Origin of the sequence: Thalassoglobus sp. (genome assembly GCF_048270125.1) — a bacterium.
Lineage (GTDB): Bacteria > Planctomycetota > Planctomycetia > Planctomycetales > Planctomycetaceae > Thalassoglobus.
Genome location: NZ_JBLWTN010000004.1, coordinates 346029 through 403699 on the forward strand (window position 1 = coordinate 346029; position 57671 = coordinate 403699).

Genomic DNA, 57671 nt, shown 5'->3' on the forward strand with positions numbered 1-57671 from the left:
TACTACAACATTGGTTGTGCGGTCGATACGCCGAACGGTCTTGTCGTTCCAGTCATTCGGGATTGTGACAAGAAAAGTATCCTTGATATTGCTGCCGACGTGACTGATTTGGCAGTGAAGGCTCGCGATCGAAAACTCTCCGTCAACGAGATGCAGGGAGCAACCTGCACCGTGACCAACATCGGAGGAATCGGTGGAGTCGGATTTACACCGATTGTGAACTATCCCGAGGTTTGCATCATGGGGATGTGTCGGGGACAGAAAGAGCTGAAGTTGATTGATGGGAACGTGCAGGAACGGTTGATTCTGCCAGTGAGTCTGTCTTACGACCATCGTGTGATCAATGGAGCAGAGGCCGCCAGGTTTGTGGTGACATTCTGTAACTTGCTCAACGATCCGTTTCAGTTATTAACAACCGTTTGAAGTTCCCCATGAAGTGTGGGCGACTGAATAATTCGTCAAATCTTGTAATGTGTAGATTTTCAACCTATGATTTCGCCAGACAGTTTGCTCTCTCGATCTGCTTTTGTAGGTCACTCGAGTGGATACCGTTGATCTCGCTACAAGTGATGCTGCTGAATTTTTCCAGCAACGCTTCAAAAGATCCGTCTGATTTCAGGTATTCACGAGTTTAAGAGATATGAACCGGCCAACTAAAGACCTCTTTGACGACTCATCGATGACATTCGGTGAGCATCTGGAAATTCTCCGTGTGCATTTGATCAAAGCCATTATTGGCTTGGTCATCGCCGTGGTGATCTGTCTCCTGAATGGGGCCAAGCTGGTTAACATTATTCGTGGGCCAATCGATCAGGCACTGTCGAAATATTCAGAAATCAACGTTGAAGACGATGTCCAGGACGGGTTCGCTGAGCAGTTGGGATTTGACACACTCTTCGAATTGTTCTTAGGAGAACCAGAAAAGACTGCGATTGATGAAGAGACCGGCGAAGAGTACGTCATTGAGGAAGAAATTAAACCGCATCCCGACTTGGTGAAAGTGAAAGTTCCGATTGAGGAACTCACTCGAGCACTTCACAAGGCCGACCCGGAACGATTTCCGAAACCGGAAAAACCTAAAACTCCCGGTGCCGAAAGCCCGAATGCAGGCACCACAAACAGAGCCACCACAAATGAGACTGATCAGACTGTTGAATCTGAACAAGCAGTTCCATCTCGGAATATCACGTTGACTTTGCAAGCTCCGGAGTTTGCTCAGTTTCAGGCAACAGTTGAACAATCTCGCCGGGCGGTCACGCTGAATGTTCAAGAAGCGTTTCTGACTTACATTAAGGTCTCGCTGATTTCGGGACTGGTACTTTCCAGCCCTTGGATTTTCTTTCAAATGTGGCAATTCGTGGCTGCAGGATTATATCCGCACGAGCGAAAATATGTGTACGTTTTTGGGGGGATCAGTCTTGTGTTATTCCTCGTCGGTGCGGCATTTTGCTTTTATGCGGTCTTTCCGTTTGTGCTCAACTTCTTGTTGAAATTCAACGCAACACTTGAGATCAGCCCGCAGATCCGAATTTCTGAATGGATCAGCTTTGCTGTCATGTTACCGCTGATGTTTGGAATCAGTTTTCAACTTCCACTGGTGATGCTCTTCCTTGAACGAATTTCAATTTTTCAAGTGGAGCAGTTCAAAGAGCAACGACGAATGGCCATCCTGGTCATCGCAATTGTCTCGATGCTGCTGACTCCTGCCGATCCGATGAGCATGCTGCTGATGATGATTCCATTAGTGTTCCTGTACGAACTCGGAATCAAACTTTGCAAGTGGGCTCCGACCGCAAGTCCGTTTGAACCAGAAGCGATCTAAAACCGTTTGCTCTTCCGTGTGCCCGGAATGAGCATGTTTCGCCAGTGCAATCGCTGTTCGCTACGAGACAGAACCTGAACACCTATTCGAAAGATACTCTAAAGCGGTAGGTGACTCTGTTCGCGAGAATTTACCCTTTCAAACCACAACCGGATGAGTACGGAAAGAATCACCCATGTCTGCAGAGAATCAAGAACTCCCTATTGAAGTTGATGTTCACCATGTGAAGGCGCTTCAGGATGCTGGCGAGCAATTCCTGTTTATCGATTGCCGTGAAAAAGATGAATACGAGACCGCCCGCATTGCCGGGGCGACTCTCATCCCGATGAGTGAAATGCAGGATCGCTCAGAAGAGCTTGCGCAACACAGGGATGAACACATCATTGTTCACTGCCATCATGGTGGACGCAGTATGCGGGTCACTCAATGGCTAAAAGGCCAAGACTTTGCCAAGGTCCAGAACATGGCAGGCGGTATCGATGCCTGGTCACAGGAAATCGATGATTCTGTCCCGCGATATTAGAACTGGTCCTGAAACGTGAAGTTGCTCTCTCAAACGTTGAGGAAAGCACCTATTTCAGAATTTTTCGGACTGGTTCTAGAGCAGTTTGCTCTACCATGTGCCCGTGAAGAACGCGTTTCATCAGTAAAAGTGCTATTCGCCACGAGGCAGAACCTGCAAACCAATTCGAAAGATGCTCTAGTAAAAATGCTGTTCGCCACGAGGTAGAACCTGCAAACCAGTTCGAAAGATGCTCTAAAACACATCGCGATCGCATTTTTCGAATTGGTGTTCGCGACGATGCAGAGCGCGTACTCCAATTCGAGAAACGCTATTGAGCAATCTGATTTATCTCGACGTCAGTTGCTACTCGCTCTCTTTTTTAAGGTCGATGCAGACCAGCGCATCATCACATCGTAAGTACAACAGACCACGTGAAAGAACTGGAGCGGTCCAGCAGGGGTAGTGCATCCGTGGTGCGGAGTATCGAGAGATTTCCTGCCAGTTTTCGGTTGTCGCATTCACAAGTGCAAGAGTCCCACGTTCTGCCAGGACTATGAATTTTCCGTCTGCGAGGATTTTGGATCCACGTCCGTAAAATGGCCACGGGACAACCTTTCCCGTCTCCTTGTTGACAATTGCTCCAGAGGCCGATCTTCCAAGAGTTTCTGGATTGTCGTAGCCGCTTGTTTCCCACTTCACCTTACCGGTTTTGGCATCGATGCAGCGGAGTTCTCCTTCGTTCTCGTGGCGTCCACTAAAGCCGAGGAAGCAATCGTCAAGCGGGATGGCTGTCGACCAGTGTGTGAGTAAGTTGCGGGCATCACTCCACACGACATCGTAGCTCTTCCCGTCCGGATTGACTTTCAGAAGTGTTGCCCCCACTCGATATGCAGCTGACAGCAGAATCGTATCATTGACGACGACCGGTCGTGCGGCATTCACGGAATCATGAGTTCGCGATCGAAACCAGTGCTTGAAATGAGTCTTCCCGGTCTCTGGATCAAGTGAGACCAAACCTTGCCGCATCAGACAGAGGAGATGACGTTTTCCATGAATCGTAGCTGCGACAGGAGATGAGTAGCTGACCACCATTTCATCACCTTTCCACTGATAGGTCGGATCGTTTGACCAACCCGTTTCAGTATTGTCCCAAGTCTCTTCTCCGACCGCTTCCCAGAGTTTTTTCCCAGAAAACGAATCGAATGCGACGACTCCAGAGTTGGGTTGGCCACCTACGAGAACAATCAACTTCTGGCCTTCGAGGATTGGTGAAGCACCGACACCGAAGAATCCATCAGGGATGTTGTAGTCAGCTTTGAGATCGTGTTTCCACACTAGGGACCCGTCAGAGAGCTTCAAACAAACCAGCTTCCCTTCTGCACCGAGAGTAAAGCAATGTTTCTTGGTCAGGACGGGTGAACAGCGAGGTCCGTTGTTGTACCCGTATGGGTCACGGAATTTGCTTGGATACGCATACTTCCAAATCTCTTTCCCGTTCAGAGCGTCCCAGCATTCCACGATCTCTTCGTCGTCAACACGATGGTGTAAAACTAATTGACGCCCGAGCACCGATGGGGCTCCGTAGCCTGTGCCAACTTCTTTTTCCCAAATCAGCGGCGGACCTGCTTCCGGCCATTTTTCAAGTAAGCCTGTTTCTTGGGAAATTCCATAATGGGTCAGTCCTAGAAAATGAGGCCAGTCCTCCCCTTCTCTTTCCGGGCTAATCGTCTTCGCGGATGAGGGAGGCGACGAAGGAGACAAAGTTGCTCGCCCAGGTTCTTGAGCATCGCTGCAGGATTGAAATGTGAGAGCGAGGAAAGCTCCAAAGAGGAAGAGGCCGTTTTTATTCGCGAACAAGGAAGAGGTCATCGGGCTAATTTCTTTCGTAATCACAGAGGAGTGCTCAAGGAATGAATTGAACAGTCATTCGGAAACAATTGCAAGACGACATCCTGATTCTTGTACGCTGCTTCAGTCTGTAGTAGTCTGACTCCTCTCTCACTTCTCGTGACCTCGACTTCAAGGAACTGACCGGAATGGCTTGCACTGTCGGATTGAACTCGAATGGACGACTCAACTCTCTTTTGAGTGCTTGCGTTGTTTTGCTTTGTCTCTCGAACTTCACGTTTTCCGAAGAGACCAGCGAGGAGCGTTGGAAGTACGACGCCGCACTGCTGCGTCCGTTCTGGCGTGGAGAACAAGTGGAAGGCGAATCCGTTTTGTTTCTCAAAGAAGATCCAGAAGGAACCACCGCTGCAGCGTCCGTTTTGTTTCCAATTCAGAAAATTCTCTCCGTTAAAAGTTCTTCAGGTGAGATCGTTTATGAGGAAGGGCGTGACTACGTTTGGAAGATTGGCAGTCGAGAAATTACGATCCCAGCTGGCTCGAGGATTCCGATCCATCATCCCGATGAACTTCGTCGACCTGCCGGGTCTCAGCAATACCGCCTGACGCACCGTGACGGGAATGGGGAAATTTTATTCGGGGCGAGATTGGAATATGCAGAGATGCAAACGTGCATCACTTATCAACATGCCCCCGACCTTTGGAAGTCTGCCGTGCCGGTTTACGATTCCAAAGCACTTCCGAAAACAGTCTCGAAACTAACGAGTCAACAGCCCGTTTCAATTGTGGTTTTGGGAGATAGTATTTCCGCTGGTGCGAACTCATCAGAGTTAGGAAAGGCTCCACCGTATCAGCCGGCCTATCCTGAGTTGCTGCAAATTCACCTGGAAAATCGTTTCGGTACGGAAGTGAAACTCAAGAATTTGTCTGTCGGTGGGAAAGCGACCGATTGGGGAATCACACAAGTTGAGAATGTCTTGAAAGAGAAGCCGGACCTTGTGATTCTGGCATTTGGTATGAATGATTCTGCGGGCCGATCAACCGAAGATTATCAGGCGAAAACAAAACAAACGATCGACTTGATTCGAGAGCAGCAACCGGAAACGGAGTTTATTCTGGTCGCATCGATGTTGGGGAACCGGGGATGGATCACGCTGAAACATGAGCGGTTTCCCGAATATCGAGACGCACTTCAGGAGCTTTGTGAGCCGGGCATCGCCCTTGCCGACGTGACCGCCATCTGGACAGAGTTCTTGAATCTGAAGCAGGATTGGGACCAGACCGGGAACGGTGTGAACCATCCGAATGACTTCGGACATCGGGTTTATGCACAGGTGATTGCAACACTCTTGGACCCCGGAAAATGAACCGGTGGAGTCCCGGAGCTGTTATTCGCCTGAGCGTTCACCGCCCGGTTTCCAAAGAATGTCAGCTTCACCATGATCGTTAACAATCCTGGCGAGAACGAACAGCAGGTCTGACAGTCGATTCAAGTACATGACGACGAGCGGGTTGATTTTTTCCACCTCAGCGAGTGCGATGACACCGATTTCTGCACGGCGGCAGACTGTTCGTGCCAGATGCAAATGCGCCGCCCCCGGAGTTCCACCCGGAAGAATAAAACTGTTGAGTGGAGTCAGCTTTTCGGTGTTCGCGTCGATCCGCTTTTCAAGCTGATCAATCTTTGGCTGCGTCATTCGAAGCGGTTCGTATTCGAGCGGTTCGTCTGATTCAGGGACGCACAGATCGGCTCCGACGTCAAAGAGATCATTCTGTATGATCGTGAGAACTTCCGCTGTTTTGTTGGGAAGTGAACCGCAAGCAATCGCAACGCCGATCGCAGCGTTGAGTTCATCAACGCCTCCGTATGCACCGATTCTCAGATGCGTTTTGGGAACTCGTGTTCCGTCACCCAAAGATGTTTCACCGGAATCACCGGTCTTGGTGTAGATTTTATTGAGGTAGACCATCGTGTACTTCTTTCAGAGCGAATTCAATATTGGCCTTCACGTTCTGTCGCCTGACGAGCAGCCTGTGAACCTGTGAAGTTGAGACGTGGTCAACGAAACATGTCGATGTCAGTATCGTTCCGGGAGCGGCTGCGATATCGCAGTTGTGTCTGTCTTTGATATCGGTCTTTGTTAAAAGTGATGCGGCTCGAACATAGTTCTTTGTTTTTTGGCAATTCGGTTCGATGCATTCTTGCTTGCTTGATAAAGAACTTCTTGAGCTCGAAACGGTTCAGCTTCTCCCATCGACTTTTTGGTATAAGAACCATCCGGCTGAAGCACTGACGCCTTGACATTGTCTTGGTCGAATACATTGAAAATGTGAATCAATTGACGACGACATTTCGGGTCTTCAACCGGAACGAGGAGTTCTTTTCGCTGATCAAGGTTTCGAGCCATCCAGTCGGCGCTGGAGATATACAGCTGTGGGTCGCCCCCTTGATGTAAGTATAAAATTCGAGCATGTTCGAGGAACCGATCGACGATACTGACGACGCGGATGTTTTCGCTCAGACCAGGGACTCCGGGCTTCAAACAACAGATTCCACGGATGTTCAAGAAGATCTTCACGCCCGATTGCGAGGCGCTGTATAGAGCGTCGATCAATGCTGTGTCGGTCAAGGCGTTAAGCTTGACCATGATTTTCGCTTCTTGTCCGCTCTCCGCCCGTTTTGCCTCGGCTGCAATATGTTCAATTAATGTGGTCCGTAATTTCAGTGGAGCGGATTCTATTTTGCGATAATTCTGCGGAGGCTGCGAATCGCCAGCGATCGTGTTGAAAAAGGCAACGGCATCCGCCCCCAGGTCTTCGTTGCACGTTAATATCGAGACGTCGCTGTAAAGTTTGGCAGTTGATTCGTTGTAATTTCCAGTTCCGAAATGGACATACCGTTGAATTCCGCCAGGTTCGCGGCGGACGATAATGCAAACTTTGGCATGCGTTTTGAGTCCTTTCACGCCATGAATGACTTGAGCTCCGATTGATTCAAGCTCTCGGGCCTGCTTCAGGTTTCGTTCTTCGTCAAATCGAGCTTTGAGTTCCAGCAAGACGGTGACATGTTTCCCGTTGTCGACCGCCCTTTTCAGAGCGCGAATAATCGAACTTCGGCTACTAATCCGATAAAGAGTCTGTTTGATGGCAATGACGTCCGGGTCATCGGCTGCTTCTTCGATAAGCCTGACAACTGGTTCGAAACTTTCGTATGGATGAAAAAGAAGCACATCTTTTTCTGCGATCGTGTCGAACATTAATTCTTCGGCGGAAACATCTGGTGAGCGGACTGCTGGCCACGCATCATATTTCAAGTGCTCAAATCCGCGTCGCCCAGCGAGTTCCATGAACGCTCCCAAATCGACGGGGCCAGGGAGGCGGTAAATTTGTTCTGGACTGACGTGAATTTCCTGCTGCAAAAAATGAATCAGCTCATCTGAAGCTGCGTCATCAATTTCGAGACGCAGGCAATCTGCTTCTGTCCGCGCAACAATCACCTCTGCCATGTTGACCGCGAGTCCCTGTGGAGTCAGCTCTTCAACTTCCACTTCAGCATTTCTGGTCAGACGGAATGCGTGGCACTCTTCGACTTCTTCACCGGGAAAGAATTCGTGAATGAACAATGAAAGAATGTCTTCCAGATGCATATAAGCAAAACCGCTCTCCGACGGGAGAGAATAAAATCGGGACAGCGTCCGACCAAATGGGATCACCGCATACCGAGGCAACAGGACGGCGTTCTCAGAGGCGTCTTTTCGTGGGGAAAGACGAACACAGACATTGACAATCTGATTCGCCAGAAGTGGAAACGGATTTCCATTTCCGACAGCCATTGGAGTCAGGACTGAGAGAATCTCTGACTGAAAGAGCTGCTTGAGCATCATTTTTTGTGCGGAATTCAACTCCTCTGCGTGAAGCTGACGAATCCCTTGCGCGCTCAATTGAGGAGCCAATTCGTTCAAGTAGCACTTGTATTGGTCGTCAACCATTTTGTTGACACGCGCACAAACAGCTTTCATCTGCTCGGACGGAGTCATCCCCGACGGCGAAATCGTCGCAGCGTCCGATTCAATCAGGTGAGTGAGCGCACCAATTCGAACACGGAAGAATTCATCCAGATTAGAGCTCGTAATCGCCAGAAATTTCAGACGTTCGAGAAGCGGGACGTCTTCATCAAGAGCCTCATTCAGAACTCGCTGATTAAATTCCAACCAGCTCAATTCACGGTCAAAATACGTAGTCTCACTCATTTCGAAAACTCATTTGCTTCATTCGCCCGTTGCGAACGTCTGGTGACGTTTCTGCTGATCGATGTCTCGATTTCCTTGAGAATATCAGAGTCAGAAAATCTCGCGAGTCTGAATCATCCACTTTCTCATGATTCTTAACGGAGTTGACTGATGCTCCTGCAAAGAAGACTGCACGCAGGCTGCGCAACAAGCTATCATATCAACGGATTGTGATTTGCGAATGCTGCTGACCTCAGGAGTTGAGTGGTGGCTTAGAACTGGTCGGAATTTAGAACTTGATCTCTCTGACACTGAGAAATTGAGACAATTGCAAGGTTTTCGATTGCCTCATGCGTTGAGCACTTTGCACAAACTGAACAACTCATCTTGAACGACTCATCGACGAACGATTATGAATTCTATGACATCCCATACATTTCTGTTTTGTCTGATCGTTTTATGCCCATTGGCAGCAGCTGATGATGGCCTGATCCTGATTCCCAATGACATTGTTTTGAGTGGTCCGGAATCTTCGGCTCGAGTGATTCTTCAAAATCGCTCCGGGGAAATGATTCAAAGTCAGATTCATGACGAGATGGATTGGACAATTCAGGATGAGAAAATTGCAGCGGTCGATAATGAGGGAGTGATTCGCCCGAAATCAAATGGCAAGACAGTCGTTACTGTCCGTCATGGAAATCGATCCGCCTCAGCGACGATCACTATTGGCGACATGGATGTGCCGTACCTGTGGAGTTTTCGAAATCATGTTGAGCCGGCGCTGACGAAGGCTGGGTGTAACACCGGGGCGTGCCATGGGGCTCTCGCAGGGAAAGGAGGGTTCCGTCTCTCTTTGGGGATGTATGATCCGCAGTCAGACCACTTCGCGATCACGAAGCAAGATCTCGGTCGCCGTGTCGAATTCTCAGATCCCGGGCGAAGTTTGGTCCTCGCGAAACCTTCGGGAGCGATCCCCCACAAGGGAGGTTTGCGACTGGATAACGAATCGAGAGACTATCGCATCATCGCAGAATGGATTGCAAACGGTGCACCTGCTCCCAGCGAAAATGACCCCTTGGTTGAAACGATCACGGTGTTGCCCAAGCGAGTTCAGCTTAAGAAAGGGCAAACCCAACAACTTCTCGGATACGCAAAATATACTGACCATTCAAATCGTGATGTGACGAACTGGGTGAAGTGGACTTCCACGAACGAAGCGGTCTGCACGGTTGATGAATCAGGCAAGGTCTCCATCATCGGGGCTGGTGAAGGGGCGATTGTCGGTTGGTTCTCATCGAAAATTTCTGTCGCAAGAATTACCGTCCCTTATGAAAACGATGTCCCGGCTGAAGTCTATACCTCGCTGCAGCCCCGTGGCTTCATCGACACATTGATCAACGAACAGCTTCAACGTCTCAAGCTCCCACCTTCACCAAGGTGTGATGATGCAACGTTCGTTCGACGGGTCTTCCTCGATACGATTGGACTTCCACCGACCCCTGAAGAAGTGAAGTCATTTCTCGCTGCGACTGAAGAAGACAAACGAGACAAGCTGATTGAGTCGCTGCTGGAACGTCCGGAGTTTGTCGACTACTGGACCTACAAGTGGTCAGACATTTTGATGCTCAATGGTCAATTGTTGAGACCAGAGGCGCTCAAGGCTTATTACAAATGGGTTTATGCCCGGGTCGAGAAAAATACGCCGTGGGATCAGTTCGTTCGAGAGATTTTGACAGCGACCGGCAGCACCTATGAAAATGGAGCGGCCAATTTCTATTCGCTCTATGAAACTCCAGAAGACATGACGGAGAATGCCTGTCAGGCATTTCTGGGACTGAGTATTGGTTGTGCGAAATGTCACAATCACCCACTCGAAAAATGGACCAACGACCAGTACTACTCGATGGCAAATCTCTTCTCCCGGGTGCGTGCAAAAGGTTGGGGCGGAGATCGACGGAATGGTGACGGATTGCGAACAGTCTTCGTTGTCGAGAGTGGGGAGCTTTATCAACCTCGAACAGGCAAGCCGCAACCGCCGACTCCGCTCGATGGAGAACCGATTCCTTTTGACAGCACCGAAGATCGCAGAATTGAGCTGGCAAAGTGGATGACATCGCCGGAAAATCCCTACTTCGCGAAGTCGATTACCAACCGTGTCTGGGCGAATTTCTTCGGCGTGGGGCTGGTCGAATCGATCGATGACATGCGTGTCTCCAACCCCGCCAGCAATGAAGAACTTCTCGAAGCCGCTGCAAAATATGTTGTTGATAACAAATTTGATTTAAAAACCTTGATGCGGCAGATCCTGCAATCGAATGCCTATCAGCGTTCAAGCTTACCGATTGAGGGGAACGAAGCCGACACACGCTTCTATTCGAGGTACTTCCCTCGCCGATTGATTGCAGAAGTCATTCACGATTCGATTGCTCAGGCGACCGATGTTCCTTCAAACTTTGAACGCGTCGCTTTTCCTGGTGCAGACTTCCAAAAGACGGACTTTTATCCTGTTGGAACCCGAGCGATTCAGCTTTATGACTCTTCAGTAGAATCTTACTTTCTGAAAACTTTCGGGAGAAACACAAGAAACATTGTTTGCGAGTGTGAGCGATCCAACGTCCCGAGCATGGTGCAGGTCCTGCATCTGTCGAACGGAACAACGATCAACGAAAAGGTTGAAAGCAAAGAGGGCCGTATCGCATCGCTGCTCGCCCAGAGGGAAAATGGAATGTCTACTGAGTCGCTCGTTGACCAATCATTCCTTTGGTGCTTGAGCCGCTATCCAACTGTTGGCGAACGAAGTGCTTTGACGACAATCATGAACGAGACCTCACCAGAAGAACAACGTCTCGTCATCGAAGATCTTTTCTGGTCGCTGATGACCAGCCGCGAGTTTATTTTTAATCACTAATTGTTTCTGATCAGACGTTTTTCAGCAGGACGTAATCTCTACATTCAGTCGTGGAAATTCCAGTTCGAGAAGCACTTCGATCGGTACTTCTGCAAGTTTAGTTGATCCACGATCCCTCATCGAAATCTCTTCAAAATCATCATGCAAATCAATCGCCGAAATTTTCTCTCAACGTCCGCTGCAACGACAGCAGCTCTTTCATTCGGTGCGCCATATGTTCATGCACAGTCGAAAGCAAAAAAATACCGGACAGCGTTGATCGGCTCGGGGTGGTGGGGGACGAACATCCTCATCGAGGCAATCAAGGCAGGGAAGTCGAAAGTCGTGGCATTGTGCGATGTCGACATGTCGCAAGCAGAAGTCTGTGCCGACGAAATTTCGGCACTCACCGATGACGAGCCAAAGCTTTACAGCGACTATCGAGAAATGCTTGAGAAGGAAGATGTTGAAATCGTCATCATCGCGACTCCGGATCACTGGCATGCATTGAATACAATTGATTCCCTCAAAGCTGGAGCACATGTCTTTCTGGAAAAACCGACCGGGCATACTGTTAACGAAAGCCGGGCGATTGTGAAGGCGACCGAGCAGGCAGACGGCATTGTACAGGTTGGACTTCATCGTCGAATCGGTCCGCATCATGTGTCAGGAATGGAGTTTTTGAAGTCGGGCCAGGTGGGGGATATTGGACTCGTCCGGATGTTTGTGCATGGCGGGGGCGGGAAAGAATCGTCCACTCCGAATAGCCAGCCGCCGAAAGATCTGGACTGGGAGATGTACTGCGGCCCTGCCCCACTCAGACCGTTCAATCGAAAGATTCATCCCGGCGGATTTCGTCATTTCCTTGATTATGCCAACGGAACCCTTGGAGACTGGGGAGTTCATTGGTTGGATCAGGTGCTCTGGTGGACTGATGAGAAAGCACCGAAGCGAATTTACTCAACCGGAGGACGACCGGTCCGTGGGGAAGCTGTGAACAATGAAAGTGGCCAAACATCCGACGCCCCTGACCACCAGTCTGCCGTTTACGAATTTGAGACATTCACCGCGACTTGGGAGCATCATCGATTTGGTGGCAAGGGAGCTGAACCGCATCCGTATGGTTGCTACTTCTATGGAACGAATGGCGTCTTTCATATGGGCTGGCGTGATGGTTGGACGTTTTACCCCAGCAAGGGGGGGCAAAAGCCGGTTCATCAGGACCCAAAATTTGACAACGAAAAAGATGGTCACAATGTTCCGCCACTTTGGCAAGACTTTTTGGATTGCATCGAATCCGGACGAACCCCCGTCGCGAGTGCAGAGATTGGCCATTTGGCAACGAACCTTTCTTTACTCGGGATGCTCTCTTATAAGCTGGGACGCAGTATCGACTGGGATGGTGAGAAAGAAATCATTCCCGGTGATGACGAAGCCAACGCCCTGCTCCGCCGCGAGTACCGTGGCGAATGGAAATACCCCGAAGTGTAGGGCAATTCCCACAACCTGAAAAACGTCGCTGATATCGATGTATGAGCGAGCAATTTCAGGTATCAGGATCTCTTCAAGGATTGTTCCGGAAATGTCAAAGCGTGTCATGCCCGTGAAGGTCAGTTTTATGTGTTCATGGGCTGCTCGCATCGAAGTCGTACGTAAAGTTCCAGTTGTTGTGCATTCTCAAAGTCCTTCACGCCATCGACTGATCTGATCAGTTCTGGTGAATCACCGGGGCGATGATCTTTGATGGATATTTTTTGCTGTGGTGGATTGAGTTGGTTGCCTTCTGCGCATCCTCGGGGAATTCGATTGTCAGTGGTTTTCCCGTTTGAGGATTCGGCTCGTACAATGGGGCGCCAGTGCTGGCAATAGTGACACGGATGCGATGTCCCTTGTTAAAGATCTGGCTCATCCATCCAACCGGAAAGCCGACTTTGTAAACGTTTCCAGCTTCCATCAAAACTTCGTGGTCAAAACCATCGCGATAGCGGGCACGCCAAGGATAGTCGACGATTAAGATTGAGCGTCCATCAGGATAGACATCGCTGATTCTTACGATGAAATCTGTATCTGGTGCAGTCGAGGAAACAAAGAGTTCCGCGTGGACACGTCCCGTCCATTCGATTGGATGTTCGAGGACTTCGCTGGTGAATGTCAGTACTTCCGACTGCTCTTCGAATGCGCGTGCATCGCGTGCTCCGGGAAATGATCGACCGGGAATTTCCATTGGGTTGAGTGGATCGCTGATGTAACTTGTGAAACTTTCATTCTTCGCTGGAAGTTTTTCTGATAGTGATTTGTCTTGCTGAAGATAAATTGGTGTCGCAGTTGACTGTGGCGGAAAGTCGTCGGCACTTCTCCAGACGTTTCCTGGCGCATCCGGCTCTCCGGTTGCCCCCATCACGTAGTACCGAACGGTCGGAGCCTCTTCGACTTTGTTGTCTTTGCCTTTCAAGTAGTGGTCGAACCATTCGACCATGTGGTCAAGAGATGGCCAAGCTGCATTTTCGGGGTACGTCAATTCACCAACGCGGTTTCCTTTGTTCGTCCGTCCGTGCAGCCATGGTCCGATCAGTAACTGCTGCTGACCTCTCGAGTTCGGTCCTCCATGGGCCTGTCGACCCTGGAAACTGGCGATCGACCCCTGATTCATAAAGTCGTACCAGCTTCCGATTGTGAAGCAGGGGACGTTCATCTTGTCAAAATGGCGCGAAGCGTCTTCGGCTTTCCAATAATCATCGAAATGAGGATGTTGAAACCATTCGGCGAGTAAGTCCCGGTTGTCCTGAGGATTCCTGGCAACTCCATCCATCCCTTTAAAACGTTCTGGTCGTGTGGTCCCACCGATTCGATACCCTTCCTGAAATAAGCTGAGTCCGGTGTCAACCATGTACTGGCAGACCAGATGTGGCGGCTGAGTGACTGCGAGATAATTCTGTGCGTATCCACCCTGTGAACTTCCGAATGTTCCCACTTTCCCCGTCGACCATTTCTGTTCCGCCAGCCATTCGCAGACGTCATATCCGTCTTGCAGTTCTCCCCATTGAATCGTTCGGTAGCCGACCCATTTTCCTTCGGAAAGATGTGTTCCTCGATAATTCACCAGGGCCACCACGTATCCCCTTTTGGCAAGCTCGGCAGCAAAAAGGCGAGTCGAGTTTCCGCGTAAACTGGCGTAACGTTGCTCGAAAAGAACAGGCCACGGGCCATCGCCTTCAGGGAGATAAAGGTAAACTGAAAGATGCTTTCCGTCCCGCATCGGAACCATGACATGCTGTTCAGTCACACCGCCAAGATCGAGAGATTTGGCAGTGTCCGGCTGAGTTTGGGCGACGATTGTACGCTGAGCCGTTAAGAATATGGCAACCAGTAACAAAAAGCCCATCAATCTGTGATGACTTCGAGAAAGGTTCGATGACGTGGTCATTTATAAATGTTCCCGCTGACATGTTGTGATTGATCTGCTTCTAATTGATCTGCAGTTGATCTTTAAATGTTATAGGTTCTTGACACCTCTCCGAAAACCTCTGAGATGAGAGTTTTCCTAAGTCTTTGAGAGGCCATTCTCCAGTTGTTGAATCGGTTGTGGGTTTTCCTCGCGGCCAGCAACTTTTCCGTTGTAGCGTTGTCCCACTATTCTCTGATGTCAATCACAGCTACGATTTGCTTAGCGCGAAGATGCCTTCTCTGGAGAAGACGTTTCCCGTGTTTTGATGTATCGACAATATCGAAAAAGCCAGAGGAAAGATCATGTCTTTGAGAGAATCGCTGACCTCCGCCGTGCTCTGCTTTGTCAGTTTCTGTCAAGCACCGCTTCTCGCAAATGATCACCCGAATGTCATTCTGATCATGGCGGACGATATGGGGGTGGGTGATACGAGCGCGTATCAGGATTTGACGGGCAACAGTGATCAGGATCAGGTTCATACGCCAAGTATGGAGAGGTTGGCGCGGATGGGAGTCCGCTTTGTGGATGCGCATACTCCCTCGAGTCGCTGCACGCCGACACGATATGCATTGATGACCGGGCGGTATCCGTGGCGGAATCGGTTGAAGCACTGGGTCCTCTTTGGTGCCCAGGGAGATCCAATGATTGAACGGGACCGGCCGACGATTGCGACGCTGTTTAATAATGCTGGCTATCAGACCGCGATGGTCGGAAAGTGGCACATTGGATTGCGATATCGACGGTCCGACGGTTCCCCGGCTGCGGGTTTTGAAGATGCGGATCTAAGAAAACCGTTGTTTGATACACCACTCGATCATGGCTTTGATCACTGTTGGATCACATCACGTTCGCATGGGACTTCAGGTCCGCAGCCACATCAAAAGAAGAATGGGCCAAACCAGAAGGTCGGGCCGGGACATATCGACGGTCGTACTGTCATCGGAGCGACGAACAATGGTCGGCAAATCGCAAAGGAAATCCCGCAGGCGTACATTTTGAAAGATCTCGGCGAGCGCCATTCCGACAAGGCAATGAGTTTTCTATCTCAGCACCTCGAACATGCTGAGACGAAAATGTCTCCATTCTTTTTGTATTACGCAAGTAATTCGAATCACACACCGCATACTCCGTCCGATCAGATTGGCGATGTTCCGGTCGCGGGGGCCTCTCGAAATGTGGCAGGCGAACCGATGGACCGTCGAAGCGATTTCATCTACGAAAATGATGTTGCGCTCGGAAGGCTGCTCGATTATCTCGAAACGCATGATGATCCACGTAAGCCTGGGATGAAATTGCTCCAGACCACAATGGTCATATTTACCAGCGACAACGGAGCAGAGAAGGACGACAACACCGCGACGGGGCCGCTACGAAGCAATAAAGGCTCTTGTTATGAAGGGGGGCATCGTGTTCCGTTTCTGGTGTCGTATCCGCAAGCAGGTATCGGCGATGGGAATCAAGAAACGATGGGGCAAACGAATTTTTCTTTGATTGGTTTGCAGGATTTGTTTGCAACGTTTGCTGACTTGATCGATCAGCCGCTTCCTAACCTTCGCGATGGAGAAAAAGGGGCGGAAGATAGCTTCAGCGTGTTGGATGCGATGGCAGGCGAGCCAATTCCGTACCGCCCCATGTTTTTCAATGATCACAAACAGGCAGAGGACCATGCTGCTTGTGCGATGCGATTTGATGAGCTCGGACTGGGAGGCGAAGCCCCTGCTCTTTGGAAAATCTTTTTCGATGCAGAATTACTGCGAAGCGGGACAGCTCAGTCGACAGAATTGTTTAATCTCTTTACCGATTTACAGGAGACCACGGATCTTGGCGGCTTTGAACCATTCAATTTGCAAAGAGGGCGTCTCGGGATGATTGCTGAATTGCATCGCAACGTGGGAGGCCATCGTCTGGTTGAATTTGCATCTGATGAGCGTGTTCGATTCGAATTCGGTCTTCCGAAAAAAGAATTCAACGAGCATCACGGCCCCTTGGTCGTTGATCAAATTGGTGACCACTTTGACGGTCAATCGATCAGCGGAGTGAACATCCAGTCGAAATCGTTTCGCGGTCGATCATTGAAGATGACAGTCAGTGCATCTGTTGAAGGAAAGGCTGTTGCTGATGATCGTCAGTTCCGTCCCAATGCGAGAGGACTCGGTGTCTCGGGTGGCGAGTTCGATCAAGTGGAAAGTGGTGAAAGTTTGCAAATCCGCTTTGATCAGGATGTGATTGTTGAGTCCGCTGCGATTGTCGCTGGGAACGGCGTTTGTGGAGGGTACTACACGGTTGGCGACGACTCTCCGCTCGCGATTTATTGCACTGATGCAGATAATGACGCTCAAGATCAGTCCGGAATTTTAAGCGATATCGGAGTTCTGAAAGCGGGGGAAATCTTCACGCTCGACAGCCGTCCACACTACGGAGTGGAATCGCCAGGACGCTGGCGACTCCAGTCACTCACGGTTCGGCTGCTTAAAAACGTCGAATAACCAACCACGATGCCTCACGGCACATCGGTTTGATCGAGGAACCCCAGCGATTCAAATCGGCATTCAGTTCGCATGTTTCCAGAAACGCAGCAGCCTATTGCTTACGGGAAAAATGGAGGTGTCGCGACGACTGACTTTCCATTGATCATTTCTTCGAGATGAGCTGAGACACGGTCGACGACCCGATTGATGAGCTCTTGTCCTGCTTCCGGTTTTGCTAATGCGGGTGCGGGGTCCGGTTGATTGGAGAGCTCATGCTCTCGGACGTTTTCTGGAAAGACCGCCATGGCGAATGCGGTTTCAAATTCCTGTGCATGTCCCGGAATTGATTTGGTTTCGAGAAGTTCTGCGTCCTCCCGGTTGAGGACATTCCAGTATGGCAGGAACTGCAAGTTCACTTGAAAACGCCGCAACAGCTGATCCCAGACGGCTTCGCATGGAATGATGTTTCCTCCATGACCGTTCAGGACCAAAACGTTTTTGAAACCAGCTCGAACGACGGAGTCAATCAAATCGGTGAGGACTGCCAGGAACGTTGCCGGACTGAGAGTGAGTGTACCCGGGTGGCTCATATGGTGTTCACTAATGCCCGCCATAACGCCTTCAGCGACGAGCACGTTCGGGCTGAGTCGCTGGGCAACTTGACTGGCAATGTGAGTGGCACTACGCCAATCATGCTCCATCTCCAAATGTTCGAGGTGTTGTTCAATGGCTGCGATCGGAATGATGCAGGCCTTGAGTTCACCAGTTGCAAACCGCGTGCGGAACTCTTTACGAGTATGCTTGTGAAGCAGAATAGGTTTTGAGTCAGACATGTTTGGCTAAAAGTTAGGAGTTGGGATTCAGGTGTTGATGTGGAGAGTTTTTTCGACGTTGTTGGACAATTATGGTGGGAAAGAGGCTCAGGAAAATTGAGTCTGAGTCGCTTTTATGAATGACATTTCAATTGTTTGTCTTCAACTCCCAGTTTTCGTTGAAGAATCCGGCGTCGATGACCTTTCCGGGCCAGCGAAAGTTTGGCGGAGTGGTGATGTCGATGATCGACCAGTCAGGGAGTTTCGGAGTTTGCCGGGCGTTGTTGAGATAGTCGTATTCCCGGTAAGTGAAACTGCTGTTGAGGACGACGTACTTTTTTGGGTTCAGTGGGTTCGGGTAAATAAGAATTGGGATGTGCTCTTCGTTGCTGTATTTTTTCTCGTCGACGTTGATGGTGTTATCGCCCCAATGAATCGGAAGATCTTTCGCGACTTTCCAGATCAGCGAATTTGTCTTCGGAGTCCCCCACAAAATCAGGTTGTAGTTGGCAATGTCTTCTTCGGTAACCTCGGTGTCTTTCTTGATTCGCACATCGCCCCGCATGTGACGCCGCCATTCTTTGACGGCTCGCGACATCTCGGCATCAACCCATTCTTTCAAGTTTGGGAGTTCGTTATCACCGGTCGGTAAGACGAAAAGAAATGCTGACATCAACGCATCATCGACGGGGCCTTGCAGGTTGTGAGCTTTCTTCAGAGGAATCTTGGATTCGCTGGGACCTGAGAACCATTGGTCACCTCGGCGATGAAAATGTTCGTTGAGCGAGAGGTCCGATTTGGTTTTCACCATGGAGACTTCTTGTCCATCGATGACGACTTTGACGACTTCCAGAAGTGCGAATGGAGAGTGTCCCGCAGGGAAGTTAATCGAAAACTCGGTAATTCCATCGGTGGCGACTTCGAGTCTGTTCTTGGATGTGATGTTCGCGCGGATCGTGCTTCGTTCCCAATGTTCTTTTAAGCGATGAATGGTGATCCAGTTGGATCGATTGTATTTCAGTGTGAAAGTTGTCAGGTGGACAGAGTTTGGGAATCGCTCGCGCCCCCGCTCTGCCAGAGAGTCGAACTTCGCTCGAATGATTTGATTCGATTCGGGATGAATTTTGTGAGCCGTATCCGGACCGATGACGTGCATCAAGTCGATCCCATGGCGTTTCAGTACCTCTTCCATCACATCCGCAGCTTGTTTCTGCGAGTCCATATCTCCGCTGTAAGCAACAGTTGGAAGTTGCAATAGGTTGTCTGCCCATTTGTCGCAGTCGTACATTCGCCACAGCTTTTCTTCATACCATGGTGGGTTCAGTGTCTCGCCTTGAAATGATTTGAGAAAGAGTGGAGTTTCAGAGAATCCGGCTCCTGGATTGGCTGCGAACCAGCGATCTGGATAATGGACAGCGAATTGCCAACACGCGGCTCCTCCCATCGAAAAACCTCGCACTGAGATTCTATCTTGATCAATCTGGTAGTTATTCTCGACGTGTTCCAGTGCTTCGAGCGTGTCGACCTCGCCAGCGAATTTGAACGCGTTGGAAAACCTTCCGTATGGATGAAGCACGATGCCGCTGGTCGGTGGGTATGGTCCTTTGAGGCGGTTCCGTTGCGCAAGGAAATGGATCTCCATTGTCCGCTCGCCACGTCCGTGAAACCAAATATCGCAGCGAACCGGTCTTGGATTGTCGAAATCGTAATCGTCTGCAATTTCGAGACCGTACGGTTGCACCGATCCATCTAAATCGGAGATGAAACCTCGAACAACAAGCCCGTGTTGTCGAGTCCACGGAGCTTTGCCGAGTTTAAGTGCTTCGGCACGCTCGGTGCCTGTTTCAAGTAACGCCGTGCAAGTTTTGATGTCCCGTTCGTGGAACATTTCACGATGCTGCAACGTCTGAGTCACCGCACGATGGAAGACTTCCACATCGGGAATGAGATGGTGAATCTGTTTGTGTTCCGGAGTTTTTAGCTCTTGAATCTTCGCTTTCAGTTGGTCAAGTTGTGCTTGCAGTTCCACCTTGATTTCTTCTGGAATTTCGATGCCAACTTGCGGAACGGGACGAACATTATCAACGGAGTTGTCTTGAGGTCCATCGGCCAGCGCGGACTGCGCTGAGAGTAAGCAAAGTAAAATAAAGAGGTGTACGAACTTCGACATATTCGGTCTCGACCTTCAATCTTGTGATGAGTCAAATTGAATTCATGTCATTGTAAGATGGCTCGTCGGTTCGAATTGGTCAAGCGGTGGAGTGTACGGATTCTCTAGGCTGTCGTGATGGATTCTACGCAGAGGATTGCAAAACCGCGCCTGTTCTAGACAAACGTTTCCGTTCCGAGTAGCGTGTAAAGACAATAGTATTGTCCGATCCCAAAAGCGGTGCTGTTGAATTCAAGTCGCTATTCGCTCCGTCTTTGTGGTGAGGTTGTCTCATCCTTTCCTTGAGTGACCGGTGTGAGAGCGACAGTCTCAACTACAGCCTTGATTGAAATCTCAAATCGCCACTGAGTTCGAAGTCATTCCTGTTTCCTGCGTTTGTGAAGAGTGCTTTTCATTTACTGGTGACCTCCTTATCTTCGAAACAGAAAACGACACAGATTGCGTACATCTCTTTCAAATATGCTTCAGGTAAAAGATATGATCCGATTCGTCTTGATAATTCTGTTTTGTGGATGTTTTCAGCTAATGAATGAGACAGATCTTTACGGGGATGACGTCATCAAACTTTGGGCGAACGATCCTCCCGGAGAGCAACTGGACGTCGGCCCTGAAGTGGACATTACCAAACCGACTGACCGGCTCATTGCGGGTCGCCGAATCATCAAACTGAAGAATGTCGCTCATCCAGAAGTGCATGTTTTTTTACCACCCAAGGAAACTCGCAACGGTTCCGCAGTCATTATCTGCCCTGGAGGAGGATTCAATATTCTTGCCTGGGATCTGGAAGGGACAGAAGTCGCTGAGTGGCTGAATACGATGGGTGTGAGTGCCATCGTTTTGAAATATCGTGTACCGACAAGTCAGCAGAAGATGAAATGGAAGGCTCCTGTTCAGGATACTCAACGTGCGCTCAGTCTGACGCGACACCATGCGAAAGGATGGGGAATTGACCCCGAGCGAATCGCGGTGCTTGGGTTCTCTGCAGGTGGTCACACCGCTGCCCGAACAGCATATACGTCACAAAGACAGTATGAAGCGAAAGATGAGATCGACAAACAGTCGTGTCTTCCCAACGCGACAATTCTGGTCTACCCCGCCTGGTTGGTAAATGACGATGACAGCCTCATTGAAGATTTGAAAGTTACGGGAAAAGCCTCACCGACATTTCTGGTGCATGCTTTTGATGATGGAGTTTCAGCAATGAGTAGCCTCTCTCTGATGACCGAACTCAAACGCAAAAGCGTTCCCTCAGAACTTCACTTGTTTGAGTCGGGTGGCCATGGATATGGGTTGCGGACTGTGAAAGATCAACCTGTGACACGTTGGACAGAGTTGTGTGAAGATTGGTTGGATCGATTGGGCTGGCTGAAGAAATCGTGAGCCTTACCTGCGATTCGCGTCCCTTCCCACAGAACTCCAATGGTTCTTGACTATGCCCTCATTACCGCTTCGATTGATTGTTACCGCCCTCCTGCCAGTGTTTCTGTTTGAAGCGGTGTTGTGTCTCGACGCATACTCAGAAGAAGTTGAGCTACACGCGAATACAGAAGCAGCGCGTCGCGTTGCGATCGAGCAACATGCTCAAAGAAAATCTTACGCTGCTAAGATCGCGACGAGTCGTTCAGAAATTCAACAGGTCAAGCTCTCACTGGTCCCGATTGAGGCGATGCAGAAGGAGTTGCGGTCACAACTTGCTGAACTCAAGAAGGAGATTGTCGAAGCACAAAAGCAGTCAGAGGCTGCGAAAAAAGAACTTGACGCCAAGGTGAAACTTCAAGAAGAGGCGAAGGAAGAGGTCGAGGCTGCCAAGCTTGCTGCCGAGGTCGCGAAGAAGGAATTTGAGACTCGGGAAGCGGCAGTCAAAAAGATTCAAAATTCGATAGCTGAAGCAAATAAGAAAGTGGATGAACTAGCAGCCGCATCGATGAAGCAAATGGTTGCGCTCATGAGTCTGGAGGAAGAGGTCAAAAAGGCGTCTGCAAAGTTGCAGGAGTTCAAGAAACTGGAGGCTTCACAATGGCAGCAAGTCCGAAAGCTAGCGATTCAGCATAAAAACTGGGTTTCTTTCAGCGACGAGATTGCACCAATCCTTCAAAAGCGATGCCTCGCCTGCCACAACGAATCCAAACCACGTGGTCAGCTGAAGTTTGATTCGTATGCTCAGATGCTGCACGGCGGTGAGTCCGGGGAGCTCTTCGATTTTGAATCACCGGGGCTTTCGACGTTGGTCACTATGATTGAAGATGGATCGATGCCGAAAGAGGATGACCCTCTCAGCCCGGAACAAATCTCGCTTATTACTCGCTGGGTCGCATTAGGAGCACAGTATGATTCGCAACTTGACCCCGGGACTTCTCTCATCGAAGTGATGTCTCGTCCAACCTATCCACTACCTCCCGAGGCTTACCCTTATCCGGTTCCAGTTGAAGCTGTTGCAATTCATGCAGATGGAAAACGAGTTGTTTCATCGGGGTACCATGAGATTCTGGTTTGGTCGATGGAAAGCGGCGAAATTCTTGACCGGATTTCAGGTTTCCCGGAACGTATCTATTCACTGAAATTTCAGGGTGACTCAAACATACTTGCTGTCGGAGCTGGAACTCCGGGGGAAGTGGGAGAAGTCATCATCGTCGATTTGGCAAGCTCAAAGAAAGTGAATCACCTTCACGTCTCACCGTCAATTATCACTTGTCTGATTTTTTCTTCAGATCAGAAGCAGCTAGCTGTTGGTGGGGCGGATGGGCAAATTCACATTTTCGATGGACAAACATGGGCCAAAACGCAATCGATTCATGCCCATTCCGACTGGGTTACCGATGTCTGTTTTTCTCCTGATGGAAGCAAATTGGTCTCTGCAAGTCGCGATAAAACCGCAAAGGTTTTTAATCTTTCCACCGGAGAGAATATCATCGCATTCAACGGTCATGGGAATGTCGTTAATGCCGTTCGGTTTATGGCATCTGGAAACGAAGTTGTCTCAGGGGGCGATGATCGACGAATTCGCGTCTGGTCCATTGCGGATGCAAAAGAGATTCGAAACGTCGCTGGCTTTGCAGGGATAGTCTCAGCCATGGAATTGTTAAGCGATGGGAAACTGGCGACGACATCAACGGACAAAAAACTTCGTCTCCACGCGGCCGCCGATAGCAAAGTTGAGAAGACCAGAGTCGGTCCAGTCGGCGAGCTTCTCAGTTTGGGAGTCTCGGATACCTTTGTCGTGACAGGCTCTCTTAATGGAGAATTGCATCTCTGGCTGGTTACGGAAGAGAAGCCGGTTCGAACCTGGTTTGCAAAGCCAGAGGCAGTTTCAAAGCCGCCAGTTTCAAATCCGTAAATTACCCGCAGAGTAATTCACTATGGAGCTTTCGTGTTTTCGATGCTCGTGACGAGTTGTTCGTGATGAGAGACTCATGGTGAAACGCTTCCACCTCAGGTAAAACACGAAAGTCATCACGCGCCTCTAGTTCGGGAATTGCTTTAGAGCATCTTTCGAATTGGTTTGCAGGTTCTGCCTCGTGGCGAACAGCATTTTTACTAGAGGAATGCGTTCTTCCCGGCAAACGGTAGAGCAAACTGCTCTAATGAATCCTGAATAGCGATTTTTATTCTGATCAATCACTACGATTGAAGAATTTCTTTTCGTGTCTCTCTAGTTTTTTCTCATAACAGTGCACTCAATTTCTGGTAAGCCTTGCAATGGGATTTGCAGGTTTTACGAATTTGCTCTTTTCTTCAGTACCCACCTTGGTGAGTGGGGCGGCGGTTCCTGCCGGTTGAAAGTGGCTGTTGTAGCAATCAGTGAAGATGGGGTGTTCCCTGAGACTCTAGGGAGCCCGAAAAGCTTCGTTAACCCGCATTACGAAATGAAATTCAGGAATAGGCACGCGGTCTGCATTATCAAGACTGAAGTCTGATCAATTGATGAGTAAATTTGATCAGCAGTCCTATCCACTCGTTTCAACCAGTTTGAGCCATGCCTAAAATATCGTTGAAACCTCGCCTGATCTTAATGTCGTTCTCATTGCTTCTGATGTTCACGCCATCTCTCTTTGCAGAAGGTGAAGAAAACAAAAGCGAAGTTCGAGAGGACGCGTTACGTACTGCCGTTGCGTTGAATTACTGCCGTGCAGCTTTTCATCGCATTCGCAAAAACCCGAATGCCGAGGTTCTTCGGGAAGAAGAAGAGAAGATTCTCAACAACTTGAACCTGACTCAGGTTCATGACAAGGAAGTGATCTCACTCTATACATCAGTCCTTGATGAGATCTCTCAAGTCAACATTACCGATAGTGAAAAGCAACTGCGACATCGGCATCACAAAAGTTCGGTTCGCCGACAAATCACCTGGGATGCACTTGCCTTTGGGACTGAGCTTGCCACAGCCCAGTTTGGAAGCGCTGTCAAAACTGGAGCAAACAGCTGGTGGGACTATCGGAACAAAACCTATCAGCGCGATCTCGATATCTTAAAGATTGAAAAGGTCGAGATTTCAGGTCTGCTGAAACGGTCCAACCAGCTCTTGGATACGTTCTGGGAGATGGCGCGCAAGAAAGAGATTCCAGATCGTTGGCTGGTTCGTGGCGATGATCTTGATTCTCTGGAAGAAGCAGTCGTTGAGCAGGATCTCGAAACTCGCTTGCGCATCCTGAACAGAATGAAACCCTATATGGAAGCGTATCCACCCTTCTGGTACTACCTGAGTCGAACTCAGCAGGAATTAGGGAAATTGTCAGAAGCGATCGAGACCTATTCGTATCTGGATAAAATTGGCAGCGGTCACTTCCGTAAAGATGACATGCTTGCAACTGCAATGGCGAACAAAGCTGCAATTCAGGATTACCTTGGAAGCGATCTTGCTGTCGCCTCGGCTGAACGAGCACTTGAATACTCACCCGATGTTTGGGAAGCGAATCTGATCGCTGCGAGAATTCTGCAACGTCATGGCCGAATTGCGATGGCAGAAGATGCGATTCTCAGGAATCTCGATGTCGATATCGAAGCCTCGCAAAGTACGATCTTCCTGGCGTCTCTCTATTTTTATGCACGTGACGAAGAGAAGATTGTGAAGATGCTCAACAATCAGCAGCGTGTGGCACATATGCCCGCACCAGTTCTGCTTCGTTGTGCCGCGCTCGTTGGAGCAAAGCGTACTCCTCCACATGTGATGCGAAATATTTTGGCTTCGCTGACAGCGACACCTCAAAATCGGTTCGGAAAAGATGAATTTACATTACGAGTCAGCCACGCCTGGCAATTGCATCTTGCAAGTTTCGAAGTGAAGCAAGGAGGGCGTGTTTTGGATGATCCTCAAGTTGTGATGCAACGCGGTTTTTATGATTTGCGATACGCGAATCACGTCGACTGGGGCTCGCCGATCGGAAGTTCGACTCCTGAGCCGGAGATCGAAATTGCTCTCACCTACCCCGATGAAACAGTGATACGTCTACAACTCCAAGGCAAAAATAACACCCTCGGACGAGGACCGATTGCCATCTCATCACCGTCACATATGCAGATTTCGAATATTTCCGTAGCTGGTCAGCAAGTGGCTCTTAACATTCGTGAGGCGACAAATACTGAAGGTCCAGTGACAGTTCAGGCTGCTCGTCTCGTGACTGATCCAGAGCCTTCGTTCTTGCCGCCACCCGGAAGTGAACCAGCACCGGAGATTAAACCTGCAGCAGGAAGTGCACCTGTCATTGAGAGTGAGCCTGTCACCGAGAGTCAACCTGTGACTGAGAGTGAGCCGGAGATTCAGTTTGAACCGTTTGCAGAATACCTTTCAGAAGAATATCTTCCAGGAAAAAAGACCGAGTCTCCTGAAGCAGACAAGTAAGAAAGGTCTATCGGACTACGGGTGTTGTTGTCCGAATGCCTTGGAAATTGTCCGGTGAGTAAACCAGGGTTTGTTGAATCAGAATCAGCCGGGGGGCAATAGTCCCGGTTCTGAGCGCGAAGCGGATTTGATTCGAGACAAACGCTCAGACGGCTGTTCTTGGGATACTGTTCTTGGGAAGCTGTTTTGAGGTTGCTCCTGGGAGCAGTCTGTTCTACCGGGATCCTGGAGCGTCCCGGTTTGGCAGGGCCTCTTTGGGAATGATTCAACGCATTCTGCCTCGTGGATGTGTGCGAGTTCCTACATGAATCGCACCCCTCCACCTGCGCGAGAAGCACGAAAATTTTCAAGGACCGCATTGGGATTGTGGATTTGGTCAGCAATCACCGAGAGTCTTGAATTCATTTGAAATCGGTTCCGATCAGCACTTGGCATCCCGCTGCGGGACGCAATAATGATGGCATGTTGATTCGACTCCTATTTCTGTTCACGGTGGTCCCTTTCGTTGAACTGGTGATCCTACTTCAAGTCCACCATGCCATTTCCTCCGTGTGGGGAAACGGAATTGGGCTCTTGGTCACTTTGGGAGGTATTGTCGTCACAGGAATTCTGGGTGCGACGCTCGCGAGACAGCAAGGACTGGGCGTGATTCGTCAAGTGCGAGGGCAAATGGGGCGAGGAGAAGTCCCAGGTCAAGCACTCGCTGACGGAATTCTAGTTCTATTCGGAGCGGCACTTTTACTGACGCCAGGTTTTCTCTCAGACATCTTCGGATTCAGCCTGCTGATCCCAGCCAGCCGGTCCTTCTATAGAACACGCATGATGAGGTGGTTCAAGGGGAATGTTCAGATCCACCGTGCCGGTTTCAGCTCCGGTTCTGGCGCTGGGGCTCAGCCTGAAGTCTTTGTTGTAGACCCGGTTGAGAGCAAGCTAACCGATGATCGCCCCAGTTAGAGCATCTTTCGAATTGGTTTGCAGGTTCTGCCTCGTGGCGAACAGTATTTTTACGAGAGAAATGCGTTCTTCACGGGCCCATGGTAGAGCAAACTGCTCGAGCCTGCGAATATGACATTCACGACCTCTGCACTTACTCTCTCTGATCATGCTGCGATTCAGTCACTACTAATGATCGAATCTTCGTGGCAATTGACTCCGTCGTAAGCTGAGTGGCTCTTAGCCAGCTTCAGTAATCTCAGAATTCTCATCAAGGATGTAGTTTCCATCCTGGATTTTCGATGATCGCTTCTTCAGGGTGACGACATTCCCGGTTTTGTTGTATTGCACCTCGTCAGTAAACGCTCGCATCAACAGGACACCACGACCGCTGGCACGTTCAAGGTATCCCGGAGCTGTCGGATCGGGGAGCCCTTCGGGATTGAATCCGGGACCTTCATCACGGATGGTAATCTTGACTTCTTCCCGACTGAGTTCAAGATTGACGTGAATCAAACGAGAACTGTACGGCAGTATTTTCCGGCGAGAGTTTGCCAAATCGTGGTAGGCATTCGGGTCGTCTTCGCGCAAGTCGGAACTGACTTCAAGGTTCCCGTGGAAATAAGCATTAGTGAGTGCTTCATCGACGGCGGAAGCTAACCGCAAACTTTCGTTCTCGTCGAAAATCCATCGTTGTTGAACAGTCTCTCGGATTTCAGCGACGAGTGCGGAGATCAGATCGAGATCGTTTTCCAAGACATAACTAGTTGACGTCAAGTAATTGAGCAGACGGCGTTGTTTGCGGCGTTTGTTGGAGGTTGAAAGGATTCGAGCAACAGTGTTAACAAGTTCCGAAGCCAATTCGTTTTTCGGAACATAACTTGAGGCTCCCTTTTCAAGAGCAGTGACTGCGATCGATTCACTTCCCGCAGCGGTCATCAGGACGATAGGGACCAGCGGATATTCATTTCGGATCACCTCAACTAACTCAAGTCCGTTCATTTCAGGCATCTTGAGGTCGGTGACGATCAGGTCCGGAATTTCATTTTCAACCTGAATGAGACCTTCTTTACCGTTCCTGGCAGTGCAGACTTCCCAGTCCGGATTTTTTTCCAGCAGTCGACTTGCTAACCGAAGATCAACCAGGCTGTCGTCAACAACTAGAATTCTCGCCATTTTTTATTCCGCCCAAGTTCCGACAAGTAGGTATGTCATTGTGTCTTAGTAAGAGTCCATGAGCAACCCATTTGTCTGCAATCCGCTAAATCATGTTGTATAATCAGCATTCAAGCGGATGTATTCTGAAGTGAGATCACATGTCCAATAAGTCATTTTTGCATTTCCGAGTCGAAACTCGAGTTGAATTTTGACCTCTCCAGTTGCCATCGAAGTCGAGAGCGCACTTTCGTCGAAGCTTGTTGGGCAACCCCATTCGTAGATGACAACATCGTTCAAGCGGAGTAAGAGATCCTGTTCCTGAAACGGCACGCCGGCGTAACCTGCAGCGGACACGATACGTCCCCAGTTCGGGTCATTTCCGGTCACAGCGGTTTTCACTAACGGACTTTCACATACAACTTTAGCAATCTTTCTCGCATCATCTTCATTTGCGAGGCCAGAGACTTCGACACGTACAAAATGTTCGGCGCCTTCAGCGTCTCGGATAATTTGTTGGGCGAGATCAGAGCAGACTTCGTTCAAGGCTGATTGCAGTGCCTGCTGCGATTGCTCGCTGTTGCAAGCTTGACCGGCTGCCCCGTTCGCCATCAGCAAGACTGTATCACTCGTGCTGGTATGACCCTCAACCGAAATACAATTGAAACTTTGGTTCACAGCCTGCTTGAGCATTGAATCTGCGAGTGTCGTTTCAAGTTGACAGTCTGTCATAATCACGGAAAGCATTGTCGCCATGTTTGGAGCGATCATGGCTGCCCCTTTGGCAACGCCTGTCACTGTAATCTGTGTGCCGTCGATATCGATCTGCTTCGAAGAGATCTTCTCGACCGTATCTGTTGTCATAATACTTTTGGCAGCTTTGGTGAGATCCTCAGATGATTTTCCGAGTTGTTTGAATGCGTCTCGAATTCCGTTCTCGATCACAGGCATTGGAAGAAAGTGGCCAATCACACCGGTTGAACAGACCAACACATCGGATTCGTCACAGGCGAATTGCTCGGCGAGGATCGCCGTCATCCCTCGGGCATCGGTGAGACCTTGCTCTCCAGTGCAGGCATTGGCGTTTCCTGAATTGATAATAATCCCGCGGACGGAGGGACTGGGAACGCGCTCGCGTGACACAATCACCGGCGCTCCGACAACCTGGTTCTGCGTAAAAACGCCGACGCTCGTCGCTGGGATCTCGGAGGTGAAAAGAGACAGGTCCGGCAGACCTGATTTCTTAATGCCGCAAGTCACTCCGGTTGTCTGAAATCCCTGTGGGAGCGTGTGTTGCTTTGCCGCCATATCAATGTCTTTGAATTTGTTGTGAGAGTCTGAAAGTTCTTTAAGAAAGGGGATTCTTCCAGTTTCCGCTCTCGCTTTGCAAGTCTATGGAGAGATTCTCCCTGTGAACGTTTGTCAGGTAGAGTCCGCTGGAGATTATTTCAGATCAGGAGGACAAATCGGGTTGTGAGGGATGGCGAGTCGGGTCGAGCAAGGTTTGATGGAATCTCTCGATGTCCGAGCAATTGGCTAGGGATTGTTTGGTTGGGAATCCGATAACGAAACGGGATAGAACTCTCACCAAGCAGGTGGAATGGATGGACGGAAGTGTGAATATCATTGCTCTCATGAAAGATGGTGAGAGGTTTGTGTTCGTCTTTGATGAAGAAAGTTCACCACAACTTCTTCAAACACTGGGGCACTATGCTGCCGATCCGGAAATGAATTTCACCTGGTACGATGCTGCTGTATTGAGCCAGAAAGTACGACGTCTCCAATCGCAATCTTTGGCAGCTAACGAAAAGCCGTTTCGACGGTCCGCTTGAGTCATTGAGAAGTTCGCGTTGATGCGTTCCCCTCAAAATCTTCGGGAGGAGAGTCGGTGCTGACAGAAGTCCAGGATTTTCTGCGTTATCTGCGCCTTGAAAAGAACGCCTCTGAATTAACAATTAAGTCGTACTCTGACGACTTCGAAAGCTTTTACGATTATTTGCGTGAGCGAGTTGGTGGAATCCCTCATCCGGAATCGATCACCATTCCTGTTTTACGCGGCTTTGTTTCGTATCTTCACGAATGTGAATATGCTCGTACGACGATCGCTCGCCGGTTGGCTGCCCTGCGAAGTTTCTATCGCTACACAACTCGTGAAGGGCTGACCTCATCCAACCCGGCGAAAGCCCTGCGAACGCCTCGTGCGGGAAGAAAACTTCCACACTTCCTGACAACCGACCAGGTTGGAAAGCTTCTGGAAGCCCCACCAGCGAACGATCCTATGGGAATTCGTGACCGGGCGATTCTGGAGACACTCTATTCTGCCGGATTGCGTGTTGCAGAGTTAGTCAGGCTCGATGTTGACAGCTGGGACCGCGGAGCGAATATCCTCAGAGTGTACGGGAAGGGAAGGAAAGAACGGATTGCTCCCGTGGGAACGTATGCAGTTCGCGCACTTGAGCATTGGTTAGCTGTCCGAAGCCCTGATCCGAATGGTCTTCCCGATGAGACAAACGCGTTGTTCCTGAACCGTTTCGGTCGGCGACTGACGACACGCAGCATCGGGAGGATGCTCGAAAAGTACATCAAAATCGCCGGGCTGGACTCAATCACATCTCCGCATACATTGCGTCACAGTTTTGCGACACATCTTCTTGATGGGGGAGCAGATCTAAGAAGTGTTCAGGAACTTCTCGGTCACAAAAGTCTCACAACGACGCAAATCTACACTCACGTGAGTACACGAAGAATGCGCGAAACGTACGAGCACGCTCATCCGCACTCAAATCATGATGATCATGAATAGCCGACGCTGAAGTCGTTATTCTATGATTGATTTAACGAGTGATTCAGCAAGGGATGATCCCCACGGGACCGGAAACACGTAACTGTTTTTAGCATGTTCTGATTCTGCTTTCTGGCAGCTTGATGCCGTTGCGTAAGCATTCCCTCTGATGATTGTGCCCTGCTCTGCCCCGCTCTTTGTTTGCATCAACATTTGCACACTCGAAGACTCATTGAATATGAGTCACTATTTCGAGTTGCCATGTCGCATTCTTTCTTCATTGAATACAAAGCGTTGATGACTAACTCCTCCCCAAAATTCGGACCTGAGTTTTTTCAGCGATTGAAGTTTATTTGCGTCGTGGTCTTGGGCGGGCTTGGATTCAGCTTGATCCTTGTGTCGAGGATGGAATTTGCTGCTGTTCGTGCTTTTCTTGACCAGTTCTCTGGCGATGGGGCCGCAGAGCCATATACCGAGCAAGTTCATAGAAATCTGGGATGGATCGCCTTTAGTCTCGGTTTGCTACTGAGCCTTCTTAGTCTCGCGATCGCGAAATTATCTGTGAGATTCTACATGCGTTGTCTCGACTCCATGGATGTCGGACAGCGAAGTCGAAATTCGTTCCGTTGGTTGAAAGTGTCGGTTCATCAAAATCGTGGCTGGTTGCTGGGGCTGACTCTCTTATCTTTCATACTTCGTTGGTCGCATCTGCATGAACCGATTCGATTCGATGAGGCACACACGTTCCTCACGTATGCAAAATCCCCATGGTTTGTGGGGATTTCGTTATACCAGGATCCAAACAATCATGTGTTCAACACATTGCTGATTCACTGTTCGACCACGGTATTCGGCAATGCGGAATGGGCCATCCGCTTGCCCGCCTTTATCGCTGGAGTGCTACTCGCTCCGCTCACATTCTTGGCAGGCCGGATCACTGTTGGTCGAGATGCAGGGATCGCTGCCGGAACTTTGGTTGCTGTTTCATCGGCACTGATTGAGTATTCAGGATTGGGACGGGGATACACCCTGATTTGCTGCCTCACGATGCTGAACATCCTGTTCGCTGTTCGCATCTTACGGAATCAAACTGGCTGGGAATGGTGGTTGCTGACGTTCTGCTCGGCCCTCGGATTGTGGACTATCCCGGTAATGGTCTATTCAAACATTCTCGTTTGGGGCTGGCTTTTGTATCAGGGAATGCTCACCTCTCGGAGAAAATCTGATCGCCTGCGATTCATGAAGAGATGGTCGATCGCTGTCGGGATGACATGTTTGCTTGCACTTGGATTTTATCTTCCCGTTATTGCCACATCCGGGATACATTCATTGACCGGAGAAGGATTTGTTCAAGAGGGATCATTAGTTGAGTTTTTGATGTCGCTGGTCAACGGACTTGCGGAAGGATTCTCTTTCTGGTTTCGAGACTGGTCATTCCCCGCGATTCTCCTTCTTTTTGGACTGGGGGTTATTGGGCTCGTGGCAGCGAAGTCAGTCGGGCAGAGCCTTAGGCAGATTTTTGCCCTGTTGATCCCGGGAGCGATCTGTTTGCTTTTCCTCGTGTTTCAGCGTGTCGTTCCACCACCTCGTGTGGGGCTGTTTCTCATTCCCCTCTTCGCAATCTATTCTGGACGCGGATATGCACTGCTTCTCTCTGGCAGAGAACGTCCGCGAAGAAATTTTATACGGGCTGTCTGGTTTGCGGTCATCGTCATCTTGCCGGTGATGCAGCAAGTCCAGCACCAGACTATTCGAAATTCGCGTGAAACGGGGGTATGCCCAGAGGCGGCTGAACTCGTCCAATTCCTTCAGCAGGAAATTGAAACTGGTCATGTTGCTGCGAATACTTCAATTATCACTGTCTCTCCTGCGAGCGCTCCAATTGTTTATTACTTCTTGCGAAACGATTCCTCTCTCGAACACTTTTCCCGCCCGACTCGCGAAAATGCTCATGAATCGGTCGTCGTCGTCAGTCATAGTGGCCAGCAATCGGTGAGTTCCGTTCTGACAGAACTGGGGATCGACGATTTGGTTGAATCCGATGACTTCGCAGTCTTCAAGCAATTTCAAACCGTAACCCTGTATCACATTCCGAGCCAAGACTGATGCAAGCTCAGGATGCGTAGAAAATGCGACAGGTCGGCTTTTGACGATTGTAACGTTGAAATTCTTCAAGCCGATTCTAACTCCCCAGGATGACGCAAAGAGAATCAAGCATGTTCTCCGATGCGTCCGAATTCGATTGTAAGGGAGTGCGCGGTCTACGCAGGCGACAGGCTTGCCCGAAATCTGATAGAACGGAGTGTAAGGATGCGTAAGTTTGTCTTGTGTTTTTCAGTGATTTTCATTTGCTCAGCAACGTTTTCGAATGGAGCAAGTGCGAGTGATTCTCTGGATGCACTGGGGTATAAATATCCCAAGCATCGATTCAGTCTGAAAAATCTGCGCCCCCACTACGATGACGGCTTGAAGGCTGTGATCCCTGCTGATCAACCCGTTCCGAGAAACTGGGTTGTCGTTGGACATCGTTGCACGCTTCTTCAAGTCAGTTCGACAACGCATCAACTCTTGGTCCAGAAACTCCCGACCCGCCCAGGTTCTGAGCTGACAATCTGGAAATGCCAGCCTCTGCCATTCGGTTGGGCCGTTCTCGAAGAATTCACTTCGAATCAGTTTCCGGGCAAAAACAATGCATTACGAATTCGCAAAATGTAAAATTATTGTGGAACTAGAGCATCTTTCGAATTGGTTTGCAGGTTCTGCCTCGTGGCGAACAGCACTTTGACTAGAACTGATCCTGAAATTTGAAATTGCTCTCTCAAACGTTGAGAAAAGCGACTATTCCAGAAGTTTTCGGACTGGTTCTAGAGAAATGCGTTCTTCACGTGCACACGGAAGAGCAAACTGCTCTAAACGATGATTTGCGGCTCCAAAGTCTTGCTGAATGAACTCTCTCACAGCCAATGCGGGCTCTAAGAACAGATCTGCCTCCCCGAATTTGTCTCTCCCGCCGCCCCGAAATGTGTTAAGCGTCGAAAGTTGAAGATTTGCAGCATTTATGAATACTGCGCAAGAGACAGCGAGCGCCGTTTCGAAGAGAGATGTGGTTCTGGAGAAACTCAAAACAAAGTAAAATTACACGATCTGAGAAAAAATAAATGTTCTCTTTCTGAGGGCAGATTTCTCAACCGTTTGTCCGTGGAGAACGGGTTTCGTCAATTTAATAACTTCTTAATCATTCATGGAGCATTTTCAATGCTCGACGTGCCCATGTAGCGAGCTTTTAAGGGCATCTCTGGCCATTCTTGCCTGTTCCTCTTTTCCCAGGCCCACCGGGCGAATCCACGTCTTGACAGAAATGTTGCCTCCTTCTACTTTTCATCATCTCAAGACCCGTAAAGACTTACGGTTATAAAGTTACAGCGAATGGAGTCGCTCAAATGTCGCACATTTTACCGATCGGCACACAGCAAAACACGACACAGCCTGTCCCCCTCATCGATTTGGTTGCTCAATATGAAACCATTCGAGATGAAGTTCAGGAGGCCGTTCAACGCGTTTTTGAAAATCAGGCATTTGTCCTGGGGGATGAAGTCTCGAATTTCGAAAATCAAGTTGCTGAGTATTGTGATTCTACACATGCCATTGGATGCGCCTCAGGCAGCGATGCACTTCTGCTTGCGTTAATGGCACTCGAGATTGGTCCAGGCGATGAAGTGATCACCACGCCTTACAGCTTCTTTGCGACTGCAAGTGCGATTGTCCGGACTGGAGCAACTCCCGTCTTTGTTGATATCGATCCAGAGACTTACAATCTCAATACAGAACAAATTGAACTCGCAATGACCCGGCGGACGAAGGCGATCATGCCTGTCCATCTCTTCGGGCAATGTGCAGAAATGGATCCCATCTGGAGAATTGCAACTCAATATGGGCTTGCGATCATCGAAGATGCCGCCCAGGCGATTGGAGCTTCCTATCGTGGCCGTAAAGCGGGTGTCCTTGGTTCGATCGGATGCTTCAGTTTCTTCCCCACAAAAAATCTGGGAGGAGCCGGAGATGGCGGTCTCGTGACCACAGACGACAAAGACCTTGCAGCCCGCCTCCGACGTTTACGCGTTCATGGCGATGTCGGTGGCTACACTCATGTTGATGTCGGAATCAACAGCCGTTTAGATGCCCTTCAGGCAGCTGTTCTTGCTGTAAAGCTTCGGCACCTCGATGCTTGGTCTGACGCCAGACGAGAGAACGCTCAGCGGTATCAGGAACTCTTTTCAGAGTTTGAACTCAGAGAGCGAGTTGGACTTCCGGAACAAGTGGAAGAGCGACATCATGTCTATAACCAGTTCACGATTCGTGTTTCTGGTGGTCAACGTGATGAAGTGTTGAAACGACTTCGCGAGCGACAAGTCGGATGCTCCATTTATTATCCGAAGCCGCTTCATCTTCAAGAGTGCTTCTCAAACTTGCACTATGTGCAGGGAGATTTCCCGGAAGCCGAACGTGCTGCCGATGAAACCATCGCACTGCCAATCTACGCTGAGCTCGGAGCCGAGCGTCAGCGAGTTGTCGTGGAAAACATCCATCAAATCCTTGCTGAGATGGACGCCGAATCATTCGTTCCAGTTCGTCGGGCAGCATAATTCTGCTGTTGAATTCAGTACGCAACCAAAACTCTCCGAGGTCCTTACGGTCTCGGAGAGTTTTTTTGTTCGCCGAGCCTTCGCTGATCTCACGATTAACTGGGCTTCTGCACTTCACCCGAAATGAACTCGGGAATCAATGTCGCACTTTTCGAATCGGTATTCGGCTTCTGCATCGATGTGAGTAGTCAATATCATCATGAATGCGAATTGCACGGACACCGCAACCATTCAAAGTGATCTAGAGCAGTTTGCTCTACCGTGTGCTCGTGAAGAACGCGTTTCTCCAGTATAAATGCTGTTCGCCACGAGGCAGAACCTGCAAACCAATTTGAAAGATGCTCTAGGTTCTCACTTTTCAGACATGTGAGGATAGCTCCGCAGAACGGTTGGGAATACATTACGCTGCACACGATTAGAGTGTGCTGATTTCAGAAGTTGAACTTCTGCAGCCACCGCATCGACCATCTTTCGACCACCTTGCATCAAGAATTTCCCCTTGTGAATATGACTCGTCTCCCTGATTCACTTCGTGAAGAATACCCCTTCGATCCGAAATCGGCCGAGATCGATGGGCATGGCTATTCGTACATTGACGAAGGAACCGGCTCACCGATCTTGATGGTGCATGGGAATCCAACTTGGAGTTTTGCCTGGAGGAATTTCGTCAAGCACTTCTCAGCGAATCACCGTTGTCTTGCGGTCGACCATCTGGGAATGGGGCTTTCCGAGAAGCCACAGGATTACGCCTACACAATTGAGCAACATATCAGCAATCTCTGTTCGCTGATCGAACATCTCGATTTGAAGAACATTACGCTTGTCGGGCACGACTGGGGCGGATGTATTGGGATGGGAGCGGCTGGGCGGATGCCGGTACGGTTCTCTCGTTTCGTGATGATGAACACTGCCGCATTTCGGTCGCAGGAAATTCCATTTCGAATTGCACTTTGCCGCATTCCCGTGCTCGGAGCGGTTGGTGTCCGTGGTTTCAATCTCTTCGCAGGAGCTGCGGTTTCACAGGCGATTGAAAAGAAAGACCGCATGACCGACACCATCAAAAAGGGCTACCTCTTCCCTTATGACAATTGGGCAAATCGAATCGCGGTGCACCGCTTCGTTCAGGAAATTCCATTAAAGGAATCTCACCCGACCTACAAAACCTTGGTTGATGTTGAAGCGGGACTGAGCCAATTCACTGACCATCCGTTTCTTCTTCCCTGGGGAGAGAAAGACTGGTGCTTTACCACTAACTTTCTGGACGAATGGGAGAAACGTTTTCCAAAGGCTGATGTCTTACGTATTCCCGATGCCGGTCATTACGTTTTTGAAGATGCACCCGAAATCATTCTCCCCCGCATGGAGGAGTTTTTCTCCAGCAATCCTCTTTCGGTTGTGAAATCGGATACACCCTCAACTTGAGGCAGGTTCACTTTCCTGCGTCCTCATTTTGAGATAGCAGTACCGATTCCAGTTCTTCCATAACCATCTCCACAGTAAAAGAGGCGAAGCTTGTCGCCCTCGCGAATGATGGTGGGGTATTCGACCATCTGTTTTTCCCAACCTTTTCCTGTTGGGGCAAGTTGCAGATTGTCTCCATAGTTCTTGCCTCGTCGCCAATGAATCCCGTCTGTGGACTCGGCATAGCAAATTGAGTAGTACCCCCAGCGGGAACCAATGGCGGAGTACCACATTCGAAATGAGCCATCTTTCTCCTGATGCACGACCGGACCTGCGACAGCAATGTCTTCATAGTTGCGGGTTGGGTCACGCAACATCACTGCTCCTTTTTTCTCCCAGTTGATTCCATCGTCCGAGACGGCCAGGCAGATCACTTTCTGTTGATTCAAATCGTGACGAACACCTGTGGTCGGACAACCGGTGTAGTAGAAGTGCCATTGTTGAGTCCCATCCGGTTGAGTGACTTTCAGGACCGATCCTCCGGCAACGCCGATGGCATCAGGAGCACCCGACTCACCACTTGGTGCGAGGACCGGCGTTTCTCCGTGCCGTATCCAGTCGAGACCATTTTGACTCGTCGCAAGTCCGATACCTGGAAAAGCACTCAATCCCGAGCCACGTCCAGCATTCCCGGTGTAGTACAGGTGCCAATGGCTGTCACTCATCTTCACGGCATGCGGCAACACGCACCAAACAGCATCAAATGAACCAGCTGGCCCGTTCTTGAATAACGGGCCTTTTCGCTCCCATTGAGTGACATCATCAACCGCAGCGGTTGCGACTCCGATGGTATGCCTGCCGTGATCGTTGCCTCCGCCGTAGTACAGATTGTAAGAGTCGCCCGATCGAACCACCCAGGGATTCATACAGCGAGTCGTATCAAAGGTTCCCTCTCCCTTGCGAGGCGGGAGAACTGGATTGTTTTCGTTTCGAATCCATTCAACTGGCTGCTTCAATTCTGCATATGCCTCGGAATTGGAGAGCCGCATTTTGACCACTTCTTTGCTTTGCCTAACGATTCCGTAAAGTGTGCCGACGTCACTGTGATCCCAGGCGATACCCTGTCCAGCGATCGGGGCCGAAACCGTCATGAGATATTCCAACTTTCCGGGCTGTTCAGGGACTTTCAGAACATACAACTCAGCATGATCGTGTCCGGTCACAAACAGATTCCCATTGGGGCCGAATGAGCCTCCCGAATTGCTATTGGGTCGAAAGCGTTTCAGAACGGTCTCTGGAAATTTCCATCGGCCTGTCTCTTCCCAGTCGTTGTTGTAGCGGGCCAGGAATGTTTGATTGACTTCATCGCCATAAAAAGCAAAGACAATCCACCACGCATCTTGATGTCGTTCAATCCAATTGATGGCTCCGTCAGTGATTTCGAACGTGCGGCTTGCGACATGTGTGAGCGTGTCCGTCGAGTATATCTCTACGGAATTTTTTAGAGGAGATTTCGGCCAATTTGAGTTTGCACAATACAATTTTCCATCAAGCACGGTTCCACTATTCAGGTGCAAGACGTTGGAACCATTCGGAGCTGTCCACTCCCCGATTTTTTTCGAGGTTCCCTTTTCGTATCTGGCAATTGAGCGGTTGGCGATGGCATAGAACGAAGAGGAATCGACCGCGACTGCCTGATGAGCTTCCGGAATCTGAACTCTCCGCAATTCCTGAATTGAGATCTCAGCTGCATCACAAGCGGAAGCGAGGAAAAACAACGTTAGAAAAGAGTTGTTGAGTCGTAAGCCGCACGAATTCTTCGTCTTCATAAATCCTGATCCGGATGATTTTTTTCTTGTGTGAAATTCTCATTGGCAGTTTACGGCGCTTCCCAATCTTTCGCTACGGCGACAACTGTCGCTGCTCGAAGTCTCTGCAGATTCATCCAGAGAACAGCCGCAATTGCTCTTTTGGTTCTCACGACGCACCTCAGGTCGATGATCGATCTTCCTGAGGGCCTATCCGTCAGTTGTTCGATGAGATGCTCAACACTTAAGTACAGAATCATTCAGTTTCCCAGACAAATAACTGATGACACGACAAATCCGGTTCATGTTGTTCAATTGGCACGAAGTCTGCGTAAGTAAGTCTTAGAGTTACTTTCAATCGCAACCTGAATTGTGTTTGAAATGACTTGAGAATCAAAGACGTCAATGAAACTGGAACCAGTCGAAAGCTCGTGGATGAGTCAGTTTTCTCATTGTTTAAGTGAGCAAATTCAGGTTTCAGTGTCAGTTCAAAAAATCACGACCATAGAAAGGGTTGTCATGAAAGAGCAAACAGTCACAGCAACAGATCCATTGAAACTCATTGCAGCAGTTCTGCTTCCACCGTTAGGTGTCGCAATGGAAGTTGGGCTTACCGGGCAATTCTGGTTAAATGTCCTGTTGACCCTCTTCTTTTGGGTACCAGGAATGATCCACGCATTTTACATCATCCTGACTCGATAAGGCCGTTTCCTGACTGGCACATGAAACCAGTAGCCAGGCTGGTCCCAGACGACGAGAGCAAAGTAAATAAAGTAAGCTCTGCCTCCATATTTTGCCCCGCAGCGAGTCAACTGTGAATTCATGTAAGTGACATTTACTGAAAAGGCAGACGCTAAAAATATCGCGAATTGTTCAACCGATCGTATCGTTGCTGCCACTTTCCTTCATAAGCGAGTTCAGACGAGATCACCGATGTCCGCTGTCAGACTTTATAAAATACTCAAGAGAGTCTTTCAGGATTTTATGCAAGACAATTGCATGAGAGTCTCGGCTGCACTTGCATACTACACAATTTTCGCGCTTCCCCCGTTGTTGATCCTGACACTTTGGATCTGCGGAATTTTTTTCGATCCCAGTGATATCGAAGGGCGCGTTGCTACAGAAATTCGAAACGTTGTTGGAAGTGAAGGGGCTGAACAAGTTAAAGAAATTTTGCAGCGGACTGGCGAACGATCAACGCGCGGGACTTATCTGACAAACATTTTTGGTGTGCTCGCCTTGTTGTTTGGTGCATCGGGGGTGATGGTTCAATTACAAACCGCGCTTAATGAAGTTTGGGAAGTAAAACCCGACCCCGCTGAAGGTGGAGTCTGGAATTTCGTCTCAAAACGCCTGCTCTCATTAGGTATGGTTCTGGGAGTTGCTTTCTTGCTGTTGGTTTCGTTGATTCTCACGACCTTGATTGCGAGTCTCAGCTCATGGGCTTTGCCAGATGCCTGGTCTGAATGGAGTTTGCAGACTGTGAACTTCGTCGTCAATTTTGGAATGATGACAGCTCTCTTTGCAGCGATCTTCAAGGTCTTACCAGATGCGGAAGTCGCGTGGAAAGATGTTTGGGTCGGTGCGTTCCTGACTTCATTCCTGTTTGAAGTCGGGAAATTTTCAATGGGGTTATATTTTGCGAGCAGCAGTGTTGGCTCCGTTTACGGAGTTGCCGGGTCGCTCGTTCTCTTACTGGTCTGGATCTATTATTCCGGGATGATCCTGCTGCTTGGTGCTGAATTCACACAGGCGTGGGCATTTGAAATGGGTGAAGGAATTCAACCCGCTGAGGGAGCGGTTCACGTCGTCGAAAACACGATTCACGTCAAACCTGATGGCGAGCAATGCAAAGGCGACAAGCAATCGAAAGCAGAGATGCACAAAGAACCTCTGAGTCAAAATCCATCTGCCGGAGTCCCTATCGGAAACAATTTTTTGCGAGAAGAGGACTCTAACAGGAAGATTGAAAAAGTCTCCACGTGAGACCATCTCCAACGAGAACGTCTCTACTCTTGTCCTTAATCCGGGGCAGTCTTCAGTCCAAAGAGCCAGCGTGAGAGAATCGCTTTCGGCAGGCCAGCCTCCAATACTGAATCTTGGATTCCATGCTTTCGCAGTATGTTTTCGGCAGCCAAATAGCCGCTTCGCGCAGCTCCTTCCATCGTGGCAGGCCAGTCGGTTTGAGTCCAGTCCCCAGCGAACTGCAGGTTGGGAATGAATGATTGTTGCTGCGGTCGCAACTCATCAATTCCTGGAGTGACAGAGAAAACTGCTCGCTTTTCGGTGATCACTCGGGAGTGGACAACCTTCGCGTCAGCGGCGTCGGACCAGATCTCTTTAAGTTCGTTGAAGACACGTTCAACGACTTCATCCTGACTCAACCCGGAGAGGCTGCGACTGGCACTCATCACCACTTGATATCGAAAAATTCCGTCTTTGATCTCTTGAGGGTCGGCTCGACGAGCAAACATCCACTGAGAAAGACGATCAACAAGTACGGCGTGCGGTAAGTGTGTGATTTTTCTGTCCAGCCAAAGATGGACGCTGGTGATGGGAGCGGTTTCAATCTTTTGGATTGCTTGCAACGTAGCATGCTCATGAAATTCGGCAGGGAGCAGTTTAGGAACCTGATGATGCGGAACCGCGAGAATGTATTCATCAGCAACTGCAGTCTGTTCGTTCGCAAAGTATGCACTTCGCACGGAATTCTCTTCGCAGCGGAGTTCACGTAATCTGTGCTCCTGATGAATCTGAACTCCCGCTCGCTGCAATGCTTGAGCGGCTCGCTTGGAATACAAATCGTCTAGCGATTCGGTGGGGATTTCAACGCGCCACCCTTCTCGATTTGCCAGAAATCCATCGATGAAAACTTTTTGAGCGTAGGCGGCATCAATGCGTTCCAGAGATTCGCTTAAAGCACTCACGAGAACAACTTCCCAGACTCGTTTGATGAGAGCATCCGTCTGTTTGTGTTCGCGCAGCCAATCGGCGAAGTGTCGGCCTCTTAAATTTTGAACAGGAGTTCTGGCCAATGCCTTGACCGCTAACCCGAACAGCCTTTTCTCTCGGAAGGAGAGATAAGGGAGCCGCAAAAACGAGAGAGTTAAATGCAACGGAGCCGGCAGCCAACTTTCATTGAAAGATGTGATCGCGCCATCTGGAGCAACAAAGTGAAGCTGCTTCTGTGTTTCGAAGCAGTCTTGAAAGCCGAGATCGCTACTCAGCTTTTTCAGGTTCGTGCAGCAGGCCATGTTGACGTGCTGACAGTTATCAATTTCTTCTCCAGAACTTTGATCGTGATACGATCCAGCGCGACCACCGAATTGGCTGCGCGCTTCGTAGAGAGAAACGCGAAAATCATACTTTGCAAGTGCCGAAGCAGCAGCAATCCCAGCGATCCCTCCACCGATAATGGCGACTCGGCGGTTGCCAGAAGAAACTGTCGTCATGGTCACTCAGGGTTACGTACAGATGAATTCAAAAATTAGAGCAGTTTGCTCGACCGCGTGCCCGTGAAGAACGCATTTCACCAGCGAACTTGCTGTTCGCCACTTCAAGAAATGCGATCGAGCGGTCGCATCAACTTGGGGTGATTACTCTTCGACAGTCTTCGGGGGCAGAACTTCCTGTAAAGCTGCCCGCATCTGGTTCTCTGAACCCGGTCCCACCCAGAGCCATTTGTCTTGGAAATTGTCTGCGAATGCAGAATTCGTGGGGACATATCCCGGCCAACATTCGCCGTATCCAATTGAGAGAACGAATGAATCTGGTCGCATTTGCTGAGCCATCAACTGGTAGCCGACAAACGATTCGCCGGGAAAGAGAACGAGTTGTGCTGGCCCGAAATCAAGGCATGGAAAATCGATCAGCTGACCAGATTTCACACGCTCATAACTTGCCAGTCCCATGGCGGCGTAAATTCGATCTTCAGTACGGGCAGATTTATCGTCGAGGATCGTTCGAAGCCGCTTCGGCTGAAGGCCTGCATGATCGTAGTATTTCAAGTCGAGCTTTGTGTTTGCGAATTTGGCCTGAGTGAGGGGAAGTTTTTTCGTTGCCTTCCAGGATTTTTCCATCCCGGCAAGAATCCGATTCGTCAGATCAATTCGGCTCTGCTTTGATCCATTGTTGAATTTTCCAGCGGTGACATCACCACTGCATCCCGAGGCGTAAATCTGTTTGATGTTGGGGTGCTTCTTCTGCATCGCTTTTCTGGCGAGTCCGACAAAATCTGAGGTCACTTCACCCTTTCCGTAATAGCTCATAGGATGAGTTGCGTACGAATGCAATGCCAGGAGAGGAGTCTCGTTATTCCAGAATGAAAGAGTCCAAAGATACGGGTCAATCTCGCCTTCGGGAGCTTCTGCAAGATAGTTCTTTCCGCCGCTTGCCGAACCGCGACCGAATGACACAGCTCCGCTGGACATGATAATCCGACGGTTCGAAGCGACCTTCTCGACTTTGGCTTTGCCCATTCCAATGTGAGTCACTGGACTGGCTGTCTTCAGGCTTTCCTGAAGTGCAGCGGAAACATTTTGAATACACTGTTGATGAAACGTTTCGTCGTAAAGTTCTCCTTTGAGGCCGACTTCTTCAAGCAACTTTGCAGCGTCCGCGTCGGTGACTGGGGCATCATGTTGATGCAAGCTCGATACGAGGACTCGCTCACGTGTTGTCCCTGCCGCTGCGGCGAGGCCGTCTCGCCACTGGTCGTATGCTCCGTTACGAATTTCGCACCAATCGATGGCAACATAAACCAAAGGCTTTTCGCTGCTGAGTAGTACGAATCCAATCGCTTCAAGTGAATCCGCAATTGTTTTCGACTTGGTCGGCAACAACCCCATGCAGCGATGATTCAACGGAATCGTCACGTCAACCGAGAACGAGGCGAGTTGAAACTCTGGCTCGTCGGCCGCTTGTGCGAAACTGAGTTGACCAATCGTACTGCAGATGACAGCGACAAAGAGGTACTGGGAAAATTTCATAGGTTGCTCGATATCAAGATGGTCGGACAACTGAAATGTACGACAAATCCTGATTCAGAACTACTCTCCTGACGAACTTGAATTGGCATTAGACTCGAAGTGTTCCGCTGGCTCGTTGGCCTGCTCGCTGAATGTCAGTCACTGAATCGTGTTCACTGCATCCTGTTCACTGAATATGGAGCAGCAGCGGAACAGCTGTCGAATAGCTGCCGGATCAAGTTGAATGTCCCCTACTCTGCGTCTGCAATCTTAATTTTCATTTCATCCGAGTTCGCTTTCAGCTCTGGAGCATACATCGCGTATGCACGTGCTGGTAACGCACTGAACTGTCCTGGGATTTCTGCTCGTAGTCGGTAACTGACAGAGTGCTTCCCACGTGAGAGTGTTCTCATGAAGAAGGCGACACGTTCGTCGCGGAACTCGACGTAGGCTCCGAGTCCATCTTTGGTGTAACCACTTTGCAGGTCGACAGCTTCCGCACCGGCCGCTTTCAAGTCTTCGAAGATGACGTACTCGTAATCATTTTTAGAGTCGATTTCGAGTTCAACTTCAATCAGATCGCCACTGGTGACTTCGTCCAGGTTTTCGAGTTCGACACGGTCGTACTTCAGCTTCTTCTGATCAACAACTTGTCCGCGACTTCCGGCAACGGTCGCAGTCGCTTCTTTATTCTGGACGAGCTTGTAGAACTTTCGTTGCACTTTGATTTCAAGACCGGCTTTGGTGATGAAGTCTTCAAGTGAGAAGTACGTTAAGTAGGCATTGTGATAAAGCGGTCCCTTGCCGGACTTTCTCAGTTCGACGGTATGCTCTCCTGATGTCAGTGCCTCTCCTTCGAGAATAAACGAGTTGTCGAAGGAGAACAGATTCTCCTTGGTGATTTCCACTGTTTGCTTTTGCTCTCCGTCGACCCAAACTTCAACGGTTAGTTCTGGGCTGAGTTCGTCGGTGGCTTCCAGGTAAGCAGCGAGAGCTTCAACGCAGTATGCCGTGTCCCGAGTGTTGGTCCAGTACGTTCCATGTTTTCGGTTGTTGAGGATGTACTTCACGAGTCCGGCGGCTTTGGGATCTTCTGGATTGATGCGAGCCAAGAGTTTCAAATAGTGGGCATTCGCTTCAATGTTGCTCCCGTACCAGTACCACCAGTACGTGTTGTTCGGCATGTCGATGTAGGCAGTCTGATTTTCATCATCGACTGTGATAAACTGGTCAATGTTCCGCACGATCATGTCTCGTTGCTCGTCTTCCCCAAGCGTGTCGAGTGCCAATCCGAGTTGGGATTGTGCATAGAGACTGAGCTTCAATCGGTCGCGGTAGAGGAAGCGCTGCATTTCCTCGTTGGCAACTTTGGATTCCACAAGAACGGAGAAAACCAATGCGTCAATGTTGTTTGCCTGGGTCTTGTAAGGCTTTTTTCGCTTAGGGTCGTCGGCATGCCGAAGCCCTTCTTGAAGAAGTTCAACTTGCTGTGCTTGATACCTCTGCAACCATGCGATGCCTTGTTCGACGATTCCGTCAACGATCGCAATATCATTCTTCTGGGCCTGCTGTAATCCATGAACAACGACAGCGGTCGTGTGTGGATAAGAACGTTCACCGTATCCAGAGAACCAGCCCCAACCCCCATCCGAGTTTTGCATGGCTGTCAGGTCTTGAACTCCCTTCTTCACCATTCGGGCGACTTCTGCTTCATCGAACACTGGGTTTCGTTTGAAGCGTTTCCATTGCGTCGCCCGTTCTTTGTCGTCTCCAATTTCCTGAGCATTCAGATTCGTGCGTTTCTCCTGAATCGCTGCCAGGTCGAGGTTCATTCGTTGCAGAATCCCTTGAGTGATCACTGTCGGCACGAAGCGGTTGAGCGTTTGCTCAGTGCAACCGTACGGGTACTCAACAAGATAAGGAAGTGCATCGACCATGGCTCCTGCGAGCGTAGGTGAGTAACGAATTTCGAGTCGCGATTCTTGGGGGCGGCGATCTTCCGGGACAGAAAAGATCAGTTTTCCGCTCTTCTCTTTCGGTCTGATGACACCGGAAAAGGATTCTGTTTTCAGGAAACCATGCACGAAAACAGGGAATTCCATTTTCATCGCATCCGACTCTTCATCGGTGAGAGCCTGCATTGTGACGGTTGCGGTCCCTTCTGCGATGGCCTTAACTCGCCAGTCAATGCGGGCTTCTCCCCCTGCTGGGATTGTGACAGTTCGTTGTCGATCCGTTTCTGACATTAACGCAAGCGTTTCGCCCTCAAGGTTGATTGCAACCTCTACACTTTTTTCGTTCTCCAGATAGTTATGGACAACAGCTGAGAGGACGACTTCGTCCTTCTCCACAAAGAATCGTGGGGCTTGCAGTCGTACGACGAGATTCTTGGCGGTGACGACTTCGCTGGTGCCTTCGCCCACATTGGTGCCATGTCCCATTCCCCATGCCCGAATTTTCCAGGCCGAGAGGTTCTCAGGCATTTCGAAGGAAACATCTGCAATGCCGTTTTTGTTTGTGGTTAAGTCCGCCTTCCAGAATGCAGTGTCGGCAAAGTTTTCTCGAACAGTCGGCTGAACCATTTCCGTTTGCGCTTTCGCACCAAAGCTGCCGATGCCTCCACCTCCACCGCCACCAAATCCTGCAGCATCTCCACTGGACATCTCCATTGCTGGAGCAGCTGCCGGCATTGGTGCTCCTCCTTTCCGCATCATACTTCTTGGACTCATGCTAAGTGCCTGCGGTTCATTGATGGCATCGAGATTCTTATTGTCTCGATTCGCGATTTCATCACCGAACGCACCAAGGTTTGTCATGTGGATTTCACCCTGCTTCATGAGCAAACCGAAGTATCGCTCCAGGCTGTGCTCGGTGTTTGGCCGGTGGTTTCGCTTCCAGTTCCAGAAGAATTCACGGATCTCCGGGACATTCGAGCCTCCCGAAATGTACTCGACCGCACGGTCGTAAACCGACATCACCACGGACCCGACAAACGGCTCGCCGGTTTCATCTGTCAGTTTGACTTTGACTTTGGCGTCCGCTCCGGGGAGGTAGCGTTCTTCATCGGAGACAATCTCGACATTGATCACCCGGTCTTCCGGCGGGACTGCGATTTGTTGAACAGCAGTATGCAGGTCACCGTTTGAAATGGTGATCGCTTCCACAAAGAAGTTCGGCATATCCTTTTGGACAACGCCAATCTTGACTGTTTTGCTCTTTCCTTCGATTCGGTGAACTTGAGGTCTTCCTGCGTAAACTCCATTGGACGGCCGAACGAATAACAGCACGGTCGAACCGATACGATTCGTGTTGATGAGAAGTTCGACATCATCTCCGGGCTTGTAGGTTTTTTGATTCGTGATCAGTTCCAGATCGTCGAATCGGTAGTCTGAACCGTCAAAGCCAACGCCACGAATGACAAACAGATAACCGCCCTCAATCGTTCTGTTGTCTGATGTGACACTGTATGAAAGCCGATACTGCCCAACTGAGTTCGCCTTGATTTTCTGTTCCGCCTGCCCATCTGCGTTCGTGTCGAGATCCCATTCTTCAACAACTGTTTCCTTGGGCTGATCCCCTTCGTAAGAGATTCTTAAGAGCTTAAGTTTTCCGGTTCCTTGAACCCCAGAGCCTGCGATCGTTCGTGCCTGGAAATTCGCGGTGATTGTATCTCCGATCCGGTAATGACCTCGGTTTGTCCAGGTGAAGACCTTGAACGGTTCGCGAGCGACAAGAATTTTTCCGGAACCGACGATCGTTCGGCGAGAGGCGTCGGTGACCTCAGCGGTGATTTGATATTCGTGGTCATGGTCCCCGTGTAACGCTTTGGCAAGTGAGGTGTCGATCTCGAATTCGACAGTTCCATCTGGGCCGATCTCGACTTCCTGATCAAGTACAAGTTCGGGCGGATTAGGGTTCCAGTTTTGCCAGAAGGGACGAGGCGATAAACAGCCCCAGCGACTGAAACCGGGGTACCAGTCATAGTCGGAGGTGTACCACCAGTAGCCATTTCCGTAGAGCCAGTCCCATCGCGTAACGGGAAACCAGCGTGAATCGTGCTGTGATCGCTCGACTTTGAAAGTGACTTTAGCGTCTGAAACCGGGGCTCCGTAGTAATACTTCGCCTGGATGGTCGCCTTAATCGTTTCACCCAGTTCAGCAGGTTTGTCCGGTGTCTCGATAGTGACTTCAAACTCGGGCTTCTTGTATTCCTCGACTCGGAAATGGTTTCCGCCACTAATTCCGTGGTTGTGGTCAATGTAGAGGTAATACTGCCCCAGCTTCGCATCTTCCGGAAGCGTGAATTCGCCGGCGAGACCACCGTATTCGTCCGTTTTCTTTTTCAGTTTGAAAACTTCCGTCCCTTGCGGGTCTTGGATATGAACTGTGAACTCTTTGTTTGCGAACAACGAGGAATCGGTCTGATCATATTTTGCTTCCCGCATCCAAAACTTGAATTCAACTTTCTGGTCTGGTCGATACACCGGGCGATCTGTGACAACGTACGCTTTTCGTTGCTGGTAGGATTGGACCGAAAATTGGTTGTACCAGACGTTACTGAAACCGAGATACGCCAAACGACCGCGGTCATCTTTCGCTGTTGCCAGCCATTGATAATCACGGTTCATTAGCTTTGCGTCGGTTTCAATCATTCCCTCCTTGTCAGTGAACTCAGCAAGCTGCTGCGTGACGAGGCGGAATTGCCGTTTCGTGTTCTCAACACGCTCTTGCTTCCAGCCGAAAAAGTCGACTTTCATTTTTGAAATCGGTTCTCCGGTGACAGCATCAGCGACGAAGTACATCGACTTGCCATTGAGATTTTTTTTGACGATGGCTGTGTCATCGAGCCATACGATGATGCGGCTCAGATTGCCGTCTTTCATCTGTGCGACGAGCAAGTAGGCTCCCGCTTTCTGCAGCGGAGTCGTTACTGTGACTCGACGGTCATAGTGGTTCGGGCGAGGTTCAAGCTCGAGTCTCCAATCAGCGACCTGTTTACCGAGGTATTTCGACTCATTCTGCTGGACAATTCGGTAGCCGATGTTGCCAAGCTGTGTTTTTTGCCAATCAATTCGCTGCGGGCTCGACTTCAAATAAGCTTTGACATCATCAAGAAGCAGAGGAACGTTCAGTTCGTAAGCCTTGAAGGAAACTTGATCTCCATTTCGGAAGCGGTAATCAATAGTTGCTCCCTTCCCGGCGGGTTGAGTGGTGATCGGCTCAAACTCTCCCCAATTCTTGACAATCTGGTCGAGGCGTTTTTGCTTGTATTGGTTTCTGGAATCACCATGTTTTCTGATCGATTCTGCCCAGACTAAAGCAGCTTCAGGATACTGTTGTCTGTCTTCATAGATTTGTGCGAGTTGCTGGAATGCAGGCTCTGAGTATGATCGTGACTCTGACGCCGCCAGCCCTTTGAAGAGGCTGATGAAGTTGTAGTCGTCACGAAGGGTGAATCGTTTAACGCCGGTGGCCAATTGGGAAATTGTCTCATTGTTTTCAAGTGTGCTGAGTTCCCAGGTCCCGGTTTCCTTTTCTTCTTCAGATTCTGCTGTCGGAAGTCTGATCCCCCATTGTTGAAGTGTACGGACACCGAATTGCTGGTGGGCAAACTGAGCGAACTCCATTTGGATTTCGTTCTCTCGCGATGGATTGGCTTGTGCCACTTCAGCCAGTAACCAGCGCCAGCGTTCTCCATCGTTCCTGGCAGATTCAAATGACTCTGGAATGTCGTAGTAAACGGGATCACCATTCTCGTCAACAGGTGCTCCTTGAGTTCGCTGGCTTCCCTGTCTGTATCCGTAGCCTGTTACGAAATCGGGGAGTGTTTCGAGATCGGTCAGGTCTTGAAGTAACCAGGCTTGAGTTCCGTGCCGTCCATCTCGAACAGCTGAAGCGTAAAATTTGTAGAAGTTGGCAGTTAAAGGACCGGGGGCTCCTTCGGGTTTCAGCTCATTCGCCTTTGCGAGCCATCGTAGCGCCTGAACACGGTCTCTCGCGCTGGCGTCTGAGTATTGTCCGCCGCCTCGTTGCTGTCCCCGTTTGAATTCCCCTGCGACCACGAAGCCATAATGGACATTTTGCATCTTTTGTTCAGCGACTGACCAAAACGCCCGCCAGTCTTCCGGATGCGCTTCAAGAATTTGCTCCAGTAAGTCGTCAAGCTCGGCGTGACGCTGCAACTGGTTTAAGCATTGAACCGATTTCTGAATATCGTCGACCAGATTTTGTCCCGAGTTTTTCTCGTTTTTGGCGAGTTGCTCGAAGAGCGTGTAGGCCTCTTTGTACTGTCCATCCTGGATCAGTTTTTCAGCTTCAGCACGGAGATCCGGGATCGGCTTGTCTGCTGCCATGGTGACAATCATTCCTGTCAATGCGAGACAAACGACAATTAGTCCGGGTTTGATGAGACGGGACATTTTTCTTCCTGATACGTCTGCTGGAAATGAATTCGAGAGTGAGCAGAGTTCGCTGCCATCCATGAGACGGTTTAGCTTTTCGAGAGTTCCAAAAACTTTCCGTCAGTTGGAATCATGCACGTTCTTCATGTGATTTCCTAGTCATCTCCTCTTGATTTTCGGGTAAGAATTTTCTGTTCTTGATTGACAACGCAATCTCTGTGATGCACGATAGACGTTAATTAGTGCACTGTTGTTGCAACAATGACCGAAATTGGAGTTTCGAGTTCACCAGTTCGAGGGATCGTCAAACTACTTCCCATTCGCGATTTTGAGTGAATTCACACTCAACAACTCCCCCCTATTTCATTTCCAGAATTCACATATCGTTCATCAAAAACACACACCACTACGATTCACTGTTTGCGTTCAATTCCAGGTCGCTCGCTGAAAGCTACTGTGATGATGGATTTTCACAGCGTTTGAGAGACCAGGATCAGGTTTTCGGCTCAGTTCCAGAGCAACCTTCATACATCAAGGGATAATTCCTCATGTCCGCTGCACGGATTCCAGTCATTGGAATCATCGGTGGAATTGGTTCCGGAAAAACTGCCGTGGCAGAAGCCTTGGGCAAGTTGATCTCGGTACGTCGTTTGGACGCAGATGTTGCAGGCCATCGGGTTTTATTGGATGAAAAAGTCAAAGACGCTCTGAGAAAAACATTCGGAGATTCAATTTTTGACGAGCAGGGAGAAATTGTCCGATCCGATCTTGCCAAACTGGTGTTTGGGAATCAGGGGGCTCAACAAGTTGCCAGAGCGAAGCTCGAGAAGATTGTTCACCCAGAGATTCGAAAAATCCTTGAGAATCAACTCGAAGAAATCCAATATCAGCAAGATTGCGACGTAATTATCCTGGACGCCGCGCTGATGCTCGAAGCGGGATGGTCAGAAGTTTGCGACGCGATTGTCTATCTCGATGTGCCTGAAGCTGTTCGATTGCAGCGAGTCCAACAGCGAGGGTGGAGCGAACAAGAATTTCGGAAACGCGAAGCAAGTCAACTTTCCCTTTCAGAAAAACAAAACCGGGCAGAAATCACAATTTCCAACGCAACTGACCTCCAATCGACCGCAAATCAACTCGCAAATTGGATAAAACAAAACCATAGCTACGAAGCAATGCATCACTAATTTTGAACCCCGACTTCAACTCTCTTCTGCTCCCTGATCGGACATTCCTTTCCGTTCAAGCAGGAATCAAAAACTCCTCTCCAGAATTTCATTGAGGCCAAACTATGGCAAAGCCAAGCACATCAACGCCCCCCAGTAAGGACTCTTCCGGGGAGAACGCAATCTACGATCCTGCCGATTCACAATATGAAGATGCCAAACAAGGCGAGATTCATATCGCTGCTCTGCAACGGATGACGGTCAAAGAACTCTTTGAACTTGCAAAGCAGGAGAATGTCAGCGAATACCAGGGGCTCAAAAAGCAGGATTTAATCTTTCGTATTCTGAAAGAACGTACGAAAATGAACGGGCTGATGTTCGGCGAAGGCACGCTCGAAATCCTGCCCGATGGATTCGGATTTCTCCGCAGTCCGGATTATCACTACCTTCCCTGTCCGGACGATATCTACGTTTCGCCAAGTCAAATCAGACGGTTCGGTTTAAGAACCGGAGCCACAGTCGCGGGACAAATTCGGCCACCAAAAGAAAACGAACGCTACTTCGCTCTCCTGCGGGTTGAAGCGATCAACGGAAACGATCCGAACATGGTTTCGGAAAAAGTGCCGTTCGATGATTTGACACCCCTGCATCCAGAAAAAAGATTGAGACTCTCCGAATCCGGGGCCCAGCTCAGTACCCGGATTGTGGATATTGTCGCACCGATCGGCTTCGGTCAGCGTGGTCTCATCGTCTCTCCACCACGAGCCGGGAAAACCGTTCTTTTACAGCAACTCGCACAGGCAGTTATTAACAGTCACCCTGAAGTGTACGTCATTGTGTTGCTCATTGATGAGCGTCCAGAAGAAGTGACGGACATGGAACGCCAAGTGAAATCAGACAACTGTGAAGTGATTTCGAGCACCTTCGATGAGCCACCCAGCCGACATATTCAGGTTGCTGAGATGGTGATCGAAAAAGCTAAACGAATGGTTGAATACGGGCAAGATGTGGTCATCTTCCTCGACTCAATCACTCGCCTGGCCCGAGCGTACAACACCGAGTGCCCGAACTCCGGGAAAATTCTTACAGGTGGAGTTGATGCCAATGCCTTGCAGCACCCCAAACGATTCTTTGGCGCCGCCAGAGCCGTTGATGAAGGTGGCAGCCTGACAATTTTGGCAACCGCTCTTGTTGATACCGGTTCGAAGATGGACGAGGTGATCTTTGAAGAGTTTAAAGGGACCGGCAACACTGAGCTGCATCTCGATCGACGCATGGTCGAGAAGCGAGTTTGGCCAGCGGTTGACGTCAACAAGTCCGGGACTCGACGCGAAGAACTGTTGATGGGCGAAGATGAACTTCGTCTTGTCTGGATCTTACGACGTGTCCTCAACGACATGAATCCTGTCGAAGCAATGGAACTGCTCACGAGTCGCATGGGACGTACCAAGACGAACGACGAGTTCCTGCAGTCGATGAATTTAACATAGAGCAGTTTGCTCTACTCTGTGCCCGTGAACAACGTGTTTCACAAGGAAAATCGCTGTACATTGCAATGGAGACACTGCTGTCGGCAACTTGTCATGGACAGAGTAGGCGGGCTTTCAGTTAGCCATCAATTAAAAAAACTCGCGACACTTCAAAGTGTCGCGAGTTTTTTGTTGAAGTCTCTTCCCATTCGGGAGTCTATTCCCATTCAATCGTACTGGGCGGTTTCGAGCTGACGTCGTAAACCACACGATTCACACCGCGAACCGAGTTGATGATCCGCGTGGAGACTCGCTGCAACAGATCATAGGGTAAGCGAGACCAGTCTGCGGTCATAAAGTTGTCTGTATCGACAGAGCGAATCGCAATGACATCTTCATAGGTGCGGGCATCACCCATGACCCCAACAGTTTGCAACGGCAACAAGACCGCAAACGCTTGCTGGACCTTGTGGTAGTACTCCGATTCATACAGCTCGTCGATGAAAATTGCATCAGCCTCGCGGAGTGTCGCCAATCGTTCGGCATTCACAGCTCCCAGGCAGCGAACCGCTAAACCTGGACCGGGGAATGGGTGACGCCAGATCAATTTCTCTGGAAGTCCAAGTTCCTGCCCCATCAGGCGAACTTCATCCTTGAAGAGCATCCGCATCGGCTCGATCAGTTCGAAGCCTAGCTCCTTCGGCAATCCTCCGACATTGTGGTGATACTTAATCGTAGCAGCCGGTCCGTCTGGATTGGCTCCCGATTCAATCACATCGGGATACAAGGTTCCCTGCGCCAGGAATCGAGCATCGTCGATGTCCTTCGATTCGTCTTTGAAAACATCAATAAAAGTCTTGCCAATAATCTTCCGCTTTTCCTGTGGATCACTGACACCAGCGAGTGCATCCAGGAATCGGTCACGTGCGTCAACAACATGCAGATCTGTTTTGAAGTGATCACCGAATTCGTACTCGACCTGTTCACGCTCTCCATTTCGGAGTAGACCATTATCGACGAAAATACAGGTCAGCTGAGATCCGATCGCTTTGTATAGCAATGCTGCCGTGACAGATGAATCGACACCACCGGAAAGACCACAGATCACGCGTGAATCCCCGACAAGTTCACGAATTGCTTCGCATTCCTGTTCGATGAAGGAGGAGATTTTCCAGGAACCTTCGCAACCGCATATCTTTCGAATGAAGTTGCCAATCAGGTTTTCCCCGTGCTGTGTATGTGTCACTTCTGGATGGAATTGAATTCCGTAGAGTTCACGTTCCCGGTGCTTGATCGCTGCATTCGGGCAGTCGACTGTCTCAGCCAGCACAACGAAGTTTTCATGCAGATTCTCGACACGATCTCCGTGACTCATCCAAACGGTAAACTTCTCGGGCAATCCCGCGAAGAGGTCTCCGCTATCCTTACTTAAGACTTCCGTGTGGCCGAACTCGCGGGAGGTGCTCGGCTTAATCTCGCAGCCCATCGCCTTGCATGCTGCCTGCATTCCATAGCAGATCCCCAGAATCGGGATTCCGAGTTCGAAGATCTCAGGATCAACCTGTGGTGATCCATCTGCATACACGCTTGCAGGTCCACCGGAGAGAATCAGCCCTTTGGGAGCCAGTTCCTTGATTCGTTTCGCTGAAAGGTCATGCCGCACCAATTGACAGAAAACGTTCTGGTCCCGCACTCGTCTCGCAATTAATTGCGCAGTTTGAGAACCAAAGTCGAGAACAAGAATCGTTTCCTGTTGAATATCGCCCGCATTCGTCATGTTGGGCATTTCTGAAGCCGTCGAAGTCATAACTCTGCCACAAGTTCAGTCGCTGCTTTCTATGAATTCACATGAGAATCCGAGAAGTTAGCGAAATGTCGAATCGGGCATTTTAGCTGCTAATCCGTTGTTCGCAACAAGCCTGAATGTGAATCAATCAAAATCCTCGTATGATATGACGATGTCGCCCGGTTCGAGAACTTTTGTCTTTCACTCAGCTTCTCCCGAAAGTTGACGGTGTAACACTGTTCTGTCATCGAACTTTGCCTCGACTTTTGCGAGGATCTTAATGTCCTGGTTGTTTATCGCTCGGTGAGCATCTGTCAGGAGTTCAGAGAAATGCTCGAATTGAATCGGATTCAGTCCCCGTTTTGATGACAACTTTCGATGACTGCTCAAGCGATTCCAAGATTCGCCGAGACGTTCCGCCTCGTCGCGAGCAGTCTATGAGGTCATAATAATCTTTTTCACGGGCAGAACGAGCACTGAAAATGTTTTGAGAGTGGCAGCTACGTTCAAGTCAGGAGTCCGGCACGAACAAAGCAGATTTGATAAGTTAAAAATCATCGTTGCTTGCTCGCTTCCATGATAAACAGTTGCGCATAAAGGACGAATTCTCGGGAGTCTTCGAACCCGCCGCGACAATCTGCTAGATTGGGCATCATGGGTGTTCGAAAATTGAAGAAACGCTCCTGAAATGAACGACTTCTTCGGCTTCCAGCCACTTTCAACATTTTAGCCCATGGACGACACTGAAATACACAGTTACGATAGTGCTCAGTCGGAGAAAATACTCCCAGTGAGTAATCAGGATTTCATCGCCACAGCGTGTTCAATAAATAAGGATGACGAAGATGTCATACAAACTTCCGGAATTGGGGCTTAACCCTTCTTCAAAATCAGCTGGTACCAACCCGGGAAGTTTTGCGAAGGCGGGCAAAATTGCTCCAGGGACAGAAGGTCGCTGGACGTTCGCTTCACCCGATACACCTGGAATGCCAGAACCATCGGACAAGACCGCATGGGACTTTTTGCCCGAAGGTTGGACGACCGAGGAACTTCAATCAGGTGAAGTTGTCTCAACTTCCGGACAGGTTGTTTTTCGGCAAGCCGATGATTCGCTGAGAAGCGTCAGCTTTCCCGCAGACTTCGAACCGATCACCCAACTGGAATCAGCACGTGTTGGAATCATCACGGCTGAAATGGAACGTGTGGCAGAACGGGAGACACACCTTTCGCCAGCACAGGTTCGAGACGAAGTCGCAGCTGGCCGAATGGTGATTCCTGCAAACAAAGTTCACCTTCAGCATCAGCTCGACCCAATGTGTATTGGGCGTGCGTCGAAAACCAAAGTGAACGCCAATATGGGAGCGTCCCCTGTTTCTTCTGGAACAGATGAAGAAATTGAAAAGCTGAAGTGGGCAGAAAAATGGGGCGCGGACACCGTAATGGATCTCTCCACTGGCGGAGATATCGACGGATGCCGCAAAGCGATCATCGAGAACAGTAACGTCCCAATTGGAACTGTGCCGATCTACTCCATGATCATCGGTCGGAAACTTTACGACCTCAACATGGAGATCATTCTTGAGTCGCTGCAACATCAGGCTGCTCAAGGAGTCGACTATTTCACGATTCACGCAGGAGTGTTGCATGAGCATTTGCAATACGTGAAAGAACGCTTGATCGGGATCGTTTCACGTGGTGGATCGCTGCTCGCGAAGTGGATGATTGATCACGACGAAGAAAACCCCATGTACACCGGCTGGGAACAGATTTGTGATGTGATGCGTGAGTACGACGTCACCTTCTCAATCGGTGACGGCCTCCGTCCCGGTGGCTTAGCCGATGCCACCGATCAGGCTCAACTTGCGGAACTGTGTACTCTCGGAGAACTGACAGAACGCGCCTGGCGAAAAGGTGTGCAGGTCATGGTTGAAGGTCCCGGACACGTTCCGTTCGACCAGATCGAATACAACATGAAGCTGCAGCGGACGATCTGCCACGGAGCCCCGTTCTATGTGCTCGGTCCACTCGTGACAGACATTTTCCCCGGTTACGACCATATCACCAGTTGCATCGGTGCGACCTCAGCAGGATATCACGGGGCCAGTATGCTCTGCTATGTGACACCAAAAGAACACCTTGGGTTGCCCAAGAAAGATGATGTGAAGCAAGGCTGTGTTGCTTACAAAATCGCAGCCCACAGTGCAGATGTCGCTCTGGGAATTCCAGGGACACGCGATCAAGATGACGAACTGACCAAAGCCCGCGCGGCACTGAACTGGGAAAAACATTTCGAACTCAGTTTCGATCCCGATATTGCCCGCGCCTACCACGATGAAGATCTCGACGTCGACACCGATTTCTGTGCAATGTGCGGACACGACTGGTGCAGCGTTCGAATCAGTAAAGAAATCGTGCAGTTTGCATCCGGAAAAGAAGACGATTACAAGTGGGACAAAGCGAAAGTCTCAGACGCTCTGACCGATGAGCAAAAAGAGATTCTGGAAAAACGTGGAGTCCTCTCTCCAGAAGAAGTTCACAAGCTTGCTTCGAAAACAAAGAAAGCGGTCGGAGCCGAAGATAATAAGGCTTCCTGCCACAGCGACTACGTCGACGGCGAGACCGCCAAAGAGATCCATAAAAATGTGGAAGTCGTTGAGCTTGAAACGAAGTAATGAGAGCATGGTGCTGGAAACTGCACTGGAAACTGGCAGAGAAAGCAGAGATCTGAACGGTCTCTGCTTTCTCTGTCGATTTTTTTCCGTCATAACAACAGACGACCGGTTCGAAAATTGCTTGAAAAGTGAGTCACTCTGTGTTCGCAGGAGATTAATTCCCTTCGAGATTTAAGCTCATGACTTGCGAGAATGCAGATGGCTGACGAAAGAAACCGGAGAAGCCACGAGTAAGTTGAACCTTACCTCAAGCAGGCAGTGAGGCATGTCCAAGATTCTCTATTCCGCAGAAGAAAAAATCAGCGTCGATGAATTTGCCAGCGTGCTGACGCGTTCGACCTTATCTGAACGCCGACCGATGGATTCTCCCGAGACTTTACAGGCGATGCTGGAGAATGCTGATGTACTGGTCACCGCGAGAGATGATCGCGGACTCCTTGTAGGCATTTCCCGAGCACTGACCGATTTC

General features: G+C 49.7%; 36 protein-coding genes (2 of these 36 cut by a window edge). 23 read left to right on the forward strand and 13 right to left on the reverse strand.

The window, feature by feature from the left end:
• The 3 genes from ACN0YR_RS07525 to ACN0YR_RS07535 form a co-directional block, all read left to right on the forward strand.
• Positions 1-423, forward strand: partial view of a 2-oxo acid dehydrogenase subunit E2 gene (locus ACN0YR_RS07525; protein WP_417848583.1) — the 3' end only. The gene continues 1344 nt to the left of window position 1, outside the view; the window shows 423 of its 1767 coding nt (coding positions 1345-1767); its start codon lies beyond the left edge, outside the window; its stop codon occupies positions 421-423.
• Between the two features lie 217 nt (positions 424-640).
• A complete protein-coding gene (tatC, locus tag ACN0YR_RS07530; RefSeq protein WP_417848584.1) occupies positions 641-1822 on the forward strand; it encodes a twin-arginine translocase subunit TatC in 1182 nt (393 codons plus the stop codon).
• A 175-nt stretch (positions 1823-1997) separates the two neighbouring features.
• Complete coding sequence (locus ACN0YR_RS07535) at positions 1998-2345, forward strand: rhodanese-like domain-containing protein (protein WP_417848585.1); 348 nt, start codon at positions 1998-2000, stop codon at positions 2343-2345.
• A 345-nt stretch (positions 2346-2690) separates the two neighbouring features.
• Here the strand turns inward: ACN0YR_RS07535 and ACN0YR_RS07540 are convergent, their stop codons facing one another.
• Positions 2691-4196, reverse strand: a complete 1506-nt coding sequence (locus ACN0YR_RS07540) for a PQQ-binding-like beta-propeller repeat protein (protein WP_417848586.1) — start codon at positions 4194-4196, stop codon at positions 2691-2693.
• Positions 4197-4363: 167 nt separating this feature from the next.
• Here ACN0YR_RS07540 and ACN0YR_RS07545 point away from each other — a divergent pair, with 167 nt between their 5' ends.
• Positions 4364-5539, forward strand: coding sequence for an SGNH/GDSL hydrolase family protein (locus tag ACN0YR_RS07545; RefSeq protein ID WP_417848587.1), 1176 nt, complete (start codon positions 4364-4366; stop codon positions 5537-5539).
• 21 nt (positions 5540-5560) lie between these two features.
• On the opposite strand, the gene ACN0YR_RS07550 is transcribed toward ACN0YR_RS07545, so the two are convergent.
• Both ACN0YR_RS07550 and ppk1 read right to left on the reverse strand, forming a co-directional pair.
• A complete protein-coding gene (locus ACN0YR_RS07550; protein ID WP_417848588.1) occupies positions 5561-6142 on the reverse strand; it encodes a cob(I)yrinic acid a,c-diamide adenosyltransferase in 582 nt (193 codons plus the stop codon).
• Positions 6143-6313: 171 nt separating this feature from the next.
• Positions 6314-8422: a polyphosphate kinase 1 gene (gene ppk1 / locus ACN0YR_RS07555; RefSeq protein WP_417848589.1), complete on the reverse strand. Its 2109-nt coding sequence runs from the start codon at positions 8420-8422 to the stop codon at positions 6314-6316.
• A 400-nt stretch (positions 8423-8822) separates the two neighbouring features.
• Between ppk1 and ACN0YR_RS07560 the strand changes: the two genes are divergently transcribed.
• Complete coding sequence (locus tag ACN0YR_RS07560) at positions 8823-11309, forward strand: DUF1549 domain-containing protein (RefSeq protein ID WP_417848590.1); 2487 nt, start codon at positions 8823-8825, stop codon at positions 11307-11309.
• 147 nt (positions 11310-11456) lie between these two features.
• Positions 11457-12779, forward strand: a complete 1323-nt coding sequence (locus ACN0YR_RS07565) for a Gfo/Idh/MocA family oxidoreductase (RefSeq protein ID WP_417848639.1) — start codon at positions 11457-11459, stop codon at positions 12777-12779.
• Positions 12780-12996: 217 nt separating this feature from the next.
• On the opposite strand, the gene ACN0YR_RS07570 is transcribed toward ACN0YR_RS07565, so the two are convergent.
• Positions 12997-14712 carry a CocE/NonD family hydrolase gene (locus tag ACN0YR_RS07570; protein WP_417848591.1) on the reverse strand — a complete coding sequence of 572 codons (1716 nt, stop codon included), beginning with the start codon at positions 14710-14712 and terminating at the stop codon, positions 12997-12999.
• A gap of 323 nt (positions 14713-15035) precedes the next feature.
• Here ACN0YR_RS07570 and ACN0YR_RS07575 point away from each other — a divergent pair, with 323 nt between their 5' ends.
• The gene (locus ACN0YR_RS07575) at positions 15036-17219 is read left to right on the forward strand and encodes a sulfatase family protein (protein WP_417848592.1); all 2184 of its coding nucleotides are present in this window, start codon (positions 15036-15038) and stop codon (positions 17217-17219) included.
• Positions 17220-17320: 101 nt separating this feature from the next.
• On the opposite strand, the gene ACN0YR_RS07580 is transcribed toward ACN0YR_RS07575, so the two are convergent.
• Entirely contained in the window at positions 17321-18034 is a 714-nt protein-coding gene (locus tag ACN0YR_RS07580) for a creatininase family protein (RefSeq protein WP_417848593.1), read from the reverse strand.
• Positions 18035-18161: 127 nt separating this feature from the next.
• Positions 18162-20183: a prolyl oligopeptidase family serine peptidase gene (locus ACN0YR_RS07585; protein WP_417848594.1), complete on the reverse strand. Its 2022-nt coding sequence runs from the start codon at positions 20181-20183 to the stop codon at positions 18162-18164.
• A gap of 525 nt (positions 20184-20708) precedes the next feature.
• Between ACN0YR_RS07585 and ACN0YR_RS07590 the strand changes: the two genes are divergently transcribed.
• The 4 genes from ACN0YR_RS07590 (at position 20709) to ACN0YR_RS07605 (ending at position 26973) form a co-directional block, all read left to right on the forward strand.
• Positions 20709-21563 (forward strand): alpha/beta hydrolase, encoded by an 855-nt coding sequence (locus tag ACN0YR_RS07590; protein WP_417848595.1) that lies wholly within the window; start codon positions 20709-20711, stop codon positions 21561-21563.
• 52 nt (positions 21564-21615) lie between these two features.
• The gene (locus ACN0YR_RS07595; RefSeq protein ID WP_417848596.1) at positions 21616-23517 is read left to right on the forward strand and encodes a c-type cytochrome domain-containing protein; all 1902 of its coding nucleotides are present in this window, start codon (positions 21616-21618) and stop codon (positions 23515-23517) included.
• Between the two features lie 639 nt (positions 23518-24156).
• Positions 24157-26019 carry a hypothetical protein gene (locus tag ACN0YR_RS07600; RefSeq protein ID WP_417848597.1) on the forward strand — a complete coding sequence of 621 codons (1863 nt, stop codon included), beginning with the start codon at positions 24157-24159 and terminating at the stop codon, positions 26017-26019.
• A gap of 462 nt (positions 26020-26481) precedes the next feature.
• Positions 26482-26973 (forward strand): FxsA family protein, encoded by a 492-nt coding sequence (locus ACN0YR_RS07605; protein WP_417848598.1) that lies wholly within the window; start codon positions 26482-26484, stop codon positions 26971-26973.
• 219 nt (positions 26974-27192) lie between these two features.
• Here ACN0YR_RS07605 and ACN0YR_RS07610 read toward each other — a convergent pair whose 3' ends face one another.
• The gene (locus tag ACN0YR_RS07610) at positions 27193-28128 is read right to left on the reverse strand and encodes a response regulator (RefSeq protein ID WP_417848599.1); all 936 of its coding nucleotides are present in this window, start codon (positions 28126-28128) and stop codon (positions 27193-27195) included.
• 90 nt (positions 28129-28218) lie between these two features.
• Positions 28219-29415, reverse strand: coding sequence for a bifunctional glutamate N-acetyltransferase/amino-acid acetyltransferase ArgJ (gene argJ, locus ACN0YR_RS07615; protein ID WP_417848600.1), 1197 nt, complete (start codon positions 29413-29415; stop codon positions 28219-28221).
• Positions 29416-29627: 212 nt separating this feature from the next.
• On the opposite strand from argJ, the gene ACN0YR_RS07620 reads away from it, so the two are divergent.
• From ACN0YR_RS07620 to ACN0YR_RS07645, 6 genes are all read left to right on the forward strand, one after another.
• A complete protein-coding gene (locus tag ACN0YR_RS07620; protein ID WP_417848601.1) occupies positions 29628-29939 on the forward strand; it encodes a hypothetical protein in 312 nt (103 codons plus the stop codon).
• Between the two features lie 56 nt (positions 29940-29995).
• Positions 29996-30910: a tyrosine recombinase XerC gene (xerC, locus tag ACN0YR_RS07625; RefSeq protein ID WP_417848602.1), complete on the forward strand. Its 915-nt coding sequence runs from the start codon at positions 29996-29998 to the stop codon at positions 30908-30910.
• 240 nt (positions 30911-31150) lie between these two features.
• On the forward strand, positions 31151-32995 hold the full coding sequence (locus tag ACN0YR_RS07630) for a glycosyltransferase family 39 protein (RefSeq protein ID WP_417848603.1): 1845 nt from the start codon (positions 31151-31153) through the stop codon (positions 32993-32995).
• A gap of 204 nt (positions 32996-33199) precedes the next feature.
• Positions 33200-33604: a hypothetical protein gene (locus ACN0YR_RS07635; RefSeq protein ID WP_417848604.1), complete on the forward strand. Its 405-nt coding sequence runs from the start codon at positions 33200-33202 to the stop codon at positions 33602-33604.
• A gap of 725 nt (positions 33605-34329) precedes the next feature.
• Positions 34330-35532 carry a DegT/DnrJ/EryC1/StrS family aminotransferase gene (locus ACN0YR_RS07640; RefSeq protein ID WP_417848605.1) on the forward strand — a complete coding sequence of 401 codons (1203 nt, stop codon included), beginning with the start codon at positions 34330-34332 and terminating at the stop codon, positions 35530-35532.
• A 507-nt stretch (positions 35533-36039) separates the two neighbouring features.
• Complete coding sequence (locus ACN0YR_RS07645; RefSeq protein ID WP_417848606.1) at positions 36040-36954, forward strand: alpha/beta fold hydrolase; 915 nt, start codon at positions 36040-36042, stop codon at positions 36952-36954.
• A 23-nt stretch (positions 36955-36977) separates the two neighbouring features.
• On the opposite strand, the gene ACN0YR_RS07650 is transcribed toward ACN0YR_RS07645, so the two are convergent.
• Positions 36978-38762 carry a hypothetical protein gene (locus ACN0YR_RS07650; RefSeq protein ID WP_417848607.1) on the reverse strand — a complete coding sequence of 595 codons (1785 nt, stop codon included), beginning with the start codon at positions 38760-38762 and terminating at the stop codon, positions 36978-36980.
• 498 nt (positions 38763-39260) lie between these two features.
• On the opposite strand from ACN0YR_RS07650, the gene ACN0YR_RS07655 reads away from it, so the two are divergent.
• Entirely contained in the window at positions 39261-39443 is a 183-nt protein-coding gene (locus ACN0YR_RS07655; RefSeq protein ID WP_417848608.1) for a YqaE/Pmp3 family membrane protein, read from the forward strand.
• Between the two features lie 231 nt (positions 39444-39674).
• Positions 39675-40727, forward strand: a complete 1053-nt coding sequence (locus ACN0YR_RS07660) for a YihY/virulence factor BrkB family protein (RefSeq protein WP_417848609.1) — start codon at positions 39675-39677, stop codon at positions 40725-40727.
• Between the two features lie 35 nt (positions 40728-40762).
• On the opposite strand, the gene hpnE is transcribed toward ACN0YR_RS07660, so the two are convergent.
• The 3 genes from hpnE to ACN0YR_RS07675 all read right to left on the reverse strand — a co-directional run bounded on the left by hpnE (position 40763) and on the right by ACN0YR_RS07675 (position 50127).
• Entirely contained in the window at positions 40763-42193 is a 1431-nt protein-coding gene (gene hpnE, locus ACN0YR_RS07665) for a hydroxysqualene dehydroxylase HpnE (protein ID WP_417848610.1), read from the reverse strand.
• Between the two features lie 144 nt (positions 42194-42337).
• Positions 42338-43729 (reverse strand): hypothetical protein, encoded by a 1392-nt coding sequence (locus ACN0YR_RS07670; RefSeq protein ID WP_417848611.1) that lies wholly within the window; start codon positions 43727-43729, stop codon positions 42338-42340.
• A gap of 230 nt (positions 43730-43959) precedes the next feature.
• The gene (locus ACN0YR_RS07675) at positions 43960-50127 is read right to left on the reverse strand and encodes an alpha-2-macroglobulin family protein (RefSeq protein WP_417848612.1); all 6168 of its coding nucleotides are present in this window, start codon (positions 50125-50127) and stop codon (positions 43960-43962) included.
• A 530-nt stretch (positions 50128-50657) separates the two neighbouring features.
• Between ACN0YR_RS07675 and coaE the strand changes: the two genes are divergently transcribed.
• Both coaE and rho read left to right on the forward strand, forming a co-directional pair.
• Positions 50658-51296 (forward strand): dephospho-CoA kinase, encoded by a 639-nt coding sequence (gene coaE, locus ACN0YR_RS07680; protein WP_417848613.1) that lies wholly within the window; start codon positions 50658-50660, stop codon positions 51294-51296.
• 104 nt (positions 51297-51400) lie between these two features.
• Positions 51401-52765: a transcription termination factor Rho gene (gene rho / locus ACN0YR_RS07685; RefSeq protein ID WP_417848614.1), complete on the forward strand. Its 1365-nt coding sequence runs from the start codon at positions 51401-51403 to the stop codon at positions 52763-52765.
• A 196-nt stretch (positions 52766-52961) separates the two neighbouring features.
• On the opposite strand, the gene guaA is transcribed toward rho, so the two are convergent.
• Positions 52962-54530, reverse strand: a complete 1569-nt coding sequence (gene guaA, locus ACN0YR_RS07690) for a glutamine-hydrolyzing GMP synthase (protein WP_417848615.1) — start codon at positions 54528-54530, stop codon at positions 52962-52964.
• Between the two features lie 1112 nt (positions 54531-55642).
• Between guaA and thiC the strand changes: the two genes are divergently transcribed.
• Entirely contained in the window at positions 55643-57202 is a 1560-nt protein-coding gene (thiC, locus tag ACN0YR_RS07695; RefSeq protein WP_417848640.1) for a phosphomethylpyrimidine synthase ThiC, read from the forward strand.
• Positions 57203-57467: 265 nt separating this feature from the next.
• Positions 57468-57671 carry the 5' end (the start) of a GNAT family N-acetyltransferase gene (locus ACN0YR_RS07700; protein WP_417848616.1) on the forward strand. The gene runs 210 nt beyond the window's last position, so 204 of the gene's 414 nt are visible here — the first part of the coding sequence; it begins with the start codon at positions 57468-57470; its stop codon lies beyond the right edge, outside the window.

Bases quoted from the DNA above. Each gene is read 5' to 3' on its own strand.
- ACN0YR_RS07560 (WP_417848590.1), top strand. From the start codon at position 8,823: ATGACATCCCATACATTTCTGTTTTGTCTGATCGTTTTATGCCCATTG.
- ACN0YR_RS07545 (WP_417848587.1), top strand. From the start codon at position 4,364: ATGGCTTGCACTGTCGGATTGAACTCGAATGGACGACTCAACTCTCTT.
- ACN0YR_RS07605 (WP_417848598.1), top strand. From the start codon at position 26,482: ATGTTGATTCGACTCCTATTTCTGTTCACGGTGGTCCCTTTCGTTGAA.
- tatC (WP_417848584.1), top strand. From the start codon at position 641: ATGAACCGGCCAACTAAAGACCTCTTTGACGACTCATCGATGACATTC.
- ACN0YR_RS07675 (WP_417848612.1), bottom strand. From the start codon at position 50,127: ATGTCCCGTCTCATCAAACCCGGACTAATTGTCGTTTGTCTCGCATTG.
- ACN0YR_RS07585 (WP_417848594.1), bottom strand. From the start codon at position 20,183: ATGTCGAAGTTCGTACACCTCTTTATTTTACTTTGCTTACTCTCAGCG.
- ACN0YR_RS07630 (WP_417848603.1), top strand. From the start codon at position 31,151: ATGTCGCATTCTTTCTTCATTGAATACAAAGCGTTGATGACTAACTCC.
- ACN0YR_RS07670 (WP_417848611.1), bottom strand. From the start codon at position 43,729: ATGAAATTTTCCCAGTACCTCTTTGTCGCTGTCATCTGCAGTACGATT.
- ACN0YR_RS07640 (WP_417848605.1), top strand. From the start codon at position 34,330: ATGTCGCACATTTTACCGATCGGCACACAGCAAAACACGACACAGCCT.
- ACN0YR_RS07540 (WP_417848586.1), bottom strand. From the start codon at position 4,196: ATGACCTCTTCCTTGTTCGCGAATAAAAACGGCCTCTTCCTCTTTGGA.
- guaA (WP_417848615.1), bottom strand. From the start codon at position 54,530: ATGCCCAACATGACGAATGCGGGCGATATTCAACAGGAAACGATTCTT.
- ACN0YR_RS07595 (WP_417848596.1), top strand. From the start codon at position 21,616: ATGCCCTCATTACCGCTTCGATTGATTGTTACCGCCCTCCTGCCAGTG.
- ACN0YR_RS07620 (WP_417848601.1), top strand. From the start codon at position 29,628: ATGTCCGAGCAATTGGCTAGGGATTGTTTGGTTGGGAATCCGATAACG.
- argJ (WP_417848600.1), bottom strand. From the start codon at position 29,415: ATGGCGGCAAAGCAACACACGCTCCCACAGGGATTTCAGACAACCGGA.
- ACN0YR_RS07610 (WP_417848599.1), bottom strand. From the start codon at position 28,128: ATGGCGAGAATTCTAGTTGTTGACGACAGCCTGGTTGATCTTCGGTTA.
- ACN0YR_RS07650 (WP_417848607.1), bottom strand. From the start codon at position 38,762: ATGAAGACGAAGAATTCGTGCGGCTTACGACTCAACAACTCTTTTCTA.
- ACN0YR_RS07590 (WP_417848595.1), top strand. From the start codon at position 20,709: ATGAATGAGACAGATCTTTACGGGGATGACGTCATCAAACTTTGGGCG.
- ACN0YR_RS07645 (WP_417848606.1), top strand. From the start codon at position 36,040: ATGACTCGTCTCCCTGATTCACTTCGTGAAGAATACCCCTTCGATCCG.
- ACN0YR_RS07570 (WP_417848591.1), bottom strand. From the start codon at position 14,712: ATGACCACGTCATCGAACCTTTCTCGAAGTCATCACAGATTGATGGGC.
- ACN0YR_RS07660 (WP_417848609.1), top strand. From the start codon at position 39,675: ATGTCCGCTGTCAGACTTTATAAAATACTCAAGAGAGTCTTTCAGGAT.
- ACN0YR_RS07655 (WP_417848608.1), top strand. From the start codon at position 39,261: ATGAAAGAGCAAACAGTCACAGCAACAGATCCATTGAAACTCATTGCA.
- ppk1 (WP_417848589.1), bottom strand. From the start codon at position 8,422: ATGAGTGAGACTACGTATTTTGACCGTGAATTGAGCTGGTTGGAATTT.
- ACN0YR_RS07635 (WP_417848604.1), top strand. From the start codon at position 33,200: ATGCGTAAGTTTGTCTTGTGTTTTTCAGTGATTTTCATTTGCTCAGCA.
- ACN0YR_RS07550 (WP_417848588.1), bottom strand. From the start codon at position 6,142: ATGGTCTACCTCAATAAAATCTACACCAAGACCGGTGATTCCGGTGAA.
- ACN0YR_RS07575 (WP_417848592.1), top strand. From the start codon at position 15,036: ATGTCTTTGAGAGAATCGCTGACCTCCGCCGTGCTCTGCTTTGTCAGT.
- hpnE (WP_417848610.1), bottom strand. From the start codon at position 42,193: ATGACGACAGTTTCTTCTGGCAACCGCCGAGTCGCCATTATCGGTGGA.
- ACN0YR_RS07600 (WP_417848597.1), top strand. From the start codon at position 24,157: ATGCCTAAAATATCGTTGAAACCTCGCCTGATCTTAATGTCGTTCTCA.
- ACN0YR_RS07535 (WP_417848585.1), top strand. From the start codon at position 1,998: ATGTCTGCAGAGAATCAAGAACTCCCTATTGAAGTTGATGTTCACCAT.
- coaE (WP_417848613.1), top strand. From the start codon at position 50,658: ATGTCCGCTGCACGGATTCCAGTCATTGGAATCATCGGTGGAATTGGT.
- rho (WP_417848614.1), top strand. From the start codon at position 51,401: ATGGCAAAGCCAAGCACATCAACGCCCCCCAGTAAGGACTCTTCCGGG.
- ACN0YR_RS07580 (WP_417848593.1), bottom strand. From the start codon at position 18,034: ATGTCTGACTCAAAACCTATTCTGCTTCACAAGCATACTCGTAAAGAG.